The sequence below is a fragment of the Dyella sedimenti genome (genome assembly GCF_022760995.1).
Lineage (GTDB): Bacteria > Pseudomonadota > Gammaproteobacteria > Xanthomonadales > Rhodanobacteraceae > Dyella > Dyella sedimenti.
In genome coordinates, this window is sequence record NZ_JAKWJO010000005.1 from 1 (window position 1) to 57,671 (window position 57,671).

The following is a 57,671-nucleotide window of genomic DNA, read 5'->3' on the forward strand; positions in this document are numbered from 1 at the left end:
GGCTGTCGCTTGCCTGCTCGATCATCTGCTTACGGAATCTTCCGGAGTTTTGTTAGCGGCTCTTATTGCTTGCCAGTCCTAATTGAGGACAGATGCGCCAGTAGCTCAGATCGAAATTGAGAGAGACTCCCTCTGTAGAGCCAGACAATCCCGCATACGCCATAGAGCGCTAACGAGGCTGGGAAGTTAGCAGCGCGCATTTGTTCGAGCGCCATCGGGTTCCTGAAATGCCAGTAGATGGCATAGCAACCATCCACAGTGAACCATGTTGCGAATAAGGCCAAAGGCCAGAGTTTCCATCTACGCTCAAGGAAGACCCGCATGCTCCACGGTGCGGTGAAGTAAGCAAGCAGGGCCATGATGAAGCTGATGGGTATGTCCCAGTCGGGGGCTTGGTAGAAGTAAGAGCCAGCAACGAGCAGGGCTATGCCGATGAGCAGGGTGACGATCTTCCATGGTCGGACATACTCGGTCATAAGAACGCTGATACGTTCCAACATATGGTCCTCCTGTCTCGCTGAATTTCCCCGAGAAAAATTCTAGCCGTAGTTCGCACTAGTAGAGCACCCCCGACACCCCCTCTACCCGGGGTCGACTTTCTGCCACCCCCTGGGCGAATTAGGAGGGGCATGCGTCATTCCCAGCTATGGCGAGAACCGGGCGGTTAGCTCAGCGGTAGATGCAAGCGGGTGCAACGCAGTGAACCCGCCACTACCTTTACTAGGTAGGGCTATCTGTAGAAACGACGGCCACTTAGGTTGGCTTGTGCACACTCAGGACTGTGAATGCCCTGCCCTCGTTCACTTCGTGCACATTGCGTGCTGTGAACAAGGGGCTTATTTTGTGCACGTTCTCTGAGCCAGAAACAAAAAAGGAACCCCGAAGGATTCCTCTTTAGTCCCGCTCGATCAACGGGTTACGAATTGGTGGGCGGTACAAGGATCGAACTTGTGACCCCTACCATGTCAAGGTAGTGCTCTACCGCTGAGCTAACCGCCCGGAGCTCGCTCGGCATGCCGTGCGAGCCGCGCAGTATACGTGCTCCGCGACCCGGCGACAACCGGGCCCGGAGGCCTCAGCGCAGCGCCTTCTCGCGCAACTGGTGGATCTGGTCGCGGATCCTGGCCGCTTCCTCGAATTCCAGGTTCTCGGCGTGCTTGTACATCTGCGCCTCCAGTTTCTTGATCATGGCCGCGGCCTGATCGGCGCTGAGCGAAGCGTAGTCCCCCGCCTTCTCCGCCACGGCAGCCTGCCGCCCCTTGCGGTCGCCGCGACCGCCACGGCCGCGACCAGGCACCTCGCCGCGCGCGCCTTCCATGATGTCGGCGATGCGGCGCACCACGGATTGCGGGGTGATGCCGTTGGCCTCGTTGTAGGCCTGCTGCTTCTCGCGGCGGCGTGCCGTCTCGTCCATCGCCGCCTGCATCGACCGGGTCACCGTATCGGCATAGAGGATGGCCTTGCCGCGCACATTGCGCGCCGCGCGGCCGATGGTCTGGATCAGCGAGCCTGTGGAGCGCAGGAAGCCTTCCTTGTCCGCATCGAGGATGGCCACCAGCGATACCTCCGGCATGTCCAGGCCCTCGCGCAGCAGGTTGATGCCCACCAGCACGTCGAACTCGCCCAGTCGCAGGTCGCGGATGATCTCCACGCGCTCCACCGTCTCGATGTCCGAATGCAGGTAGCGCACCTTGATGCCATGATCGGCCAGGTACTCGGTCAGGTTCTCGGCCATGCGCTTGGTCAGCGTGGTGACCAGCACGCGGTCGCCCATCGCCACGCGCTTGTGCACTTCGCCCAGCAGGTCATCCACCTGGGTGCGCACCGGGCGCACCTCCACTTCCGGATCGACCAGGCCGGTGGGGCGCACGACCAGCTCGACGATGGCGTCGCCAGATTTCTGCAGTTCGTACTCGCGCGGGGTAGCCGATACATAGATCGAGCGCGGCGCGCGCTGCTCCCACTCCTCGAAGCGCAAGGGACGGTTGTCCATCGCCGAGGGCAGGCGGAAACCGAACTCCACCAGCGTTTCCTTGCGCGAGCGGTCGCCCTTGTACATGGCGCCCAGCTGCGGGATGGTCACGTGCGACTCGTCCACCACCAGCAGGGCGTCCGCCGGCAGGTAGTCGAACAGGGTCGGCGGCGGCTCGCCCGGGCCGCGGCGGGTCAGGTGGCGCGAGTAGTTCTCGATGCCCTGGCAGTAACCCACCTCGGCCATCATCTCGATGTCGAAGCGGGTGCGCTGGTCCAGGCGCTGCGCCTCGACCAGCTTGTTGTCCTTGTAGAGCTGCTCCAGCCGCTCCTTCAGCTCGACCTTGATGGTCTCGATCGCGTTGAGCACGCTTTCGCGCGTACTCGCGTAGTGCGTACGCGGATACACCGTGTAGCGCGGCACCTTGCGTATCGTCTCGCCAGTGAGCGGGTCGAACAGCGCCATGGCCTCCACCTCGCCGTCGAACAGTTCGATGCGCAGCGCCTCGGTCTCCGATTCGGCCGGAAAGACGTCGATCACCTCGCCGCGCACGCGATAGGTGCCGCGGCGCAGCTCCATCTCATTGCGGGTGTACTGCAGCTCGGTGAGCTGGCGGATCAGCGCGCGCTGGTCGATGCGCTCGCCCTTGGCCAGGATCAGGCGCAGCGAGAGGTAGTCCTCCGGATCGCCCAGGCCGTAGATGGCCGACACGGTGGCCACGATCAGCGCATCCTTGCGCGACAGCAGTGCCTTGGTCGCCGCCAGGCGCATCTGCTCGATATGGTCGTTGATCGAGGCATCCTTCTCGATATAGGTGTCGGAAGCCGCCACATAGGCTTCCGGCTGGTAGTAGTCGTAGTAGCTGACGAAGTACTCCACCGCGTTGTGCGGGAAGAACTCCTTGAACTCGCCGTACAGCTGCGCCGCCAAGGTCTTGTTCGGCGCCAGCACGATGGTCGGCCGCTGCACCTTCTCGATCACGTTGGCGATGGTGAAGGTCTTGCCCGAGCCGGTCACGCCCAGCAGGGTCTGCGCGGCCAGGCCGGCCTCGAAACCCTCGCTGAGACTCTGGATCGCTGCAGGCTGGTCGCCCGATGGCTTGTAGGGGGAAACGAGTTCGAACCGGTCAGTCATGGCGGACGATATGCGGGCGGATGGCGTCATTTTAAATCGCACTGCTGACACGGCCTGTCAGCAGCTTGTGACAGCCGGCCGGCCTGAATGGCCACTGACGCCAGGCGGCCATCCCGCTAGCCTGCCTGCTTCGCGTGCAGGAAGCACCCATGGAACGAAGGCACGGATGGGCCCGGCCCCGCAGGCCGGGCGGCTTCACCCTCATCGAGCAGATCATCGCCCTGGCTGTCGTGGCGGCGCTGGCCTGCCTGGCCAGCCCCGCCCTTGGGCACCTGGCGGCCCGCACCCAGCTGCAAACGGCCCAGGCGGACCTGCTTGCCGCACTTCAGCAGGCACGCGGCCAGGCCGTTCGCACCGGCCGCCGCACCATGCTTTGCCCCTCGCACGATGGCCGGCGCTGCGCCGACGATGTCCATTGGGAGGATGGCTGGCTGCTCGGGCACTATCGGAGCGACCAGGCCGACCGGCTGGATGGCGCCCCGGGCACCATCGCCGGCGGTTACGACCGCCTCACCATCCTCAGCACCGATGGGCGCCGTCGCATCCACTTCCAGGGGGACGGCAGCGCCGGCGGCAGCAATGCCCGCTTCACGCTGTGCCGGCATGGCCGCGCCGAGAGCGCCTTGACCGTGACCGTGGCCAACTCCGGCCGGATCTACGGCGCCCAGGCCTCCGCGGAGCAGGCGCAACGCTGCGCGCAAGGAGGCTGACGAAGCCCTGGTCGCCGCAACACGCATTCCCTTTGCCGGCCTAGCTGCCCGACGTATCGTCCTGGTCACTCCGTGCCCGGTCGCCTTCGGAAGCGTACTTGCGCTTGAGCCGCTCCAGCTCGTTTTCGGCGGCCTGCTCGATATCGATCACCCGGTTCCGGGCACCCCTGACCGCGCGGAGCAATTCGTCCAGCTTGATCTGCATGGCCAGGGTGTCGCGGTTCTGGCTGTTCTGGATGAGAAAGACCATCAGGAAGGTGATGATGGTGGTGCCCGTGTTGATTACCAGTTGCCATGTGTCGCCGAAGTGGAACACGGGGCCGCTGGCGGCCCAGGCCACGATGAGCAGCATGGCCGCCAGAAAGGCCGCGGGCCGCCCGGCCAGCCTGGCCGCGGCCTGGGCGATCCGGTCGAACGGGCCGCATTCACTGGGATGCTTGTCGCGCATATCGACCCCGATGGGAGGCGCCGACGATGCTGGGGATGGGATGGTGAAGGATTCGCCACGAGGCCACGAAGCTTTCGTGCAGGCCGCAAGCGAGCAATCGCGCCATGCCAAAGGAAAAGGGCCACCTTTGCAGGTAGCCCTTTTTCAGCATTGGCGCCCGAAGTTGGACTCGAACCAACGACCCCCTGATTAACAGTCAAGTGCTCTAACCGGCTGAGCTATTCGGGCGGGGTGAGCTGGATAGTTTGAATACCCGGCCCGGGCCTGTCAAGACACCTTGGGCCCGCCGTCAGGGAGCGGTTTCGCTGGTCAGCACCCGGTAGCAGGGTACATAGGCCGTGCCGCCCGGGAGTTTCATGCGGTCCTGCGCCACGAAGGCCTTCAGCAGCTCGTCCAGCGACTGCATGATGTCGGCATCGCCGTCGATGTCGAATGGCCCTTCCTTCTCGATGGCGCGCATGCCCTCTTCCTTCACGTTGCCGGCCACGATGCCGGAGAACGCGCGACGCAGGTCCGCCGCCAGTTCGTGGCGTGGACGGTCGCGGTGGATGACCAGCCCGCGCATGGCCTGGTGGGTGGGACGGAACGGCAGCTGGAACGCATACGGGATGTTCAGCGCCCAGTTGAAGAAGAAGGCGTCCTTGTTGTCCAGGCGGTAGTTGCGCACCTTGTCGATGCCGCGCACCATCGCGCGCGCCACCGCGATGGGATCGTCCACGATGATCTGGTAGTGCTGCGCCACGCTATCGCCCAAGGTCAGGCGCAGGAAGCGGTCGATCTGCTCGAAGTACGCCGCCGATTGGCGCGGACCGGTGAGAATCAGCGGGAACGGCACGCCAGCGTTGTCCGGATGCAGCAGGATGCCGAGCAGGTAGAGGATTTCCTCCGCCGTGCCCACGCCGCCCGGGAACACGATGATGCCGTGGCCCATGCGCACGAAGGCCTCCAGGCGCTTCTCGATGTCCGGCATGATGACCAGGTGGTTGACGATGGGGTTCGGCGACTCGGCCGCGATGATGCCCGGCTCGGTGATGCCGATATAGCGGTTGTTGCGGCGGCGCTGCTTGGCGTGGGCGATGGTGGCGCCCTTCATCGGCCCCTTCATGGCGCCCGGGCCACAGCCCGTGCAGATGTCCATGCCGCGCAGGCCGAGCTGGTAGCCCACCTGCTTGGTGTACTCGTACTCGTCGCGCGAGATCGAGTGGCCACCCCAGCACACCACCAGGTTCGGATCGATCTGCGGCTTGAGGATGCGCGCGTTGCGCAGGATCTCGAACACCGCATGGGTGAGGCCGACGCTGTCGTCCAGGTCGAAATTGCCCTGCTCCATCTGCGTCGACACGTAGACGATGTCGCGCACCACCGCCACCAGCAGCTCGTTGATGCCGCGGATGATCTGGCCATCCACGAAGGCCTGCGCCGGCGCGTGGGTCAGCTCGATCTTGATGCCGCGATCCTGCTGCAGCACCTGGATGTCGAAATCGGGGAACTGTTCGAGGATCGAGCGCGGATCGTCGCTCATATTGCCCGAGGTGAGCACGGCCAGCGCGCAGCGGCGCAGCAGGGCATGCAGGCCCGACCCGCTGGCGTCGCGCAAGCGCGCCACCTCGTTGCGGGACAGGATATCCAGGCCACCGGCGGGCGAGATGCGCGCGCTGACGGTGGCGGCTCGGCCGGCCTTGCCGGCTTGCGTGTCATTCATTGAAACATTCTCCTAGCCGCGCCCTCGCGGCTCGTACGTCCGGGCAAAACGCGGCGGACCGCGTAGCTTCCCGCGACGGGCATGACAGGGTCAAGCTCCCTTGGACTGCCCGGCCATGGCCATTCCTCGCGCATGCCTCATCGTCATTTCGGCGAACGCCGGAATCCAGCGGCTTTTGACGCACCCACAAAAAAACCGACGCCCTCTCGGGCGCCGGTTTCGATACAGCGACAGCAAGGTCTTGCGTCAGAACGTGTAGCGCAGGGTCAGCATCGCCGACCAGCGCGACACCACGTTGGTCTTGATGTCGCGACCGGCGTCGTACACCACCTTGGTGCCCGGCTGGTAGTTATTGTTCGCATCCAGCGGCAGGCTGTAGATGTACTTGCCCGTGGCCGGATCCACGCCGGCGAAGCTGGCGAGGTTGCGGGTGTACGGGAACGGCACGTACAGCTGCTGCCCCCAGTCCTTGTTGAGCAGGTTCATGAAGTTGTACACATCCAGGCGGATTTCGCCCTTGTTGCCCTTGAAGATGCCGGGCACTTCCTGGCTGAAGCTCATGTCGAGCTGGTTCGTCCAGGCCGCGCGGGTACCGTTGCGGCTGGCGATCTGGCCCTGGTGATCCTTCAGGTAGCTGTCCTGCTTGATGAAGGCATAGAACTGGTCGATCGCCTTCTGCGGCGTACCGTTCTGGAATACCACGTCACCCGGGCGCGGGATATAGGCCAGGTCGCGGCTGTAGCTGTCGCCGTTGGCGTCGTTGGCGAACACCCAGCTGTACGGCTGGCCGCTCTGGCCGTTGTAGAACGCGCTGATGGTGGTGGCGTAATTGCCGAAGAACGCATGCGACCAGCTCAGCGAGGCCGTCACGCGCTGTTTGACCGCATAGTTGGCGGTGCTGGCCACGTTCTCGTTCGGGTTCACCCAGGCGTTGTTGCTGAAGTTGGACGCGGCCTGGCTGGAGGTGCCCGGATTCACTTCCTTGGCGTTGGCGAAGGTGACGCCGATGCCCGCCGCCCACTCGTCGGCGAACGGCTTCTTCAACGACAGCGTGAACGCGTCGGAGTGACCCTTGCCGGTGTTGGCCAGTTCGGTGGTGCTGACCGAGAACTGATTGTTGGCATTGGCGCGGTTGGTGTTGCCCGACGGGCCGCCCAGCGGGTTTTTGTAGTAGGTGAAGCGACCGTCCGGCAGCACGCCGGTCGGCGCGCCGATGTTCAACGCCTGGTACCAGATCGCATCACGCACCTTGATGTGCTCGTATTCGGCCGTCGCGATCAGGCCCATCCACGGCAGTTCGCGGTCGATTGCCAGGCTGGCCTTCCATACGGACGGCAGCTTGAAGTTCGGCGCGATGGTGTCCACCGCCATCTGCGTGCTCGACGGCGGCGGCACGTTCTGATGGAGTGGGTCCGGGCTGAAGCCCGGGTAGGCCGTACCCGGGCCCACCGGCGCGTTGCCGCTGTTGCGGATCGAGTAGGTGGCCACGGTCATACCGTTGTTCTGGTACGGGTTGGTCATCCATACGGTCGGCGGATTCGACTGAAACAGGCCCACGCCGCCGCGCAGCTGCGTCTGCAGCGCGGTGTCGAAGGCATAGTTGAACGAGACGCGCGGCTCGACCATGGTCGAGCCATCGATGGTCTGGTCGTTGCGGAAGCCGAAGGTCTTTTCGAAGGTCGGGTTGTAGACCGGCTTGTCGTTGGTCGAATAGCGGTTCACGCGGAAGCCGTACAGCAGCGACAGGCGATCGGTGACCTGCCAGTTGTCCTGCAGGAAGAAGCTGTAGCGGCGCAACGTCCAGGCGCCGGCCACGTCGTCGAGCGAATAGCCCTGTGCCGGCTGGTACAGGTCGAACTGGTTGTAGATGCCCTTCTCGAAGTTGTCGATGCCCCAGAAGGTGTATGCGCCGAACTGGGTGCGGCCGAACAGGTTGTAGATCTTGTCCTGCTGGAAGTCGATGCCACCCTTCAGCGTGTGATCGCCCAGGTACAGGGTGCCCGCACTGAAGATGCTCCAGGTCTTGGTCTGGATCTGGTTGTAGTCGCTGTACTGGTCCTCGCCCAGGTCGATGTACGGCGAGGCGCCGTTGAGCTTGCCGTTGTTGTCCTTGCCCAGGTTGATGAAGATCTGCGGCTGCTGCCACGGCACCGTGCGCACCTGGCTGAAGTCCTTGTAGCCGATCTTCGTCTCGGTCGAGAACGTGTCGTTCCAGTCGTCGAAGAACTGCAGCGAATAGTTCTTGGTGTCGCTGTTCTTGGTGTACCAGTAGCTGGTCAGGCCGATGGCGTTGTTGCTGTTGCCCTGGATCACCGGCTGCACTTCCTTGGTGCGCTGGAAGGCCAGGCTCGCGCGATGGTTGTCGGTGATGTTCCAGTCCAGCTTGGCCAGCGAGCGCTTGCTGTTCAGGTCGACGCCGCCGCCGCTGAAATCGCCCGGATGCAGGCCCAGCGCGTTCGCCGCATTGATGACGCGCTGCAGGTCGCTCTGGGAAATCTTGTTGCTGGTGGAGGCGCCGGTCAGCGACGGGTCAAGGCCGTTGGCCGAATCGTTGCCCAGGCCAAGGGTCTTCTGCTTCTCGTAGCTGGCGAAGAAGAACAGCTTGTCCTTGATGATCGGGCCGCCCAGGGTCATGCCACCGGTCCAGTCACGGTCATAGCCCTTGTAGCTGCGGTCGCTCTTCAGCCAACCCGCGTCGCCGACCATCTTGCCGGCGTTGCGATAGGCGTAGTACACCGAGCCGTGGAAGTCGTTGGTGCCACTCTTGGTCACCGCGTTGATGTCGGCGCCGACCGTATCGGAGGTCGTGTCGAAGTTGGCGGTCGAGAGGTTGTATTCGGCGATCGTGTCCACCGACACCGGCGAGCCCAGGTAGGGCATGCCGTTGGAATTCAGGCCGAACGGGTCGCCCACGCCCACGCCGTCCACGCTGATCTTGTTGTAGCGGCTGTTCATGCCCATGGCGGACATCGAGCCGTCGCCGCGGTCGGTGATGGCGATGCGGGGATCGAGGCGGGCGATGTCCTGGATCGAGCGGCTCGGCGACGGCGCCATGCGCAGGTCGCGGCCGGAAACGTTGGTGGACAGCCCCTTGTTGTCGCCGTTGAAGGTCTGCGCCGCCACCAGGCCGGTGACGGTCACGGCGCCGAGGTTGGTGGCCGCCTGCGAGCCGCCGATGGTCAGGTTGATCGCGGTGTCCTGGGCCAGCTGCAGGTAGACGTTGTCCTGCTCGGCCTGGGTACCGTCCTTGTTGACCTTCACGTCGAACGGACCACCCACGCGCAGGCCCTGCGCCGCGTAGCGACCGTTGGCATCGGTGGTGGTGACCTTGGTGGTACCCGACGGTTCGTGCACGATCTGCACCGTGGCGCCGGCCACCGGCTGGCCGCTGGCGTCCAGGATGCGGCCGCTGATCGAGGAGGAGGTGTCCTGGGCGAGGACTGGCGAGGCCGCCAGCAGGCCGGCAATGGCCACCGGCAGGAGTTTGGTACGCAAATGGATGTTCATCGAGATTCGACCCCTAAGAGATTCGCAAGAAAGCATGGGACCAGCACAGAGGAGTCCCATGCCCCTCCGCCATCGCCTTAAGTAGCTGATTCCCTGAATATTTTTGACGCGCCCAGGCGCCCGGCGAGCTTGCCAGGCAGGACTCATCACGACGAATGTAGTCGCATTATATTACAAATACGTAACTTTTTGACGTAAACATCACATTCTTGCGTCAGGATACAGACCGAATCGCAGGTAATCGCCGTCGCGGCGCCTGGCCTAGGCCAAAAAAAACCGGCGCCTCGCGGCGCCGGTCGTTGACAGCAACAGCTTGTGGAACCGATCAGAAGAACGAAGCGCCCACCGTCACCATGAAGGTGCGCGGCTGCAACAGCGAGTAGTACGGCGCGGAGGTGTACAGCTTCGTGCCGTCCAGGCCCTTGATCAGGTTGCCCGGGTTCGATGCCAGGTAGGCGCTGGCGTTGTTCGCGTTGGTGAAGGCGCGATGATCCATGATGTTGGCAACGTTCAACTTGATGTACGGCTTGGTCAGCCAGTTGCCCAGGTCGCCGAAATGGTAGCCGGCATTGAAGTTGAACGTGGTGTAGCCGCCCGCACGCTCGGTGTTCATGTAGTCGCCGTAGATCGAGCTGCGGTACTTGGCGCTGACGTTCGCCCAGAACGGGCCATTGTTGTAGCTCAGGCGCAGGTTGGCGAGGTTGCGCGGGGTATTGAACAGCGTCTTGCCCTTGGTCGCGAAGATGCCGTCGTCGCCCGAGTCGAAGTTGCTCTCGACCTTGGCCTGGGTATAGGTGTACGAGCCGTAGACCTTCCACTGCTCGGTGAAGTTGAAGCTGCCTTCGGCGTTGAAGCCCTGCATCTTCACGCGGTCGAGCTGGGTGTAGAACGACTCGCCGGTGTTCTGGTCATAGCCGGACAGCGTCTTGTTGTGGAAGTTGCTGCGGTAGATCGAGGCGCTGGCCGAGGCGCGGTCGCCGTAGTAGCGCCAGCCCAGGTCGTTGTTCCAGGCCGATTCCGCCTTGTTCGGCTCGCGGCCGGTCACGTCGTTGAGGAAGATGGCCGAGTTCGGCGGCGCGCGGTAGCTCTTGCCCACACCGTAGTAGAACTGGTTCTTTTCGTCCGGCGAATACTTCACGCCCAGGCTCGGGGTGACGCTGTGGAAGGTCGCGCTCAGGTTGTCGCTACCGAAGCCCTTCTCGTAGCCGCCGTTGGAATCGGGGTACTCGTAGGCGAAGCCCTTACGCTCGACGTGGAGGTAAGCGGCGCCCACCGACACCAGCCACTGGTCGTTGGGCGTCCAGGTATTGGTGGCGAATACCTTCTGGGTTTCGGTGCGGGTGAATTCGTTGTACGACTTCTGCGGCTGGCCGTCCGGATACAGCACGTAGTTGGAGTCGCCCCACAGGTCGTTCGGCTGGCCCGTCTCGAAGCTGGCCAGGCCGGCGGTCTGCGACTGTTCCTGGCGGGTCTTTTCGTACCACGCGCCGTATTCCAGGCTGTCGTCCGTACCCAGGTCCTGGTTGAACTTGAAGATCACGCCAGGGCGGTAGGTGGTGGTATGGCTGAACATGTACACCAGCGACTTCTTGCCGTTCGGGCCGGTCACGATCGCGCCGTCCTGGTTGAGGTCCTGGTGGGCATACTCGTACTGGTTCTGCGTGCCGTTGGTAGTCTCGGCGAAATAGCTGTTGCCGCTGCCCGAACCGCCATCGCCGTACTGGAAGTACGGCACCACCGACAAGCGCAGGCTGTCGGCCAGCTTGAACTCGCCGTCGAGGCTGACCAGATAGTTGCTGAACGGATTGGTGTGCAGCGCGTAGTAGTTGGTGTCCAGCGAACCCGGCTTGTAGCTGACGTCGTAGTCGTAGTCGTAGTCCTTGTTGGCCTGCGCCTTGGTCGGGCCCAGGTAGGAGTTACGCACTTCGCGGTTGTACTGGAACGAGGCAGTGACCGAGTTGTCGTCGTTGATGGTCCACAGTGACTTGCCTTCCACCTTGGTGACGTTCAGGTCGCCCGCGCCGCGCCACTTGTCGACCGAGTTGTCCGAGTACGACAGCCAGGAGCGCACCGGACCCAGGTCGCCCGTGTTCAGGCGCACGAAGGTGCGGCGGTAGTCGTTCGAGCCCACGCTCTGGGTCACGTCGACGCCCGCGGTATGGGAGGGATCGATGGTCGCCCAGGCGATGTGGCCGCCGGCCGCGCCGGAGTCGGGCATGTCCACGTCTGGAATGCCCTGCAGCACGGTGATATCGCCGTAGTTCTCGGTGTCGCCGTACTCGGTCGCATAGGTCGCGTAGCTGCCCGAGTCATAGATCGGGGCGCCGTTGACGGTCACGCCGATTTCGTTCGAGGAGAAACCGCGGATGGAGTAGTTGCCGTCGGACAGGCCGGTCACATCGTCCGTCGAGGAGTTCACGCCCGGGATGCTTTCGATCATCTGGGTGAAGTTGCTGCCCGGGGCAGCCTGCACGATGGCGTCGCGGGTGATGGTGGAAACCGCCTTGGGCGCCGTCTGCACCGACATCAGGCCGCCGCCGAGCGAAAGGCTCTGAGCTTGCACCGTCACGGTGTTGAGTTCCTGTACGCGCTTGGTGTCGTTGGACGTCGTGGTGTTCGAGGTGCTCGACACACTGTTGCGCTGCGGCGCCGCCTTATTGGCAGCCTGCTGATCGGTTTGTGCCGCCGAGTCTTGGGCGGTGGCCACGCCGGCGGCCATACAAAACACGACAGCGATCGCCATGGAAAGGTGGTTTCGTTTCATCATCGTCGATTCCAGTTACTTAGAAATGGGAAGGCGGGCCCCCCTGCGGGCAACCAGCGCCAATTGGGTCCACTTGTGCAGAGTGCGTCAAAATCTTTCGAAGAAGTCGAAAGAAAACGCGCAACCCTTTGCCGCAAAACGCAATTTCGTGCCACTTAACGCAAAATTAAACGTTTTCTCAGGGCGTAAAAAAGCCCGACCGGCAGAAGATCGGGCGAAATTACGAAATCCATTGAACCCCGTTGGCCGATACCACGTCATGCCCCTCGGGCATCGGTCAACGTGCTAAGGCTCCCATAAGTATTTTACAAGAAATTTACTGTCCAATCACAAGATGGAGGCGGGAAGCCAGGCCGCCTCAAAATCCTGGCGCCGGAGCAGGCTTCCGGCGGCGTCATCGTGCATTCTTGCCGACAGGGCGCCCTGGCCTCGAGCCGCCAGCGCACCCAGCTTCACTTGCCCAGGTAACGGGCGCGCTTGGCTGGCTTGAGGGTGGCCAGGTCGAGCATCACCAGGCCATCGACGCAACCGGAGAAGCCCGGATCCTCGCCGAAGTCGAGGAACTGCACGCCTTCCGGCTCGACCAGGTCCACGTACTGGCGATACAGCACCGGCAGGCTGACGCCCAGCGCATCCAGGTGATGCTTGAGCTTGCCCAGGCCGGCAGCCGGGTCCAGCCCGTTGAGCGCATCGCGGACCAGATCGAGCACAGCCGGCGACACCACGAATGGCTGCCGTGCCGACGCCAGCCCCGGCGCCCCGAAATAATGCTGGTGAGCGGCTGCGATCCATTCGCGCGCCTCGCGCGGCAGGCTGACGGACATGCTGACCGGACCGAACAGGTAGCGCAGTTCGGGGTGCCGCTGCAGGTACAGGCCGATGCCCTGCCACAGTTGGTCCAATGCCCGCGAGCGCCAGTACGCCGGCGCAATGAAGCTGCGGCCCAGTTCCAGGCCTTGCGCCAGGCGCGACTCCAGCGCCGGCGAATAGTTGAACAGGCTGGAGGTATAGAGCCCTGCCATGCCGCGCTCGGCAATCAACCGCCCGCCATGGCCAAAGCGGTAGGAGCCGACGATGCGCAGCGCCTTCGGGTCCCACAGCACCAGGTGCTCGTAATGCGGGTCGTAGGCATCCAGGTCGCGGCGCGCGCCAGTCCCCTCGCCTACCTTGCGGAAGGTCAGCTCGCGCAGGCGGCCGATCTCGCGCAGCACGGCGCTGTCCGAGGCTCCCTGTAGCAGCAGCACCTGCTTGCCGTCATTGAGGTCGGCCAGCTTTTCCGCATGCGCCTGCAATTCGGCGGCGATGCGCTCAGTGGGTTCCGGATGCGCCAGCGGCGCCTGGCCACCGAAGATCAGTCCGCGATGGCGTCCTACCCGGTATACGTGGCGGCGCATCAGCTTGGCCGCGCGCCGGGTCGAGCCGCCGCTGCGCTGTTCCAGTTCCTCGGCGCCGATCAGGGCGCCCACGCTGAAACCGATGCGGCGGCTGACCGGCGAGATCGCCTCGCGCGGCAGCATGGCCGTGCTCAGCGGCTTGGCCAGCATGGAAAGCCCGTAGAAGATGGCCGAGTTGCGCGCCGCCACGTGGATCGGCAGCACTGGCGCCCGGCTGCGCTGGGCCAGTCGGGCGAAGCCGTCGGACCAGCGCCCGTCGCTGACGCCGGCCGGACGTACCCGCGACACTTCGCCGGCGGGGAAAACGATCAGCGCCTCGCCGTTTTCGAGGGCGCGGTAGATGTCGCGCATGCGCGAGGCCGCGCCCTTGCCGAACACGTCGACGGGCAGCAGCAACCTGTGCAATTGCGGGATCGACATCAGCCAGTCATTGGCGAGGATGCGCACGTCGCTGCGCACCGAGCCGACCAGTTGCAGCAAGGTCAGCGCGTCGATCATGCCAAGCGGATGGTTGGCGACGACCAGCAGGCCACCCTCGACCGGGATGTTCTCGCGCTCGCGGGGATTGACGAAGTAGCTGACCCCGAGCAGGTCCAGCGTACGTTCGATGAAATCGAAGCCTTCGGCCTCGCCGACAGTCGTCAGCGTCCGGTTGAAGCCATCCTCGTCGGCCAGCCGGCCCAGCATGCCGGCCACGGGCCGGCGGATCAGGGGATGTTGCGCCAACCATGGCAGACGTTCGGTGAGGGTCTGTTCAACGCTGAGCATGACCGCCTCCTGGGACTAGCCCCAATGCTGGTCGCGGATTATGACAGCAAGGTTATGCGGAAGGGACCAGAAGATCACGTAGGCATCATCTGACCGCGCTTACACGGCCAAATGCAGGTAGGCCGCCACGCCTCCCAGGAACATCTGGACCGACAGGGCGATCAGCAGCATGCCCATCACCCGCTCCAGCGCCGTGAGCACGCTTTCGCCCAGCCAGCGGAACAGATAGGTGGAAAACAGCAGGATCACCGCCGTGGCCAGCCAGGCGCCCAGCAGGGCGATGGCCCAGTCGGCGGTGCGACCGGGCTGGGTATTGGTCAGCAGCAGCAGTGCGGCCATGGCCGAGGGACCGGCCACGCCGGGGATGGCCATCGGCACGATGAACGGCTCGCCCTCGCCCGGCCTGCCGAAGATGCCACCGCCGTCGGCCGGCGGGAACACCATGCGGATGCCGATCAGGAACAGCACGATGCCGCCGGCGATGCTGATCGACTCCTGCCGAAGCTGCAGCAGCTTGAGGATGTGCTGGCCGCCGACCAGGAACACCAGCAGCACGCCCAGAGCGATCAGCAGCTCGCGCACCATCACGCGGCGACGGCGCTTCGGCGCCACGTCCTTGAGCAGGCTCAGGAAAACGGGGATGTTGCCCAGCGGGTCCATGATGAGGAACAGCAGGATCGCTGCCGACAGCGTGGTCATCTGCGTTTCCATGTCAGCCCCGCTCCTGTCGTCCGGTCATGCCGGCGGCCGCAGGTCGAGCGCGGCGCCGCGCGCGGCGGCGGCCTCGGCGCCGAGCAGGTACACCACGGCCTGCGCGGCGCCATCCGGCAGCGGATGGATGGTGGTGTCCTCGCCGAAGTAGGCGGCGCGCCGCAGCATGGTGCGCATCGGCCCCGGCAGCAGGGCGTGGGCGCGCAGCGGCGTCCGCTCGGTCTCCTGGTGCAGGATCTCGACCAGCCGCTCCAGCGCGGCCTTGGAGACACCGTAGCCGCCCCAGTGGGCGCGCTGCACCAGCGCCGGATCGTCCAGCACGAACACCGCGGCGCTGTCGGGCGCCCGGGTCAGCAGCGGCATGCAGGCCTGGGTCAGCGCGAACGGCGCGGAAACGTTCACGTGCAGCGCGCGCAGCCAGTCGTCCGGCTTGTGCACGGCCAGCGGGGTGAGGCTGTTGAAGCTGGCCGCCGCGTGGACGATGCCGTCCAGACGGCCGAAGTCGCGTTCGAGCCCGTCGGCCAGCGCCTCGTAGTCGCCCGGCGTGGCCGCTTCCATGTCCAGCGGATGGATGACCGGCTCCGGCAGCCCCTCGTCCACCATGGCATCGTAGAGCTGCTCCAGTTGGCGCTTGCGGCGTCCGGTAATGACCACGGTGGCGCCGGCGCGCGCGGCGGCACGGGCCGCCGCCGATCCCAACCCGCCGTAGGCGCCGGTTACCAGCACCACGCGGCCGGCCAAGGTGTCCGGTGCGGGCGTCCATGCCTGCGGCAGGCGTGCGAGGGGCAGGGCCATCAGTGCTCCGTCCCCGCCACGTCCGCCGCCATGCGCGCCAGCTCGCCGGAGGCCTTCAGGTCCTCGACGATGTCGCAGCCGCCGATCAGCTCGCCCTGGATGAACAGCTGCGGGAAGGTCGGCCAGTTCGCGTAATGCGGCAGCGCGGCACGCACCTCCGGATCGGCCAGCACATTCACCGCATGGAACTGCGCGCCAGCATCCTTCAACGCCTGCGCGGCGCGGCTGGAGAAGCCGCACATGGGAAACTGCGGCGTGCCTTTCATGAAAAGCACGATGGCGTGCTCGGCCAGCACCGCCTTGATTCGCTCGTTAACGTCCATAAGTCGGGTCGTTCATCAGTAGAATGCATGCAGATCGGTAGTGTATCAGTCGTGCACCGGTAGCCGGCCCACCGGCCTCGCCAGCGCGGCTTTCTTTCCTCAGCCAACGCCCAGGAGCCAACCAACATGGCGATCGAACTCCCTCCCCTGCCCTATGAAAAGAACGCGCTCGAACCGCATATCTCCGCGGAGACGCTGGAGTATCACTATGGCAAGCACCACCAGGCCTACGTGACCAACCTCAACAACCTGATCAAGGGCACCGAGTTCGAGAACGCCGCACTGGAAGACATCATCAAGAAGTCCTCCGGCGGCGTGTTCAACAACGCGGCCCAGGTCTGGAACCACACCTTCTACTGGAATTCGCTGAGCCCCAACGGCGGCAAGGAGCCTTCGGCCAAGCTGGCCGACGCCCTCACCAAGGCCTTCGGCTCGGTGGAGAAGTTCAAGGAAGAATTCACCAAGTCGGCCGTAGGCAACTTCGGCTCGGGCTGGACCTGGCTGGTGCAGCGCCCGGACGGCTCGCTGGGCATCGTCAACACCTCCAACGCCGCCACCCCGATCACTGGCAGCGACAAGCCGCTGTTCACCTGCGACGTGTGGGAGCATGCCTACTACATCGATTACCGCAACGCCCGCCCGAAGTACATCGAGGCGTTCTGGAACCTGGTGAACTGGGACTTCGCGGCCAAGAACCTGGCCTGATTCCGGCGCCAAGCCGTAAAAAAACGGGGCCGCATGGCCCCGTTTTTTTGCCCTTCTCCTGGATTTGTGGGAGCGCACCCTGTGCGCGACACCAGGCACCGCAGTCGCGCACAGAGTGCGCTCCCACATAGGCGGCCTATCGCCTTTCCAGCTCGCCCACGGCCGGGCCGGCCTGCTGGTCGCGCCCCAGCGCATGCGCGATGCCGGCCAGCCGCTCGACCAGCCGGGTGGCATCGGGTGCGCATACCGTGGCATGGCCCACCTTGCGGCCGGGACGCGGCTGCTTGCCGTAGTCGTGCCAGTGCGCATCCACCGCGGCCAGCACCGGCGCCGCGTCGGGCAGCTCGCCGATCCAGTTGAACATGGCTGACAGGCCGCGCGCCGAGGTATCGCCCAGCGGCAGGCCGAGCACCGCGCGCACGTGGTTCTCGAACTGGCTGGCCAACGCGCCCTCGATGGTCCAATGGCCGGAGTTGTGCACGCGCGGGGCCATCTCGTTGCCAAGCAACTGGCCGTCCTTGACGAACAGCTCCAGGGCGAACACGCCGACATAGTCGAGCTTTTCCGCCAGCGTGCGGGCCAGCGCGGTGGCCGGTTCCTGCAGGGTGGCGATGTCCGGTGCCGGCGCCAGGCTGAGCGAGAGCACGCCGTCGGTATGCCAGTTCTGGGTCAGCGGCCAGGTGCGGAACTCGCCGTCGCGGCCCCGCACGGCGATCACCGACAGCTCGCGCTCGAACGGCACGAAAGCCTCCAGGATCAATCCATGGGCCGCCGCCTGCGCGCCCAGCGCGGCCCAGGCCGCGTCGGCGTCGCCCAGCGTACGCAGGCGGAACTGGCCCTTGCCGTCATAGCCCAGGCGGCGGGTCTTGAGGATGGCCGGCGCCCCGATGGCGGCCAGCGCCCGGTCCAGGTCCTCGCGGGTGTCGATGGCCTGGAAGTCCGGCGTGCGCAGGCCGCACTCGCGGAACAGGGTCTTTTCGGCCAGCCGGTCCTGCGCCACCGCCAGCGCCTGTGGGGCCGGGAATACCGCCACGCGCTTGGCCAGCCGGTGCGCGGTATCGGCCGGCACGTTCTCGAAATCGAAAGTGACCACGTCCACCTGGCTCGCGAAGTGGTCCAGCGCCGCGTCGTCGGTCCAGTCGGCCACCACCAGGGGCGCCACCTGGCCGGCGCAGGCATCGGCGACGCTGTCCACCACCAGGCTCTTCACGCCCAGCGGCGCGGCCGCCAGCGCCAGCATGCGGGCGAGCTGGCCGCCGCCGAGGATGCCCAGCACGGGTTGGCGACGGGCGGTCACGCGCGCGGATCCGGATGATCGAGCACGCTTTGCGTCTGGCGGGCGCGATAGGCGTCCAGCGACGTCGCCAGCGACGGATCGTGCAAGGCCAGCACGGCGGCCGCCAGCAGGCCCGCGTTCACCGCACCGGCCCGGCCGATGGCCAGGGTGCCGACCGGGATGCCGGCAGGCATCTGCGCGATCGACAGCAGGGAATCCATGCCGTTGAGCGCCTTGGACTGCACCGGCACGCCGAACACCGGCAGCCGGGTCTTGGCCGCCAGCATGCCCGGCAGGTGCGCCGCGCCGCCGGCACCGGCGATGATGACCTGGATGCCGCGGCCGACCGCCTCCTCCGCGTACTGGAACAGCAGATCGGGGGTGCGGTGCGCCGATACCACCCGCACCTCGTGCGCGATGCCCAGTTCGGCCAGTACGCCGGTCGCATGCTCCATGGTTTCCCAGTCCGAGCGGGAGCCCATCACAACGCCCACGCGCGGCGGGAGGGAAGTCGAGGTCATGACCCAAGCCATCCAAAAGGGTTATTGTACGGACTTTCCGCGTCTCGGCACGATCCCGCCTACCCATGGACAAACGCCTGCTCGACATCCTGTGCTGCCCGGTCAGCAAGGTCCCGGTTCGCCCCCTCGCCCGTCCGGAGCTGGACGCCCTCAACCGCGCCATCGGCGCCGGCGAGGTCCAGACCGTGGCCGGTGCGGCCGTCCGCGATCCGTTGTCGGAAGGCCTGATCACCACCGATCGCAAGGTGATCTACCGGGTCGACGACGGCATCCCGGTCATGCTGCCCGAGGAAGGCATCGGCACCCTGCAGTTGCGGGACTTCCCGGCCACCGCCTGATCCGCCTCCCCCGGCCTGCCGGCCGCGAGATCCTGCGCACCTTGTGAACGCGTCGACATATCGTGACACGGCGCATGACAGCGTGTCCGCCATATCTTATTGTAAGTGTGCGTATTGTCTGAATGGGCTGAACGCACGTCGGCATCACTTCAGGGGTGTGGCGATGAAAGACGCCAGTGAACCTTCCAATATCGTCAGCCTGAGCCAGCGCCTGGACCCCTCCAGTGAGCGCGGAGGCGCCCTCTTGAACAACGTCCGGGATATCGCGGGCCGTCGCCTGCAGGCCTTGGTCAACGGCATGTTCGAGCATGTCGACGACGCCCTGTTCGACCTGGCCGAGAAGGCCGAGAACAATGCCGCCCAGATGCACTACTTCGACGGCATGCGCGAGGTGCGCAAGCGCCGTCCGATGGTCGAGCGGAGTTTCCTGGCCCAGGTATCGCGCGACTTGGGCGACGTCGCCAACCATTATCGCCAGGCCGCTGGCAACGCCAGCGCCCCGTCCCTCCCGGTCGGCTCGGTCGAGCTATCGCTGGTGGCCGACAACGAACTGGAAGAATCGCTGGCCATCACCAGCATGATCGGCAAGAACGAGACGCGCCTCACGCGCGAGCTGTTCGCCGTCAACCAACGCCTGTCCGTCATCTACGGCGGCATCAAGATCGAGGACGGCAGCAACCCGGTCGGCCCGGCCATGCTGTCGCAGGCCTTCCGCCAGGCGATGCGCGAGCTCAATGCCGAGATGCGCGTCAAACTGATCATCTACAAGCTGTTCGATCGCTACGTGCTCGCTTCGCTGGACGAGCTGTACCAGGAAATCAACGCCGAACTGGTGCGGGCCGGCGTACTGCCGCAGCTGCGCCACGAATTGCCCCGCGCGGGCGCCGGCACGTCCCGTCCCGCGGGCATGGCGGCGGCGAGCGCCACCGCCGCCAGCGCCGAGACCGCCGATGCGGGCGCCTTCCTCGCCGACGAGGAAGGCGCCGCCGCTTCCAACGAACTGCTGCAGACCCTGCGCACCCTGTTCAGCGCGCGGCGCGCGGCGCCACAACCGGCCATGCGCGTGCCCACCGGATCGATCCAGCTGCCGAGCGCCAACGAGCTGATCGGCGCGCTCAGCGTGCTGCAGAGCCAAGCCGCCATCAGCCAGGTGGTACCCTCGCACATCAGCAGCGCTGCGGAACTGACCGGCGAGGTGCAGCAGCTCAAGGAGCACCTGCTGGCGCAGATCGGCTCGCTGCGCGGCGAGAAGCCCAGCCAGGTCTCGACCATCGACGAGGACACCATCGACCTCGTCGGCATGCTGTTCGAATTCATCCTCGAGGACCGCAACCTGCCCACCGAGATGCAGGTGCTGCTGGCCCGGCTGCAGATTCCCTACCTCAAGGCCGCCATCCTCGACCGCAAGCTGTTCGCGCATCGCCAGCATCCGGCGCGCCGCCTGCTGGACAATCTCGCCGACGCCGCCAAGGGCTGGTCGGCCGAGTCCGATCGCGACCACCGCCTGCACGACAAGATCAAGTCCATCGTCGACCGCCTGCTGCAGGACTTCGACGACGACCTGAGCATCTTCGAGCGCCTGGGCGCCGAGCTGCAGGAATTCCAGGACATCAGCCGCCGCCGCGCCGAACTGGCCGAGCAGCGCGTGGCCGAGTCCACCCGCGGCCGCGAGAAGCTCGAGCAGGCGCGCCACCGCGCCGCACGCGAGATCCTCAGCCGTATGGAAGGCCATACGCTGCCGCCGCTGATCCACGGCATCCTCTCGCGCGCCTGGGCCAACTACCTGGTGCTGACCATCCTGCGCCAGGGCGAGGACTCGAACGAATTCCGCGACGCCCTGCGCTTCGCCAGCGACTTCATCGACAGCACCAAGCCCGCGCGCACGCTCGACGAGCGCCGCGCGCTGCGCCAGATGCTGCCCGGCATCGAGCGCGCGCTGCGGCGCGGCCTGGCCAACGTGGCCTTCCAGGAAAGCGACATCGAGCGCCTGCTGGGCCAGTTGCACACCTACTACCGCCACCAGCTCGGCGAGGCCGTGCCGGAGGCCGAGGTGCAGGCGGTGGAAGCCTCCACCACCCTGCCCATTCCCGAGAGCATCCAGCCGATCGCCGAATCGGCGGCCGACCTTGCCCGCGACGAGCCCGAGCCGGAGCCGCCCCTCGACACGCCGGAGATGCGCCTGGTGGCCGAACTCAAGCCGGGGACCTGGCTGGAGTTCGTGACCGGCCCGGACACCATCGAGCGCGCCAAGCTGTCGTGGGTCAGCCCGATGAGCGGCCGCTACCTGTTCGTGAACCGGCGCGGCCTGAAGGTGGCCGACTACGCCCCGCACGAACTGGCCGAGGCACTGGCGGCCAATACCGCACGCGTGCTGGAATCCACCGCCCTGTTCGACCGCGCGCTGGATGCCATCGTCGGTCGGCTCAGCCAGCCCGCCCCGGCGACCCACACCGCGACCGAATGACTGCCAGCCAACTCGTTCCGCCCCCGCCCGAACAGATCCAGGCGGATGTCCAACGCGCCTTTGCCGAGGATATCGGCACGGGCGACGCCACCGCCGACCTGCTGCCGCAGGACGCCCAGGCCTCCGCCACGCTCACCTGCCGCGAGGATGCAGTGATCGCCGGCACCGACTGGTTCAACGCCTGCTTCCACCAGTTGGACCCGTCGATCCGGATCGAGTGGTCGGCCAGGGATGGCGAGCGCGTCGCCGCCGGCTCGGTGATCTGCCGGCTGCATGGCCGCGCCCGGCCGATGGTGAGCGCCGAACGGTCCGCGCTGAACTTCCTGCAGCTGCTGTCCGCCACCGCCACCGCCACCGCCACCTGCGTGGCCGCGGTGGCCGGCACCGGCGTGCGGGTGCTCGATACCCGCAAGACCGTGCCCGGCCTGCGCCTGGCGCAAAAATACGCGGTGCGCTGCGGCGGCGGCCACAATCATCGGGTCGGCCTGTACGATGCCATCCTGGTAAAGGAAAACCACATCATCGCGGCCGGTGGCATCCAGGCCGCCGCCGAGGCGGCTCGCCGGCTGCATCCGTCCCTGCTGCTGGAAATCGAGGTGGAAAACCTCGACGAACTGCGGCAGGCCCTTGATGCCGGCGCCGACCGCATCATGCTGGACAACTTCACCCTGCCGCTGATGCGCGAGGCGGTGGCCATCGCCAAGGGGCGCGCCGAACTGGAGATCTCCGGCAACGTGGACCTGAGCACCATCGGCGAATACGCCAGTACCGGGGTGGACTTCATCTCCGTGGGCGCGCTGACCAAGCACGTGCGCGCGGTGGACCTGTCGCTGCGATTGCAACTGGACTGATCCGTCCGGCTGGCTGTTGTATGTGGGAGCGCACCCTGTGCGCGACAAGACTCGCCTCTGCATCATGGGGCTCGTCGCGCACAGGGTGCGCTCCCACAAAGAGCGGATAGACCGCCTTCACCTTGCAAGCCACCCGCGCCGCCTACACTCTCGGCCCATGAGCGAACTTCCCGACCTGATCCTGCTGTTAGCCCTGCTGGCGATCATCGGCGCCTGGCTGAAGCTTACGCGTGGACGCGAGCAGGCCATCCATGAAGCACGCCAGCAATGCCGCCAGCATGGCCTGCAACTGCTCGACGAAAGCGTGGGGCTGCGCAGCCTGCGCCTGCATCGGCAGCGGCGCCAGTGGCTGCTGGAGCGCTGCTACGGCTTCGAGGTCAGCATCGACGGCAACGACCGCGAACCCGGCCGGCTATGGCTGGTCGGCCGCACCCTGACCGGGTTGAGCCTGCCCACCATCCAGAGCCACGTGCCCGGCCTGATGGCGGACCACGCGTCCCCTACGGACGAAAGCAACGTGGTGCCCTTGCGTCCTCGCGTGCCCAGGAACAGCCGGCTTCACTGAGCGACGGCCGGCGCAGGCTACTTCACCACACGCAGGAACGGCGTGCCCCGCCTGGGCTTTTCGCCCGCCTGGTCGCCCTCGACGGGCGGCGGCGTGTCGTCCGGATCGGGCGAGGACGGCGGGGGCTGGTCGCCGCCTTCCTCGGCGGGAAACATCATGCCCTGGCCGTTCTCCTGCGCATAAAGCGCCAGCACCGCCTGCACCGGGATGTGGATATTGTGGCTGACCCCGGAAAAACGGGCCTGGAAGCTGATCCAGTCGTTGCCCAGGTCCAGGTTGGCTACCGCGCGCATGGCCAGGTTCAGCACCACTTGCCCGTTCTTGACCACCTGCGGCGGCACCCGCACGCCCTCCCGCATGGCGTCCACCAGCACATAGGGCGTGAGCTGGTTGTCGGTGATCCAGTCGTAGATCGCCCGCAGCAGATAGGGACGATTCGAAGTCATCGGCGGAAGCTTGTCGTCGGTCATGCAGAAACCTGGTAAGGGCCGGCTCCGCCAGGGGGTGGTCGGGAGCACGGCCGGATGGACGCGGAAAGTGTAATGCCAAGCTGAGGCAATATGACGCAGGATCGCAAGGAAACCCGTACCCGGGCCGGTCGGGCTCCCGCGCCCATCACTTCCCGGCGGCGCCGAGCCGGCACCCGCTACGGCCGCATCGCCTTCTCTTCGGCGGTCATGCTGCGCGCGTAGCCCTGGCTGGCGAACAAGCGCTCGCCGTAGTCCATGATCGGCTTGCCCTCGCGACCCAGGTCCACACCCAGCCAGGGCAGGCGCCAGATCACCGGGGCGACCAAGCAGTCGGTCAGGCTCATCTCGGGGTTGAGGAAAAACCGGGAAGCCCTGAACAGTGGCAGGGAGGCCAGCAGGTGCTCGCGCAACCGCTTGCGTGCGGCATCGGCCGGCCGGCCGCCCGACCGGATGATGTCCACTTCGGGCAGCCAGTCCAGTTCGATCCGCACCGTGGCCAGGCGCAGGCGGGCGCGTGACAGCGGATCGATGGGCATCAACGGCGGGTGGGGATACCGCTCGTCCAAGTATTCGCAGACGACGGCGGTGTTGTAGAGGGTCAGGTCGCGATCGACCAGGGTCGGCGTGCTGCCGTAGGGATTCAGTTCCAGCAGGTCTTCCGGCGGCCTGGCCGGGTCGACGATGACCCGCTCGTAGCTGACGCCCTTGGCCGCCAGGACCAGGCGGGCCCGGTGGCACTGGATACCGTCGGCAGTGGTGTACAGGGTGAGTGCGGTACGCGAACGAGCGCTTTGGACCATGCGCGATCTCCCCATCGACATGACGCGGGTGCGGCGGCGCTGGGCCACCACACCCCGGGATCCGGACGGACGCCCTTAGTGGACGTCCTTCCAGTACTCCTTCTTTAGCAGATATGCCAGGAAAGTGAAGCCCGCGAGGAAGAGCAGGACCCAGATACCGTAGCGCTGGCGCTGCAGTGCGGCAGGCTCGGAGGCATAGGTCAGGAAGTTGGTCAGGTCGCGCGCGGCCTGCTGGTACTGGGCCGGCGTGAGCTTGCCGGGCTGGGACAGTTCCAGCTTCTCGACCTCATCGCCGCCTTCCTTCTTGACCGCGGTCTGCACGCCCTGCAGCTCCCACAGCGGGAACGGCATGGAGGCGTTCGGGAACACGGTGTTGTTCCAGCCGACCGGCCGGGTCGGATCGACATAGAAGGAATTGAGGTAGGCGAAGACCCAATCGGGGCCCTCTTCCTTGGCCCGCACTTCCAGCGAGAGGTCCGGTGGCGCCTTGCCGAAGAACTGCTGCGCCGCATCTTCCGGCATGTGCGAGACCACCGGATCGCCGAACTTGGCGCCGGTGAAGTTGAGGTTCTTCATCACCTCGTCTTCGGTCAGGCCCAAGTCTTCGGCCATGCGCGAATAGCGCACGTATTTCAGCGAGTGGCAACCGACGCAGTAGTTGAAGAACAGCTTGGCGCCACGCTGCAGCGAGGCCTGGTCGCGGATATTGACGCCGGCCGGCGGCAAGCCGCCTTCTTCGGCGGCCACGACCTGCGTGGCGCCGACCAGCAGGCCGGCAGCGAGTGCGAACGAGGAAAGGATTCTCTTCATCGGGAACAGCCGCTTAGTCATGGTCGAACACCACCCGTTCCGGGACCGGCTTGGTCTTTTCCCAACCAAGGCGCGTGTAGAACCACAGGAACACGAAGTACCCGAAGTAGATGAGGGTCATCACGCGGCCGAAGGCGTTTTCCCAGAAGGTCGCATCCGAGGGAACCCACTCGACGAGCTTCTCGCCCACCACGCCCGCGCCCACCAGGGCCAGGCCGATGAAGGATGCCGCGAAGGCCATCAGGGCGATCTTGTAGCCGGTACCGCGGTAGCGGATGGAGCGCACCTTGCCCGCGTCGATCCACGGCAGCAGGAACAGCAGCGCAATGGCGCCGAACATGCCGAGCACGCCCCAGAAGGCCGTACTGAAGAACGACGGGATCATGCGCAGGATCGCGTAGAACGGCGTGAAGTACCACGACGGCTTGATGTGCGACGGCGTCACCAGGTTGTTGGCCGGGAGGAAGTTGTCGTGCTCCAGGAACCAGCCGCCGAAGGTCGGCGCGAAGAAGATGATGAACGCCGCGATGATCAGGAAGAAGCCGACGCCGACCAGGTCCTTCACCGTGTAGTACGGATGGAACGGGATGCCGTCGGCCGGCTTGTCCGCGCCCCAGCGGCTGCCCTTCGGGCCGTGCTTGACGTCCACGCCGTCCGGGTTGTTCGAGCCCACCTCGTGCAGCGCGGCCAGGTGCAGCACCACCAGCAGCAGCAGCACGATCGGCAGCGCGATCACGTGCAGCGCGAAGAAGCGGTTGAGCGTGGCGTCGGCGGGCAGGTAGTCGCCCATGATCCACTCGACCAGGGTGCCGCCGATCACCGGCACGGTGCCGAACAGCGAGATGATCACCTTGGCGCCCCAGAACGACATGTTGCCCCACGGCAGCACGTAGCCCATGAAGGCCTCGGCCATCAGCACCAGGAAGATCAGCATGCCCAGCAGCCACACCAGCTCGCGCGGCTTCTGGTAGGAGCCGTACATCAGGCCGCGGAACATGTGCAGGAACACCACCACGAAGAACAGCGAGGCGCCGGTGGAGTGCATGTAGCGGATCAGCCAGCCCCACTCCACGTCGCGCATGATGTACTCGACCGAGTTGAAGGCTTCCGCCGCACTCGTCTTGTAGTTCATGGTGAGGAAGATGCCGGTGACGATCTGGTTGACCAGCACCAGCAGGGCGAGCGAACCGAAGTAGTACCAGAGGTTGAAGTTCTTCGGCGCGTAGTACTCGGTCATATGCTTGCGGTACATCGGCATCAAGCCGGGTGCCCGCTCGTTGACCCAATCGCCGATACGCGTGAATACGCCTGCCATCAGCTTGCCTCCTTCGGATCCACGCCAATCTGGATATGCGTGTCGTCGACGAAATGGTATGGAGGCACCAGCAGGTTCTTCGGTGCCGGCACGCCGGCGTACACGCGGCCGGCCATGTCGTAGCGCGACTTGTGGCAGGGGCAGTAGAAGCCACCCTGCCAGTTCGGATCGAACGGCTCGGGCTTCATCACTGGCACGAAGTCGGGCACGCAGCCGAGGTGAGTGCACAGACCCACCAGCACCAGCCACTCGGGCTTGATGGAGCGGGTCTCGTTCTGCGCGTACTTGGGCTGCTGCTCGGCGGAGCTGCCGTCGGACTTGGCGTCGACCAGCCGGCTGTCCTGGCTTGGCAGCGCGTCGAGCTGGGCCTTGCTGCGGTTGACCACGAACACCGGAAGGCCACGCCACGGGTAGGTCACCTTCTGGCCCGACTCGATCTTGCTGATGTCGACCGTGACCGGAGCACCTGCGGATTTGGCCCGCGCACTGGGTTCCCACGACTTGATGAAGGGCACGGCTGCCGCGACGACTCCCACACCTCCGACCACGGCCGTGGTCGCTGTGAGGAAACGGCGGCGGCCATGATCGACGACTTCGTTCGCCATCAGGCTCTCCGGTACTTATGCCATTGAGACGCGGAACTTAATAAGTTCCACAGGTGCTTGCCAAGCGCGTCGACACGTACGCCAGTGGAGAACCTCCATGGCGGACCCGAAAAACCCTGGCAACTCCCCCAAACAGCAGGCACGCGTGGCACCGGCACGATGGCTTTGCAGCGAAAGCTGCAAGCTTCGCTTCCCGGGCACCCAACGCACCGGGAAGCTCCCCGGGACGACCCGCTTCGCAAGCGCCAGCAGAAATCTGGCTCCCGCAAAATCGCGTTAGTGTAGCGTCAGGGCATGCCTCGTACAATAAAGGAGACATGCCTGCGACACCCGCGCACACCCTCTCCTAACGCCTTGCCACGAAACGCAATTACGACATGAAACATGCCGCCGGCACGCTTGCCTTCATTGCCCGCTTCGTGGTGCTCGGGCTGGCGGTGGCCTTCGTCATCAGCTTGGCATGGCCGGGAGTAGGCAACCATCTGCGACAACGTTTCGGGCTAACCCAGGCGAATGCGCCGGTACCCGTGGCGCCCTCCCCCGAGCGTACGAGTGGCCCGGTCTCCTATGCCGACGCCGTGGCGCGCGCCGCCCCCTCGGTGGTGAACATCTACGCCAACAAGATGGTCACCGAGCAGGCCGTGCAGATGTATACCGACCCGGTGTTGCAGCGCCTGTTCGGCGGCCGCCCGGCCGGCCCGGCCTACAAGCGGCGCGAGCAAAGCCTCGGCTCGGGCGTGATCGTGAGCAGCCAGGGCTATGTGCTCACCAACAACCACGTGATCGCCAACGCCGACGACATCCAGGTGCTGCTGTACGACGGCCGCGTGGCGAAGGCGACCCTGGTGGGCGCCGACGTCGAGACCGACCTGGCGGTGCTCAAGATCGACGCCGGCAACCTGCCGGTGATCCATATCGCCGACCATCGCCCGGTACGTACCGGCGACGTGGTGCTGGCCATCGGCAATCCGCTGGGTCTCAACCAGACCGTGACCATGGGCATCGTCAGCGCGATCGGCCGCCAGCTGAGCAGCGCCAGCCCCGAGGACTTCATCCAGACCGACGCGGCGATCAACCTGGGCAACTCCGGCGGCGCCCTGGTCAATACCGAGGGCGAACTGGTCGGCATCAATACCTTGCTGATCGGCAAGGCCGCCAACGCCGAGGGCATCAGCTTCGCCATCCCGGTCGGCAGCGCCAAGCGCGTGCTGGACCAGATCATCGACACCGGCCACGTGGTGCGCGGCTGGATGGGCGCGGACTACACCTTCGTGCAGGTCTCGGCCGACAACGGCCTGCCGGCGGCGCCGCGCGGCGCCCAGGTCACCGACATCTACCCCGGCGGGCCGGCGGCGCAGGCCGGCATCCAGCCGCACGACATCCTGCTGCGCATCGGCACGGACGACATCGTCGATCCCGCCGACCTGCGCCGGCACGAGGCCGCGCTCAAGCCCGGCAGCAAGGTGGAGGTCTCGGGCCTGCGCAACGGCACGCCGTTCCATACCGAGGTGATCCTGGCCCAGCGGCCGCCGCTGACGCCCACCGCCTCACTGGATGGCTGAGAGGCCCGCGGCGGCCACCGGCCCGCGGCCGCCCGGCGCGGAACGAAGCGCCTGGCCATAACGACGGCGCAGCGTACCCACGCGTTCGACATAGACCTGTGTTTCGGCATAAGGCGGCACGCCGTTGTAGCGCTGCACCGCCGCCGGCCCGGCGTTGTAGGCCGCCGCCGCCAACCGCTCGTCGCCGTTGAAGGTACGCAGCAGCAGGCCCAGGTAGCGCGCGCCGCCCCGGATGTTCTGGACCGTGTCGAAGGCGTCGCGCACCCCCATGTCCAGCGCCGTGCCCGGCATCAGCTGCATCAGGCCCTGTGCGCCCTTGATCGACAGCGCGCGGGGATTGAACGCGCTTTCGGCATGGATGATGGCCCGCAGCAGGGCCTCGTCCACGCCCGATTCCTGGCTGGCCAGGCGGATCACCTCGCCGTAGTCGCTCAGGTGCAGCGCCACCGAATCCCAATGGATGGTGGAGTGGAGGTTGCAGGCCACGCAGGTGGCGATGTAGCTGAACAGCATGGTCACCGCATGGCCCTGCTGACCGGCCGGCTTGATGTTGGTGTACTCCACGCTGCCGTCCTTGCGGACCACCCGGTAGACCGCCCCGCGCAGGACGCGGTCGCCATCCGGGGACACGTCGGCCACCGGCTGGTCCGGTACCGAGCCGCTGCGCGCCGGACCGGTTTCGCTGTAGCTCCACTGGCCCGCCTTGCGTTCGGACGGGCGAGGAGGCGGTAGAACCTTCGCGTTGGTTTCCACCGAGCCCGCCACCCAGGCCAGCGAGGGCGGCTGCGGGGGGGCGACCGTGTTCGCCGAGGTCTCCACCGTGCCCTTCACGGCGTCCAGCGAAGGCGCGGCCACCGAGGGCGACGGCTTGCGGCGGGCCGGTTCAGGCGTCCCGGCAATCCGGCTGCACCCCTGGTAGCCCGCCGTGCTGCTGCTGAAGACCACCTCCCCCGCACTGCCGGTGCACCGGTAGAGCACACCGGCGGCAGGCGCCGCCAGCGGCAGCCCCAGCAGGAGAGCCCCCAGCACGCCGAGGATCGTCCGCCGGCGCGGGACCGCCGGGCCGCGCCATGCCAGGCACGGTCTCGTCACGGAAGCCCCTCGGGCGATCCCGCCAGGGCGGTACCTTCTGCCCGGTCAAACACCGACATGCATCCCCCTTCGCCATCCCCCCCGCGCTCGTTCGTCCGGCACCGGGTCAGGCCGCAGTTTGCGCCCGCCCGGGGGCGTCGCCAAGCGGCGCGCGGCCGTTTCGTGCGTCAGTACTTATCTTCGGCCGCCACAATCCCCTTCCTGCCATGCAAGTGCTTGATCCGACAAACGAGCCGTGCTGGCGAGCCGGCCCCGGGGCGCGTAAACTGTGCGGTTCGGCGACCACTTCGCCGCTCCCTGGACCACGGTATCCCACGCCCATGACCGGCAAGCTTTTCATCAAGACCCACGGCTGCCAGATGAACGAGTACGACTCGGCCAAGATGGCCGACGTGCTCAAGGCCTCGCACGGCCTGGAGCTGACCCTGGACGAGTCCGAGGCGGACGTCATCCTGGTCAATACCTGCTCGATCCGCGAGAAGGCCCAGGAGAAGGTGTTCAGCCAGCTCGGCCGCTGGCGCGAGCACAAGCAGGGCGGCAAGCCGGTGCTGATCGGCGTGGGCGGCTGCGTGGCCTCGCAGGAGGGCCGGGACATCATCAAGCGCGCGCCGTTCGTGGACCTGGTGTTCGGCCCGCAGACCCTGCACCGCCTGCCCGAGCTGATCGAGGCGCGCCGCGCCACCGGCAAGCCGCAGGTGGACATCAGCTTCCCGGAGATCGAGAAGTTCGACCGCCTGCCCGAACCGCGCGCCGAGGGCCCCACCGCCTTCGTGTCGATCATGGAGGGCTGCTCCAAGTACTGCTCCTACTGCGTGGTGCCCTACACCCGCGGCGAGGAGATCAGCCGCCCGTTCGACGACGTGCTGGTCGAGGTGGCCCGACTGGCCGCCCAGGGCGTGCGCGAGGTGAACCTGCTGGGCCAGAACGTCAACGCCTATCGCGGCCCCACGCACGACGGCGGCATCGCCGACCTGGCGGTGCTGATCCATGCCATCGCGCAGATCGAGGGCATTGGCCGCATCCGCTTCACCACCTCGCATCCGCTGGAGTTCTCCGACTCGCTGATCGAGGCCTACGCCAACGTGCCGCAACTGGCCAACTACCTGCATCTGCCGGTGCAGGCCGGTTCGGACCGCATCCTCGCCGCGATGAAGCGCGGCTACACCACGCTGGAGTTCAAGCAGAAGATCCGCAAGCTGCGCGCGGTGCGGCCGGACATCTGCATCTCCTCGGACTTCATCGTGGGCTTTCCCGGCGAGACCGAGGAGGATTTCGAGAAGACCCTGAAGCTGATCGACGACGTCGGCTTCGACCAGAGCTTCTCCTTCATCTTCTCCGCGCGCCCCGGCACGCCGGCCGCCAACCTGGCCGACGACACATCCCAGGAAGCCAAGCACGCCCGGCTGGCGCGGCTGCAGGCCCGGCTCAACGAGAACGCGCGCCGGATCAACGAGGCCATGGTCGGCACCGTGCAGCGCGTGCTGGTGGAAAAGCCCAGCAAGAAGAACCCCAACGAGTTCACCGGCCGCACCGAGAACATGCGCTACGTGAACTTCCCCGGGCACGCGCGCATGGTCGGCCAGTTCATCGATGTGGCGATCACCGAGGCGATGGCCAACTCGCTGCGCGGGCGCGTGCACATGGCTGATGATGTCGCCGCCTGACCTCTTTGTACTCCCTCCTCTGCCCGCAGGGGAGGGTTGGGGAGGGGTGAAGCCTTTCAGCAAATCCACACCCCCTCCCAGCCTCCCCTTGCCAGCAGGGGGAGGAGCTCCTTCCACTATCGAGACCCCATGACCAACGGCCTCAACCAACGCGACTTCGCCCTCGAGCCGGAAGACAACGCGCGGCTCTCCAACCTGTGCGGTCCGTTCGACGAACACCTCCGCCAGGTGGAACTGCGCCTGGGCGTGGAAATCAACCACCGCGGCAACCTGTTCCAGGCGATCGGCGAGGAAGGCGCGGCGCGCGCGGCGGAAAAGGTGCTGCGCGCGCTGTACAACACCACCACGCACGAGGCGCTCAACGGCGCCAGGATCAACCTGCACCTGGCCGAGTCCGGCATCGACGCGATCGTCAACGAGGCGGCCGAGGGCGCGCAGGAAGTCGCCATCAAGGTCAAGCGTGGCGTCATCAAGGGCCGCGGCCCCAACCAGGCGCGCTACCTGCACGCCATCACCACGCACGACATCAGCTTCGGCGTGGGTCCGGCCGGCACCGGCAAGACCTACCTCGCCGTAGCCAGCGCGGTGGAAGCGCTGGAAGCCAACCGCGTGCAGCGCCTGCTGCTGGTGCGTCCCGCGGTGGAGGCCGGCGAGAAGCTGGGCTTCCTGCCCGGCGACCTGACCCAGAAGGTGGACCCCTATCTGCGCCCGCTGTACGACGCGCTGTACGAGATGCTCGGCTTCGAGAAGGTGGCCAAGCTGATCGAGCGCAACGTGATCGAGATCGCGCCGCTGGCCTACATGCGCGGCCGCACGCTCAACGATTCCTACGTGATCCTCGACGAGGCGCAGAACACCACCGTCGAGCAGATGAAGATGTTCCTCACCCGCATCGGCTTCGGCTCGGTGGCGGTGATCACCGGCGACGTCAGCCAGATCGACCTGCCGCGCAACGTGCGCTCGGGCCTGCGCCATGCCGTCGAGGTGCTGCGCGGCGTGGATGGGATCAGCTTCACCTTCTTCACCTCGCGCGACGTCGTGCGCCATCCGCTGGTGGCGAAGATCGTGCGCGCGTACGAGGCCTTCGAGCAGGCTTCCGAGGAATCGCCCCGGTGAGCACGCCCCTCGGGCTTTCGGTCGTCTATGGCGTACCGCGCAAGGGCGTGCCGGCGGCGGCGAGCTTCCGCGCCTGGGTCGAGGCCGCCCTGCGTGGCGCCGGGCGCCGCAAGGCCACCGAACTCGCCATCCGCCTCGTCGATGCGAAGGAAGGCCGCATCTTGAATCGCGAATACCGCGGCAAGGACTACGCTACCAACGTACTCTCCTTCCCCGCCGAACTGCCGCCCGGCGTCAAGCTGCCGCTGATCGGCGATCTCGCCATCTGCGCGCCGGTGGTGGCGCGCGAAGCCGCCGAGCAAGGCAAGGCGCCCCGCGATCATTGGGCCCATCTCACCGTGCATGGCGTATTGCACCTGCTGGGGTACGACCATGTCGACGATGCAGAAGCCGAGGCCATGGAAGCGCTGGAAACACGCATCCTCGCCGGTCTCGGCATCGCCGATCCCTACGCCATGGCGGAACACGGAAACTAGCCGCACGCCCGGCGTTTCCCCGGCGCGCGCAGGCAGAGCGCACGCATCATCGCAGGAACCGCCGGCAAGCCATTGATCGCCGTCCCTCGCGATCTCACCGCGTGCTGCAATGCGTCAGCATGACGTCAGTCGCTTGTATCGCAACGGTCAGGCACGTTCATTTTTTGAACTGATATCTAACCGATCCTAAGCATTTCCAGGGATAAAGACAGGCGAGGTTCATTGCCGCCGCACTATTCCTTGGCCGTCCGGCCACTGTCGCATCGCATCACGCAGGAACGTCTTCCCCGACATCTCGGCACGTAAGCCACCACCCGCCGGACTCCAAGCCAACGGCCGCCATCTCCCTCGAGATGGGCTTACTCCCGCCCCGCTTCGGCGCAAGGGCGCAGGTGTCTGCATGGCATCGACTGACAGAGGCACGTGATTTGAAGACCGACCTGCTTCCCACCGACCGCCTGCCGCATACCGCCGCACCGCCCGGCAAGCTCGCCCCCGCCCGCCCATCCCCGCTCGCCATCGTGCCGCGCCTGGCCGGGTACGGCGTCATGGCCTTCATTGCCTGGCTGCTGCTGTCCACCCTGCTCGAACCCTGGCTTTCCACCAAGGCCACGCGCGCGGTGCTCAATGCGCCGGCGATCCTGATCACCACGCCGATCAGCGGGACCGTCAGCGAGCTGCATGCGCAGAGTGGCCAGCCGCTCGAACCGGGCCAGGCCATCGCGGTGGTGAAGAACAGCACGGTCGCCCGCGACGCGCTGACCACGCTGCTCACCCAGCGGCTGGAACTGCAGGGACGGCTCGATGACCTCAACCATCGACTCCAGGCGGACCAACGCATGCTCGAATACGCCAATGGCCAATACCAGCAGTACCAGAGCGCCAACGTCGCGCAGCTGGAGAACGCCTACGCCTCCCTGCAGGCCCAACAGAGCGCGGCCTCGGCGAAGGTGGAGGAACTGGACAACAAGTACTGGCGCGCCATGGCCCTGCAGCGCGATGGCGCGGTCAGCGCGGCCACCGTGTCCGCCGCGCAGGCCCAGGCCGACGCGGCCCGCAGCGAGGCCGACGCGCTGGACAAGAACGCCCAGGGCGCCGGCGCCAGCCTGGCCGCCGCCAGGCGCGGCGTCTACGTCGCGGCGGGACAGAGCAGCAACGACCAGTTGACGCAACTCGCCCAGCGCCGGGCCGACCTGCAAAGCAACATCACCAACGAGCAGGCCCAGATCGATGCGCTGGACAACCAGATGGGCAACCTCAATGCATTGATCGCGCATGAGCAGGATCGCGTGCAGGCGCTTTCCGACTATGTCGTCAAGGCCTATGGCCGCGGCACCACCCAGGAAGTCGTCGCCCCGGTCGGCACCCAGGTCAGCGCAGGCGCGACGCTAGTGCGCGCCACGGATTGCGGCAAGACCGGCATCGTGGCCGTCTTTCCGGCGCGGATGGCTGGGCGGCTGAACATCGGCACCCGGCTGCTGGTGAAGATCGACCCGGCGGGGCGGACCCACCATGCGCATATCACGCAGCTGCTTCCCACCGCGAACGAGGCGCTGCAGAACGGCTACAGTGCTCCCTTCCCCTATGCCGAGGATGGCTCGGTCTATGCCATGGCCCAGTGGGACGACCAGGACGCGGCCAATGCCGGCATGCCGCCCTGCACCCCAGGCCGCAGCGTGACGACCAGCCTGCGCTGAGGGGCCGAACATGGAGACGGACATGTCCTTTCGATGGCGCCACCTCGCCTGCCTGGGATTGATGCTGTCGATGACGTTGCCCCGCGCGGCGTTTCCGGCCGATGCGGCCCGGCAGCAATTGGCCGACAGCAGCTGCGCGGCCTTGCGTTCGGCGGCGATGGCCATGCCCGGCGATGGCCCGATGCTGCTGCCGAGCTATCCCGACCTGCAGCCCGGTTCGGTGCGTGCGCTGGAGAACGTGGCGTTCGTCTACGACAACGCGCTGGCCGGAATCGCGCTGGTCGCCTGCGGCGAGACCGCGCAGGCGCGACGCATCGCCGATGCGCTGCTGCTGGCGGCCGCGCACGATCCCAGCTTCAAGGACGGACGCTTGCGCAACGCCTATCGCGGCGGCGGCGCCAACGGCGGCAAGGTCGAGCTGCCCGGCTACTGGGAAAGCCAGGGCAATTATTGGAGCCAGGATCCCTATCAGGTAGGCACCGCCACCGGCAATGTCGCCTGGGCCGCGCTGCTGTGGCTCACCGTCTACGAGGGCAGCCACGACCGGCGCTACCTGGATGCCGCCGTCGCGCAATTGCACTGGATCCAGCAGCACGCCGCAGGCAGCTCGCCCGCCGCCTACGAAGGTGGCCTGTTCGGCTACGACAACGCCCAGCGCGCGCAGCACTGGAAAGCCACCGAGCACAACGTGGACGTCTATGCGGCCGCCACATGGGCCGGCCGCGAGGCCGGCGATGCCGGGCTCACGCAACAGGCGCAGGTGGCGGGCGACTTCGTCAAGGCGATGTGGGACAGCGCCGGGCACCGCTTCCTGGTCGGCACGCTGGACGACGGCAAGACAATCTCGCGCGACAAGTCGGGACTGGATGCACAGGTCTGGCCGCTGCTGGCATTCGTCCCGCACCCGGCCGAATGGAGCCAGGTATGGACGTGGGTCGACACCCAGCATCGCAGCGGCGACGGCTATGGCTATCGCCGCCAACCCGACGGCATCTGGACCGAGGGCAGCGCGCAGGTCGCCACCGCCCTGCAGGCCGAAGGCAAGCCGGTGCCCGACACGCTATGGCGCCTGCTGGCCGGCCAGCGCGGCCCCGGCGGCATGCTCTACGCCACGCCGCAGCCTCGCATCACCACGGATTTCGCGATCGGCCCCACGTCCACCTACGCCGACTTCTACTACTACCATCAGCCCCACCTGGGCGCGACCGCCTGGGCTGCGCTCGCCGCCAAGGGGTGGAACCCGTTCACCGGCCATGCCATCGTCCATGCGGAGAACGCGCCATGAGTGTTCCCATCGACCCGTTGGCGATGCTCGAGGTCATCGGCCTCACCTTGCTGTTCAGCGTGGCGATGGCGCGCTTCGCCAGTCCCCACCGCCCGCTCGACCGCCTCGTGTTCGGCGTGTTCTCCGGCGCCTTGCTGCTGCGCTATGCGCTCTGGCGCACGGGAGAGACGCTGCCCGATCCCGACCATGGCCTCGCCAGCGTGTGGGCCTATGCGTTCTATGCGTTCGAGATGGTCTCGATCATCTACACGCTGGCGGCGATCGCGGTGATGGTGCGCCGACGCGACAGCCGTCCCCAGGCCGATGCCGGCGAGGCGCGACTGCGCGCGGCGGGCGCGCGCGTACCGGCGGTGGACGTATTCATCGCTACCTACAACGAAGACTGGCAGATCCTGGAAAAGACCATCGTCGCGGCCAAGGCGATCGACTACCCGCACGTGAACGTGTGGGTGCTGGACGACACGCGACGTGACTGGCTGCGCGACCGCTGCGCCGCGCTGGACGTGCATTACGCCCGGCGCCCCGACAACACCCACGCCAAGGCCGGCAACCTCAATAACGGGCTGAAGCTCTCCGCCCACTGCACCAATGCGCCCTACATCCTGGTGCTGGATGCGGACTTCGCGCCGCAGAAGAACATCCTCTACCGCGTGCTCGGCCTGTTCGCCGAGCCCAAGGTCGCGCTGGTGCAGACGCCGCAGTTTTACTACAACGCCGATCCGATCCAGCACAACCTGGGCGCCACGGACAGCTGGGTGGACGAGCAGCGCGTGTTCTTCGACGTGTTCCAGCCCTCGCGCGACGCGTGGGATTCGGCGTTCTGCGTCGGCACCTCGTTCGTGGTGTCGCGCCGGGCGATCACCGAGGCCGGCGGCTTTCCCACCGACAGCGTGTGCGAGGACATCCACACCACCTACCTGCTGCGCAAGAGCGGCCATATCACGCGCTGGCTCAACGAGCGCCTGTCCGTGGGCCTTTCCGCCGAGGGCCTGGTCGAATACATCAACCAGCGCGGCCGCTGGTGCCTGGGCACCATGCAGGTGGCGATGCTCAAGGACGGCCCGCTGCGCGGCCCGGGCTACACCCTCATCGACCGCCTGCACTACGTGCACGGCATGCTGCACTGGTTCGGCAAGCCGTTCCTGCTGATGATGCTGGTAGCGCCGGTGTTGTACTGGTACTTCGGCATCGCCGCGTTCTACACCACGCCGGAAGCCTTCCTGTTCTATGGACTTCCCGCGCTGGTCGGCTTCTGGTTCTACGGGCCGTGGATCACCGAGCGCAAGACGCTGCCGGTCTTTACCGAGGTGACCCAGCTGGTGGCGGCCTATGCCGTGACCATGACCATCGTCTCCGCCTGCTTCCGTCCGTTCGGACGTCCATTCAAGGTGACCGCCAAAGGGCTGGACCGCAGCAAGGTGGTGGTGCATTGGAAGCTTGCCGGCTTCTTCATCGCCTTGATGCTGTGCCTGCAGGCCGGCGCGGTGAATACGGTGATGAATGCCGACATGAACGGCGACACCGTGTTCAACCTGGGCTGGACACTGATCGCCCTGGTACTGGACCTGGCCGCCATCATGGCCTGCGTGGACTTGCCACGCCCCAGGCGCGAGGAACGCTTTCCCTTCCAGCACGCGGCGCGTTGGCGCGCGGGCACCCATGAGGAAACCAGCGAGTTCATCGATATCTCGTTGGACGGCGCCGCCCTGCGGCGCGGTCCGCTGATGCCCGCGCCCGGCGAGCGACTGCGCGTGCTGGTGCCCGAGGTGGGCTGGGTACCCGCCCGCGTGGCCCGGCACAGCAAGCGCCGCCTGTGCGTGCGCTTCGAGACCGACGAGACCCTGCGCCACCGCCTGATCGCCCTGATCTTCAGCCAGGCGCCGCACAACATCGCCGTCAAGGCCCGCCCGCTACGCGCCTTCCTCCAGTTAGTACGCCTGGCCGGCCTGTCCCATCCGCCGCGTTGATCCGGAGACACGCCATGAAGCCATGGATCCTGCCCGCCTCCCTTGCCGGCTGCCTGCTGGCCGGCTGCACGATGGAACCCGCCTACCAGCGCCCGGCCATGCCCGTGCCCAACGACTACCCCTCGCACGGCGCGGCCACCGAAACCGCCGCCCAGGCGCCGGCCCCGGATTGGCATGCCTTCTTCAAGGACCCGGCGCTGCAGCGCCTGATCGACATCGCCCTGGAAAACAACCGCGACCTGCGCATGGCCGCGGCCAACATGGCCGAGGCACGCGCCAGCTATGGCGTGGCGCGCGCCAGCCTGTTCCCGCCCATCGACCTGCAGGGCTACGCTGGCCGGCAGCGCCTGCCGGGCATGACCCAGCAGCCTGCCAATGGCCTGCTCGGCCCGATCCAGAACCCCCGCGACAACGCCACGACCTTCAACACCTACCAGGTGCAGGCTGGCATGACCAACTACGAGCTGGATTTCTTCGGCCGCCAGCGCGCCACCGCGCACGAGTCGGGCAAGCTGGCCGAGGCCAGCGCCGCCGACTACCAGGCGGCGCGCATCGCGCTGATCGGCGAAGTCGCCAACGCCTACCTCACCCTCAATGCCGATCGCGCCTTGCTGCAACTCGCCCAGCAGACGCTGGATGCCCAGCAACAGCACGCCAACGTGATGCAGAAGGCCTATCGCGACGGCGGCGTATCCGAGTTCGACATGCGCCGTTCGCAGACCCAGGTGAACACCGCCCAGGTGGACGTGGAGGACATGCGCACGCGCATCGCCAAGGACATCAATGGCCTCGCCGTACTGATCGGGCAACCGCTGCCGCCCAGCTACGCCATGCCCAGCCTGTGGCAGGCGCCGCTGCTCACCGACGTGCCGGCCGGCTTGCCTTCCTCGCTGCTGGACCGTCGTCCGGACATCCTCGCCGCCGAGGACCGGCTGCGCGCGGCCAATGCGGACATCGGCCGCGCCCGCGCCGCGTTCTTCCCCAATATCGCGCTCACCGCCGCGCTGGGCGTGCTGAGCAGCGGCCTGTCCAACCTGTTCAGCGCCGGCTCCGCGGCCTGGAACGCCGGCGCCTCGGCGACGATGCCGCTGCTGGACTGGGGGCGGAACAAGAACGAGCTGTCCGCCAGCAAGGCCCGCTACAGCGGCGCCACCGCCGCCTACGAGGGCACGGTGCAGCAGGCCTTCCGCGAGGTGGCCGACGCGTTGGCCGTGCGCGACCACATCGTACCGGAGCTGAAGGCGCAGCAGGCACTGGTGGACCAGTCCCAGCACGTCTATGCGATCTCGCAGGTACGTTTCCAGGAAGGCCTGGACGACTACATCGCCACCCAGGACGCGCAGCGCTCGCTCTACGCCGCCCAGCAGAAGCTGGTCAGCCTGCAGCTCGACCAGGCCGTGAACCAGGTCAATCTCTACAAGGCCCTGGGTGGCGGCTGGGACCCGGCGCAGGCCACCACGGCCAGCCTCGGCAGGGCAGCGGCGCCATCGGCCACGGCCCCTGCCACCCGCTAGCCCGACGCACCAGGCGCCTTGTTCCTGAATCGTCACGATTTTTCCGCTAGACTCTTGATTCCGCCCGGTTCCGGGCAGAACCTACAAGAGTAATGAACGAGGACCCTGGCAGTACCAGCGGCCCGGCCCACCGCAGCTGGTGGGATCGACTGGGCCACCTGTTTTCCGGCGAGCCGCGCAACCGGAAGGAGCTCATCGAAGAGCTGCGCGCCGCCCAGGTCAATGGCCTGATGTCCATCGACACCCTCACCATGGTGGAGGGTGCGATCAAGGTCACCGAACTGAGCGTGGACGACGTGATGGTGCCGCGCGCCCAGATCGTGATGCTCTCCGCCGAGGCTCCGTTGCGCGAGATCCTCGACACGGTGGTCGAATCCGGCCATTCGCGCTTCCCCGTGCACGGCGAGGACAAGGACGAGATCCTAGGCATCCTGCTGGCCAAGGACCTGCTGAAGTTCGTCGGCGACGGCGACCACTTCGACATCGGCACCGTGCTGCGTCCCGCCGTGCTGATTCCCGAATCCATGCGCCTGAACGTGCTGCTGGCGGAATTCCGCCACACGCGCAACCACATGGCGCTGGTGGTGGACGAATACGGCGGCGTCGCCGGCCTGATCACCATCGAGGACGTGCTCGAACAGATCGTCGGCGAAATCGACGACGAGCACGACGACGAGGAAGAACCTTCGCTGATGCACGAGCAATCCGGCGGCGGCTGGATCGTCAGCGCGCTCACCCCGATCGCCGACTTCAACGAGCAGACCGGCGCGAACTTCTCCGACGAGGAATTCGACACCGTCGGCGGCATGTGCACCTCCGAGTTCGGCCATCTGCCGGAAGTCGGCGAGGAGATCGCCATCGGCGGCTACCTGTTCCACGTCACCGAGGCGGACGAGCGGCGCGTGCAGGCCTTCCGCGTCTCCCGCCAGCAGGAAGGCTGAGCGTGCGCCATCCCGGCAGGAAGCCAGCGTTCGCATCGGCCTGGCAGCGTTTTTTCATCGTTTTCGCGCTGCTTTTGCTGGGCTGGCCCCTGTATGCGCAGGCGGGCGTGGCCAACGCGCCCGGCGCGAGCCTGGAAGTTTCGCTGATCACCTACGGTCCGGGCGACACCTACTGGGAGCGCTTCGGCCATGACGCCATCGAGCTGCGCGACAGCGCGAGCGGCGAATCGGTCACGTTCAACTACGGCGTGTTCGACTTCGACGAAAAGGGCTTCCTGCTGCATTTCGCCGCCGGCCGCATGCACTACCTGATGGATGCCGCGCCCACCGAGGTGGACCAGCAGTACTACGTGCAGGTCGGCCGCTCGGTCACGCGCCAACCGCTCGCCTTCACGCCAGCTCAGGCCGCCGACCTGCGCGACTTCCTGCTGTGGAACCTGCGTCCGGAAAACGTCCGCTACGACTACGACTACTACGCCGACAACTGCGCCACGCGCGTGCGCGACGCTTTGGACAAGGCCCTGGGCGGCCTGCTCAAGCAACAGCTGGAAGCACGCCCTGGCGGTATGACCTACCGCCAGCAGACCGCACGCCTGATGAGCCAGCAGGCGTGGCTGATGCTGATCCTCGATCTTGGCCTGGGCCCCTATGCGGACCAGCCGCTCACCGCCTGGCAGGAAAGCTTCCTGCCGATGGTGCTGCAGTCCGAGATGCGCCACGTCACCGTGAAGGACGCCAGCGGCGCCACGCACCCACTGGTGCAGGACGAAAAGGTACTGTCACCCAACCACCTCGTCCCGCCCCCGGAAACCGCGCCGGACCTGCGCCTGCCGCTGGGCATCGCAGGCCTGGCCTTCGCCGCCCTGCTGGCGGCGGCACGCCGCTTCCTTCCCACCATCTACGCCCTGCTCGGCTCGCTCTACCTCGTGCTGGCGGGCCTGGTGGGCATTGCCCTGCTGGTGTTGTGGACGCTCACCACGCACCACTCCGCCTGGGCCAACGCCAACCTGCTGTTGTTCAACCCGCTGGCCTTCGCCCTGCTGCCGGCCCTGTGGCGCTCACGACGCGGCACCGCCCCCAGCCGGCGAATCGACGTCCTCGTCATCCTGCAACTGCTGGCCACCCTCGCCGCCATCCTGCTGCACCTGCTACCCGGCGTCGTACAGCAGAACCAGCCCTGGCTGCTGTTCGCGCTGCCGTGCTGGCTGGCGCTGGCATGGGGCCTGCGTCACCGCCAGCCTAGCTAATTGCCACGGAGTGTTGTCTCGTTGCTTGCTGGCAAGTCAGTTAGATCGGGCACATTCATCCGTTTCATCAATTCTGGCGCCAGCGATTGGGCAAAGCTGGCCGTCAGGTGCTGCGAGTCTCTAAAGATAATGTGGCCATGCAGCTCAGCATTACACAACCCATCTGGGCAAATTGCATCATTCATATCAATCATTTGAACATTGACGAAACGAGCGGCTGTCTCACTCAACCAATCAAAGACATGTTGCGCGTGTTCTTCACGAGATGACATGGCACACGCTTGCGGCGTTCGCAGCCAGATCGGACGGGATTCGTTGGCTGCCAAACAACTAGGGCCATCAAAGGAAAGATGCGGCGTACCGCGCAACATGTAGATACGCCCTACTGCGGGGCTAAGTCTTGTCAAAACTTTCGCCGTTCCGTCAATCCATTGGTCTCGCGTAAATCCACTTGTCGCCACCGACCCAAGAACGACAATATCAGGCTTAAGCGAAGCGATCTGCTCTATCGCATTCGTCCGCCAACTCGTACATTCAGTGAAGTTGCGTCCTAGACGACTATCAAAAAATTCCACATCCACCATCGGGCAAGATGACTTGGTGAGCACAATCAAGCGCCAGTCAGGACGCATAAAAATCTCCGCAAGAGTCGGAGACCATTGCCCCGCAGTACTGTCGCCCATCAACACCGCTGTATGCTTGGCATTCTTTTGACCAAACATGCACATTGCAACCCGGTCACTACGATACCAATCATCGCAACCCATGCTGTAAATGACCGGCGCATCTGTACGTGCCTTCACATAGCGCTGCAACTGCGGCGATTGCGCCTCCACCAAGGCCCTCGTATACCAGTGCATCATCAGCATGCTGACCACGAACATGGCAGCTACACCTCCTGCCAGCGCGGCGCGACCATGTTTAAGCCAATAACCCTGGTGCCGAATAGGCGATTCGACGAATCGATATGACAAAACGGCAAGTCCCAGGGAGGCAAGCACAGCGGAAGCACGTATCCATGGACCATGGGAGCCGGTGGTGGCATAAGCCAGCAGAAGCGCTGGCCAATGCCACAGGTACCAGGAATAGGACACCTTGCCGATGGCCTGCAGTGGCCTGGATGACAAAAGGCTGGCAACTCCTGCCGGCTGGCCACCGAAGCCCGCCCAAACCATGGCTGCCGTCCCTAAGGTAGGCAGGAGGGCACGCCATCCCGGGTAGGACATCGAAGTATTGAAGGTGATCCCGGCACCGAGAATGGCAGCCAGTCCCAGCCAACCGGACCAAACACGAATAGTGCTGTTAACTGGCAAGATTTGGTCATTCAGCGATTGTGCTTTGCTCTCACCGTAGAGCCAGATCAAGCCACCCGCCGCAAATTGCCAGGCGCGCATAGGCATCATGTAGAAAGCGAACTGGGGAAGCGAAGGCGTAAGCCAAAGGCAACCGAACAGGCTCAGGATGGCCACTATGAGCAATGCCATCTTCAAACGGCCAGCGCTTGACGTGCTTTCCTGTCGCCCGGCCGCCCAAAACAGCAGGGCCGGCCATACTAGATAGAACTGCTCTTCGACCCCTAGCGACCAAGTATGCAAGAAAAGGTTGCTGTCAGCACCGGCGGCAAAGTAATCAAGATGAGCCAGTGAAAAATGGATGTTGCTCAACCATAGGGCCGCCATGGTTGCCGTACGCGCTTGCTCCATCTGCTCGCCGGGCGCCAGCACCATGGCTCCCGCCCATGAGACGACCGCGAGCATGCATACCAGTGCGGGTAACAGCCGCCGTAAGCGCCGCAAGTAGAAAGCACCGAATGCCAACCGCCCCGTCGAGGCAATTTCGCGTACTAGCAACCCAGTAATCAGGAACCCTGAAAGGACAAAAAATATGTCCACACCCACGAAGCCACCGGCAAGCCAGGGCACTCCCGCATGAGCCGCGATCACCAGCAATATCGCCAATGCACGCAGTCCTTCGATATCGCCCCGATACCCCAAACGGTAATCGACTGTCTTCATGAATCCCTGGTCCCCGCTCCTGAATAGGCCGATGATAACGGCCACCTTTGCTCCGCGCCGCTACAGCTGACACAAATACGCCATTGCCTTCGCCAACCATGGATAGGCATCATGACTCCCATGCCCTCCCCGTCCCTTAGCATGCCACCCAACCAGACTGCTGGCGGATCCATGGTGATCAACTGCGTGGCCTACCGTTTCGACGGCCAGCGCATCGGCGACATTCACCTGGACGATATCAGCGAGGTGCTGAAAGAGCCGGACACCTTCGTCTGGGTGGGGCTGCATGAGCCTGACGAAAGCCTGCTGGCCAAGATCCAGGAAGAGTTCGACCTGCACGACCTGGCCATCGAGGACGCACAACACGCCCACCAGCGCACCAAGATCGAGACCTACGGGGATTCGCTGTTCATCGTGGTGCAGACCGCTCAATTGGTAAGCGGCAATATCGCCTTCGGCGAGACACATGTCTTCCTGGGTGCACGCTACCTGGTCACCGTGCGCCACGGCGCATCGCTATCCTATGCGCCGGCACGACGCAACTGCGAACACACGCCGGAACTGCTTGCGCTGGGACCGAGCTATGGCCTCTACGGCGTGCTCGACTTCATCGTGGACAACCTGCTGCCCATCGTGCGCGACTTCCGCGAAGAGTTGCAGGAGCTGGAGAAGGACATCTTCTCCGACACGTTCAAGCGCAGCACCGTCCGCCGCCTGTACGACATGCAGCGCGACCTAATGACGCTGCGGCTGGCCGTGGCGCCGCTGCAGGACATCATCAGCCAGCTGGTACGCCTGCATCCACAGCTGATCCCCGATGAAATACGCGCCTACTTCCGCGACGTCTACGACCACGTATTCCGTGTGAACGAGTCGATCAGCGCGATGCGCGAGATGCTGGCCGCCGCCATCAACGTCAACTTGTCGCTGGTGACGTTCGGGCAGAACGAAGTGATGAAGCGGCTGGCCGGCTATGCGGCGATGCTGGCGGCGCCCACGCTGATCACCAGCTGGTACGGCATGAACTTCACGCATATGCCCGAGCTCAGCAAGCCTTGGGCTTATCCCCTGATCATCGGCGTGGTGGCCGCCTTGGTGAGCAGCATCTATTTCTTCCTCAAGCGGGCGAAGTGGCTTTAAAAGCATAACCCCACCCCAACCCTCCCCTGCGACCGTAGGGAGTCCCTTTTCGGGACACGCAGGGGAGGGAGTCAGGATCTAAGCTCGGTCAATGCGACGCCGGCGCCACATCCGTCCACTGCTTCAACCACGCATTCACCGTCTCGTGCCACTGCACGCTGTTCTGCGGCTTGAGCACCCAATGGTTCTCGTCCGGGAAATGCAGCAGCTTGCTGGGGATGCCGCGGCGCTGCAGCGCGGTGAACGCGCCCAGGCCCTGCGTATCGGGAATGCGGAAGTCCTGCGCCGAATGGACCACCAGCATCGGCACGCGCCAGTCCTTCACGTGATCGATGGGATTGAAGCGCTCGTAGTTTTCCGGGTGCTCGTACTGCGTGCCGCCGTTCTCGCGCTCCTCGAACCACAGTTCCTCGGTGTCGTAGTACATGGCACGGGCATCGAACACGCCATCATGATCGACCAGGCACTTCCACGGCTCGTTCCACACGCCGGCGATCCAGTAGATCATGTAGCCGCCGTAGCTTGCACCCAGCGCACAGGCGCGGTCGCCGTCCAGGAAACTGTACTTGGAAAGGGCTGCCTTCCAGCCTGCCTTGAGGTCTTCCAACGGCTTGCCGCCCCAGTCGCCCGAGATGGAGTCGGTGAACGCCTGGCCATAGCCGGTGGAGCCGTGGAAGTTGATGGTGACCACGGCGAAGCCCTGGCCCGCATAGGTCTGCGGATTCCAGCGATAGCTCCAGCTATCGTTCATCGCGCCCTGCGGGCCACCATGGATGATGAAGGCCACGGGGTATTTCTTGCCCGACTTGTAGTTGGCCGGCTTGACTACGTAGCCCTGCACCGTCTCGTCGTTCCAACCCTTGAAGGTGAAGAACTCGGGCTCGCCCATCTGCACGTTCTTCAGGCGCTTGGCGTTGTAGTGCGTCACCTGCTTGAGGCCCTTGCCCTGCAGATCCGCCAGGTAGAGATCCGCCGGGCGCTTGAGGTCGTCGCGCTGTACCAGCAGCCTGTTCTTGCCTACCGCATAAGCCCCCACCTCACCATGGGAAACCAGCGTGGCGACCTTGCCGGTGGCGGCATCGATGGCGAACAGGGGATGTTGGCCGTTGTCGTCCGCCGTGGCGTAGAGCGTCTTGCCGTCCGTGGAAATCTGCAGCCCACCGGCGGAGCGGTCCCAGCCCGGCGCCACTTCGCGCCGCTGCCCACTGGCCAGATCCAGCGCCATGATGCCGAAACGGTCGGCCTCGGATACCGGCGTCTTCATCGCCAGGTAGTACAGCGTCTTGCCATCCGGCGACGGCACCGGATCGGCGTCCCAGGCGGGGTTGTCCGCCGTGAGATTGCGCGGCGCAGCCGAACCATCGACCGGTACACTGTAGATATCGAAGTTGGTCGACCACGGCTCGGACTTGCCGGCAATGCGCACGTCGAAATAGACCGTCTTGCCATCGGGCGAGAAGCTGTATTCGCCCTCGTCGCCAAACGGCTTGCTGGGCACGTCGCCATCGATGCCGCGGGTCAGCAACTGCGGCTGTTCCGACGGGTTATCCAGGTCGGCGATGAACAGCTGCGCGCGGCGACCGTCCGCCCAGGTATCCCAATGGCGCACGAACAGCTTGTCGTAGACGGTGCCCGAAGCCTTGTCCGCGGCACGGCCATCCAGCCGCTCCTTGGTGCAGGCCAGGTCGGCGCAATCTGTGAATACACCAAAATCGAGCAGCACCTTCTTGCCATCCGGGGAGAGCTTGTAGCCATCCACGTCGATGGGCGCATGCGTCACCTGGACAGCCGGCAAGGAAGCATCCAGCGAGTGATGCCATAGCTGTGTGACGCCGTCCTTTGCCGCGAGATAGTAGAAGGCCGTGCCATCTACCGCCCAACGCGGGGACGACGCCTTGTCCACCACCTTGACCGGCTCGCCGCCCTTGCTGAGATCGAGCAGGTAGATCGAGGTCACGCCCTTGTTGGCCACGTAATCGGTGGCGCGCACGGTATAGAGGGCATACCTGCCGTCCGGGGAAAGCTGCGGATCGCCGACGCGGTCCATCATCACCAGGTCGCGGATATTGAAGGGGTGGGGACCATGGTTCTCGACATCGGCGGCCACGGCGGACGTACCGGCCAGCGCAAGCGCCAGCGCGACAAACAAGGGTTTCATCGAAGGGTTCCCTGAGTATTGCGAAAGCACTGACGGTAAGAGGCGGCGGCACGCAGCGCAAGCCGCGGCGCGACACCGCAGGTTCCTGCTCCCACACGGCCCCAGGCCAAGGCGGAAGGCGCCGGTATACTCCTGCTTTTGACGCCCGGCCTGCCGCATGACCGACGCCATCGCCCCAACCCTGTCCGGCACGACGGCCATCCGGGTCGACGCCGACGAACTGTTCGGCCATCCCAAGGGGCTGTATGTCTGCTTCTTCACCGAAATGTGGGAGCGCTTCTCCTTCTACGGCATGAAGGCGCTGCTGGCGCTTTACCTGATCAAGCACCACGGCTTCTCGGACGCCGAGAGCCTGTCCGTGCTGGGCGCCTATGGCGGCCTGGTCTATGCCACGCCCTTGCTCGGCGGCTTGCTGGCCGACCGCTACCTGGGCATGCGCAAGGCGGTGGCGCTCGGCGGCATCCTGCTGTGCCTGGGCCACCTGGGCATGGCAGTGGAAGGCCATGCGGCCACGGTCGGGCCGGATGGCGTGGTGCATCGCGACGCGTTTGCGCTGAGCGTGTTCTACCTGTCGTTGGCGCTGATCATCAGCGGCGCGGGCTTCCTCAAGCCGAATATCTCCACCGTGGTGGGCAAGCTCTATCCCGAGAACGATCCCCGCCTGGACGCCGGCTTCACCCTATTCTATGCCGGCATCAATGTCGGCGCCCTATTCTCCGCGCTGATCTGCGGCTATCTGGGCGACACCTATGGCTGGGGCTACGGCTTCGGCGCGGCCGGCATCGGCATGCTGGCGGGGCTGGCCGTCTTCCTTACCGGGCAGAAATACCTGCAAGGACATGCAGAGCCGCCGAATCCCCAGGCGCTGCGTCGCCGCGTGTTCGGCCCGATCACGGTGGAGTGGGCCATCTACCTCGGTGCTGCCCTGACCTTGCCGGTGCTGTGGGCGCTGATGCAACTAGGCGATGCCGTGCTGTGGCTGCAGGTGCTGGCCATGTTGTCGTGGCTGGGCTGGCTGGGCTGGTATGTCACCGCGCGCTGCACGCCGGTGCAGCGCCGCCAGATGCTGGCCTGCGTGTTCTTCACCGCCATCTGCCTGTTGTTCTTCTCGCTGTACGAGCAGACCTATGGCTCATGGGTACTGTTCAACGACCGCATGCTGACCAAGGACCTGTTCCCCTCGCTGGTGATCCGCGAGGGCCACCCGGTGCCCTGGTCCACCCTGCCCTTGCTGCTGTGCCCCTTCGTGATCGCCCTTGCCCTGCGCCTGCGCGGCCAGCGCCTGCCGGCTATCCTGCTTGGCGGCCTGACCGTGATGGGGCTCGCGTTGATCGTGCGCGATTGCATCGTGCTGCCACAGACCGCCAGTTCACTGACCTACCTGGGCGCCCTGTTCATCGTGCTGCTTTCCCCGCTGATGGCCTGGCTATGGCCCTTCCTCGACCGGCACGGCCTCAACCCATCCACCCCGGCCAAGAGCGCCATCGGCCTGGCCTTTGCCGGCCTGTCGTTCCTGCCGCTGCTGCTGGGCAACGACACCGTCACGCCCGATGCGCTGGGCAGCGTCTGGTGGATCGTGCTGGCCTACCTGCTGATCGAGATCGGCGAAGTCGCCCTGGCCCCCATCGGCCTGTCCGCCGTCACCCAGCTCTCGGTACCCCAGGTAGCCGGCCTGATGATGGGCGCCTGGTGGCTGGGCACCTCGTTCTCCGAGCAGCTAGCTTCCATCTTCGGCAAGTTCGCCGCCCTGGACCTTCCCGCCGACGGCAAGATCGACCTGGCCGTGGCGACGGCCAAGTATGGGGAGTTGTTCCAGCACATGATCTGGCTGGGATTGGCTGCCGCGGTAGGGGCGCTGGCGTTGACGCCGGTGATGAGGCGGTGGATGAAGAATGCTGGCTGAGGCCTTCTTGCCGCCAAAAAAGAGCGGCATGGTTCACGATTCCCGCAGCTTCTCGTACGAAAACGCTTACTCATTACGTAGGCGACCGGTGCTGGTATAAAACGTGCCTTGGCATCCTCGAGACAACCAGGGGATTCCCACATGCACCGCCAGCGCCCTTCCGCCGGCTTCACCTTGATCGAACTGATGATCGTCGTGGCGATCATCGCCATCCTTGCCGCCATTGCCATTCCGGCGTATCAGGACTACACGATACGAGCCCAGGTGAGCGAGGGCATGAGCTTGGCCACTGGAGCCAAAGCCGCTATATGGGACTTTGTATCTAACACCGGACGATTTCCCACAGAAAATCAGTCTGCGGGCCTTGCAGCCCCTGCCTCAATCTCAGGCAGCTACGTTTCCGGCGTGAATATTGTCGAGGGCCAAATACAGGTTTCCTTCAACAGCCTCAAAGCTAACGCCGCCATTAAAACGCAAACACTGATTCTTTCACCGGTAACCAACGTCGGCAGCATCACATGGGTATGCACAGGTAGCACACTCTCAGCCAAGTATCTGCCCTCGACCTGTAGACAGTAGCTAGCACTCAGGTGTGCTAGCCTAACATCCTTGCCAGTCCCACTGGCGAAAAGTGACGCTTCGCGTCACTTTTCGCCCTAAACTGAATAGCAGTATGGTGCCATACACATCACGTTTCGTGCCTCAAACCCAGTCCTGTCTTGTACGCTTGTGACCATTCGTGATGGTGTGCACAATCCCCTTTCCCGTTGATATGCGGGAATATAAAAGCGGCAGCCATGGCATATAAGCTGCTTGACATGCCGCGAGCTTCCTGGTCGTTCCGACCGCAAGTATTGGGACCAATCCCGCCTAGGGGGATTCGGGACTGGGGCTCAGGGGGCAATAACTACGGTTAGCTAACCAAGACAGAGGAACCATCATGAAGAACGTGCAAAAGGGCTTCACGCTGATCGAGTTGATGATCGTCGTGGCGATCATCGCGATTCTGGCTGCCATCGCCATCCCGGCTTATCAGGACTACACCATCCGCTCACAAGTTTCTGAAGGACTCTCGTTGGCCGATGGTGCGAAGACCGCCTTAGCCGAGTATTACTCGAACAAGGGGCAGTTTCCGACCTCGAATGGTTCAGCTGGCCTTGCAGCAGCAGCGAGCATCAATGGCAATTATGTTTCGCAGGTCGATGGCGGCACCACGCAGGGTCAGATCCAAGTGAGCTATGGTGGCCCAAAAGCCAACGCCAAGCTGTCGGCCGGTCCCGCAGTGCTCATCCTGTCGGCGATTACCAACGCGGGCAGCGTGCAGTGGACTTGCAAGGCAGGGGCCAACTTGTCGACCAAGTATCTGCCGTCTTCGTGCCGTTAATTTGGCAATTTTGGCTGGGCATTTAAAACCAGCTTCAAGAAAAAGAAGGGCCGCCACAGGCGGCCCTTCTTTTTTCGACATAGCAGAAGCAATGCGAGCCCTTCCCCAAATCATAGCGCTTTATCTCATATTGATTATAGCCTGGGTCGCTTATCAGCCCGGGCTTAAAGGCGATTTTCTCTTTGATGACTTTGGTAATTTGCCTGCCTTAGGGGCCACCGGACCAATAGATAACATCAACGCTTTCGCACGATACATTACTTCAGGCAATGCTGATGTTACCGGCAGGCCTGTAGCTCTGGCCACATTTTTACTCGATGCGCAAGACTGGCCGGCCTCTCCTGCTTCATTTAAGCACACCAACGTCCTAATTCATTTGCTCAATGGAACCTTGCTCGTCTGGGCACTATTGCTACTTGGCAGGGTATTGCAGCTACCTGAGAAGATTAGCCAAAATGCCGCTATCACTGGCGCCGGTATCTGGCTACTACATCCCTTCTTTGTATCTACGACGCTGTATATCGTACAGCGAGAGGCTATGCTGCCAGCAACCTTCACGCTACTTGCGTTGGTTGCCTGGGTTAAAGGCTATAACAGACTACTATCCAACTCGAGGCGAAGCGGCCTAGCCATGATGGGAATAGCAATCATGGCTTGCACACCACTAGCAGTATTGAGCAAGGCCAACGGGGCATTACTTCCACTACTCTTATTGGTAGTCAACTCAACCATATTGGCACCAAACGCATCCGCATCAAGCAATACAATTCGGGTCTATCGCTATGCATCTTACCTTCTTCTAGTTATACCAAGCCTGCTTCTTATTATTTGGCTGGTCGCCAAAATCCCCTCGTCGATGGAGAGCGCGGCTGAAACAAGGTCTTGGACCGTCTATCAACGGCTATTAAGCGAACCAAGAGTCATAACTGAATATCTGGTTCGACTCGCCATACCGCGATCTTCTTCACGAGGATTATTCAATGATGCCATCCAGGCTTCAACTGGATTGATGCATCCATGGACTACACTACCCTGCATGCTGCTCATTGCAGGCCTTATCATTCTCGGATTGAGGTTACACCGAACTCATCCAACGTGGGCACTCACAATACTCTTTTACTTTGCAGGTCATATTATTGAAAGCACCTGGATTCCTTTGGAGCTGTACTATGAACACCGCAATTATCTACCTGCAACCCTGCTCTTCTGGCCAGTCAGCATTGCAATCTTTACAAATCTATATCCAACAAAGATCCAATCTCTACTTGCAGCAATAGTACTAGGCCTCTTGGCGATCTTGACTCGCTTGCACGCCACGCAATGGGGTGACGGCTATTTATTGGCTAATGTTTGGGCATCTATAAATTCAACATCCACGAGAGCCCAAGCCAATGCGGCCTCATATGAAATAGCTCATGGAAGATCAGGTCTTGCAGCTCGGCGTCTTCAAGCGGCCTTAGCCATCAATCCACTCGACATCCAAGTTCCAGTTAATCTCATTGGAGCCGAGTGCAAACTAGGAAGCGTAAGACCCGAGACCATACACGCGCTGTCCTATGCATTAAGCCATGCAAAATCGGGCTCTGAACTAACTTACCACTGGTTTAACGACCTGATATCTCTTGCACGCAGCTACTCATGTGTAGGCCTCGATCTCGATACCGCCGCCATGCTTCTCCGGTCAGCCCAGGACAACTCCTATTGGCAAGCACTCCCCGGGAAAAGACAAGACCTAGACCATCTTGAGGGTTTGCTTGAACTTGCCGAAGGAGCCCCACAGGCGGCACTGAACTCGTTCAATCGGGCCTTGGCTCAGCAGCCGAGGCCTGACGCGGCTTTGGAGCAGGCTGCTCTCTTGGGCTCAGCAGGGCAACCCGAGCTTGGGCTAGCCCACCTGTCATATTTCGATACCCTACCTCCACCGGCCCAGCCACCAGTTGGCATGCCGATGCTTCACGCATGGATACTTCGGGAGCAACACTATTGGCCCCATGAATTAGCTCACTTAAAAGAAACGCTCACGGCAGACACAAAAGAGAAGCATGAAAAATAAATACCCAATGAAAGTATTTAAGTCATCAGCTGGGCTTTCTGTCTGCGCACTCATGCTTGCGCTCTTTCTCGCCGCCATTGTGTATTGGCCCGGTCTGTCCGGTTCATTCATATTTGATGATTACCCAAATATCGTTGACAACCAAGCCGTTCAGCCCGTGAACGCGAGCCTGCCAAACCTAATCCGGGCAGCCCTTTCTTCGCCATCAAGCGACCTGAAACGCCCCCTGTCTTCTCTAAGTTTTGCTGCAAACTACTTGGCATCGGGCCTCAATCCTTATTGGATGAAGATCACCAACCTGGCCATTCACTTCGGTAATGGCATCTTGTTCTTCTTCTTGACTCGAGCACTATTAAGTGCAGTGACCGCCCCTGCAGCAGGGCAAGGACAGATATCCGAACGTCGCCAAATCACCACCGCAGCCCTCGTCGCCGGCTGCTGGATGATCCTTCCCATTAATCTCACAGGCGTTCTTTATATCGTGCAACGGATGGAGGCCTTGGCAAATCTTTTCATTGTTGCGGGCCTTATCGTGTACTTGAAAGGACGGCAGTTGATGTTGTCCGAGCCTTCAGCGAAGCCAAAACATTTTTTGACTTCGCCAGGCTTTTTACTTTGCGCTGCAAGTTTGATTGGCTTTACGGCCGTCGGAGTGCTTGCTAAAGAGACGGCAGTAATGTTGCCTCTTTATGCCGCCCTGACAGAGTGGCTTCTCATCACAAAACCGCGTCGAAGCAATAAGCAACAGAGTGTGCCAAGAAAATCTGACTGGCGAATTATCGGACTCTTTATCTGTGTCCTTTACATACCGTTAGCAGTGGGTTTGGCCTGGACACTGCCTCAAGTGTTAGACCCTATGCACTGGGCAACGAGAAGCTTCTCACTGAAGACCCGCCTTCTTAGCGAAACACGTATCGTGGTCGACTATTTGGCCTGGACCATATTGCCCACGTTCAAAACACTCTCCTTTTATCACGATGACTTCCAGGCCTCACAAAGCCTGATAGCACCCTGGACGACCATTGCCAGCCTCGCAATACTTATTGGACTTGCTTCTTCCGTACTAGGCATCAGGCGCTACCTTCCACTTGTCGCGATAGGCATCGCCTTCTTCCTAGGCTGCCAGTTACCGACAGCAACGATAATTCCTCTTGAACTTGTATTCGAACATCGAAACTACTTCGCAAGCTATGGCGTAATGCTGGCCATCGTTCCCTATATGCTCGGCATTCCTCCAGGAAGGCTTGTCAAATTTCACGCATCATCCGATACGGATCAGAATGAGAAAGAAGCGCCTCAATATGTGGAATCACTCCCGCTTGCTCGACGTTCAATCCTTATTTGCCTAATACTATTTTGGGCAGCTAATACTTGGATGACTTCGCAAGCATGGGGTGACCCTCTCCGATTGGCGCGGGAATTGGCAATGCGTGCTCCAAATTCCCCAAGAGCCCAATATGAGCTTGGCCGCACCTACATCATCTATTCACACTATGATCCCACCTCGCCATTCACACAATACGCATATGAGGCACTGGAAAAGGCCGCCACTCTACCTAATTCATCGATCTTGCCGGAGCAGGCGCTAATCTTCATGAATTCGCGCATGGGACTAGCTCAAAAGGACGCTTGGTGGGATAGCCTCATTAACAAACTCAGCAAACACAAGCCAACGGTACAAGACGAAAGCTCCTTGGGTGCGCTTACCCAGTGTGCCCGCGAAGGTCATTGCGAACTACCTAACCGACGAATGACCGCTGCTTACTTAGCCGCGCTCTCGCATCCAAATCCCAGCGCCCGCCTACTCGCAATGTATGGCGAGTACGCCTGGAACATCTTGAATGATCGACCTCTTGGCTTGAGCCTCTTGCAAGAGGCCACGCACGCAGCGCCTCAAGAGCCAGCTTACTGGATAACACTCATCAGAATGCTAGTCAGCCAAGGCCAGAAACAGGAAGCAATGCAGGCCATGCAAAAGCTGTCATCCTTGAACATTGGAGGACGCCTGAGTGGAACCATCGACGAACTTTCTGCGCTCATGGAGTCCCACTAGCGACCTGCCACGCCATCACACTAACGACCTACGGAAACATGGAACGTGACAAAGACGCTATACCTCATTTCCTTTTATTTCGCCCCTCTGGGGAGAGCAGATGGCGTCAATCGCTCATATCTTTCGCGCTATCTTGGGGATGAAGGTTGGAATGTAAGAGTCATTTGCGCAGACCGCCCAAGGGGGCTGCTACGCAACTATCAAACGGATCCATCGCTTCTCGATGTCTTGGGTCCAAATGTCAGACGATACGGCGTGCCCTATACCGGGGGCATCGCTACCGAGCTTGCGTATCTCGCTGGGTTGCAAAGAGATCCATTCAGCCAATGGATACCACCCGCCTTGGAGGAAACCCGCCGGGTCATTGACGTGCCAGGCATCGTTTACGCCGTAGTCCCTCCGGTAAGCAATGCCCTCATTGCCTGCCAGATAGCCAAGGAGCGCGGATTACCTCTTGTCCTAGACTTCAGGGACAACGAGTTTGGATTACCAAAGGATTGCGTGCATCAATCCGCGCTCATTGCTACGTCGACCTCAAGATCCCTGCAAGATATGCAGAAGCACTATGACCTAGATCCAGCAAGTCGAAAAGATCTGATCTATTACAATGGATACCCCGATATCACCCAACAAAAGACCACAGCCACCGCAACCAGTGTCACTCGATTGATTTATGCGGGCTTATTGAATTGGGAGCAAGATCCAGCGCTCGTAGCGCGTGCGGCACATCGGTTAGCGAAACGAGAGCCAGAGCTCAGAGGCAAGTTGCAAATCGATTACTATGGACCAAGCAACTATTACACAAGCCTCACAAAACACGCATTGACTAACGAAGTTGCCGCATTCAAGGGCTATATCTCGTTTGCTCAAGTCCAGCGCGAGCTACAGAAATCGTCCATGGGAATAAGTACGCTCGTCGCCTCTTCGAAATCCTACTGCATCCCATCGAAAGTATTCCAATATCTCGCAGCGGACTTGCCGATTTTTGCTATCACTCCGCCTGGCGCACTGTCAGACCTAATTGCAGAAACTGGCGTCGGAGTTTGCGCATCACCCACCGACCACGACAGTGTGATCAAATCGCTGGAAATGATATTAAGGGAACCGGGGCAGATCGATCGTCTTAGAAGCAATGTAATAAAGCAACGTAATAAATTTTCACTGCGGGGACAAGTCGCCACCTTATCCTCGGCCTTGAGTGAGCTACTGTAAATGCTTCAACGAACCATCAGCAGAATTGACCTCTGGCGTTACCGAAAGGTAGCGCAATTTTGCTTTGGCAGCGTCCTAGATATGGGATGTGGCCAACAAGGCCTAAGAAATGCATTATCACCTAGCATCAATTATGTAGGGTGTGACATAGATGGCGGCATGGTTCGTGGCTCAGCCATAAGCTTGCCCTTCTTAGATCGGACTTTCGATATCGTGGTGCTCTGCGAAATTCTCGAGCACCTCGATGCGCCAGGGCAAGCCATCCGAGAAGCGGCGCGTGTAGCCAAGAATCGAATCATTATTTCGGTTCCAAATGATTATTCCCTTGTTCGTCTTGCCAGACTCGCACTCGGTCGTGACGTGGAAATTGACGACGAACACATCGTGAGCTACAACGCGTTCAACTTGAGATCCATGTTGGCCAGAAGCAACTTTGTAACTCAAAAAGAGTTTTCATTCCCGCTCCGCCTTCAGCTGCTTCCCGAGATTCCAATCCAATCTCGTTTTGGATATTGGCAATTTTCTATAGCAGACAGAAGAAACTGAATCCAACGGCATGAAACGAGACAAACGCCATTGGGCAATTACAGCTGTATTGATTGCCGGATTTTTTTTTGTTCTACAACGCCTCTTTGCAACAGGAGGCCAATTGTCTTGGCATACCCTCGAGTGGACGCCCCTGCTCATGGCGCTGCTTTTCGCAATCGCACAAGAACTTACAAATCCCTGGATCGCCAAATTCTCGCTTCGTGCCGTTGGACGAGACGAAAGCTACTTGCGATTATTGGCGATTGTTACGACAAGTGCCACTTCGAATGCGATGATTCCCTTACCTGCAGGCATTCCCTTGCGCATATGGCTGCAACAGCATTGGCTCAGTGTTCCATATGCCACTTCAGTATCAGCCGCCTTAATCGAGTCAATCGTGAGCTACGGCATACTCGCAGTTACTGCTATTACATCGCTGCTTTTATGGGCACCTGATATCTTTGAAGCCACACGAAGCCAAGCCCCATGGCCTCTAATAGCGGCGGTTGCGGTGACGATCATTGTAGTGGCAGCGTTGGGAGCGCGCACTCTAAAACATCGTGGCTCCATCTTGATTAAAGAGCTAGCCCGCTCCAGCAGACCCTCCTTAAAGTGGGCTGGGCTAGTGGCATTAATTGCTGCGCTTGGCATCCTGCTTGCCTATTGGCGCCTGCAGTGCATTGGCAATGCATTGCCTACTTCCCACATAGACTGGGGACTGGCCTTCGTCGGCCTAGTCGTTTCACGGCTGGCAGGAGTCGTATCGATGATTCCTATGGGATTGGGAGCACGCGACTTAAGCCTTGGATATTTTCTAGTCCTAGCTGGCGTACACCCCGAAATTGCCGCCACATGGGCTACCCTGGACAGGATCGCCATGACTGTTCCTTATGTCGCATGCGGCTTGGCCAGCCTGCCCATTGTTCATCGTCTAAGGAAAAGTCATCAGAATCGCCCCCCCCACTTCGACTAAGAGCTAGCCTATAAAAGCAGTAGCAGCTGACTCCTTAACTCCTAGCATCCATCTATGGAGCGCTAAAGCAGAATAGCCAGATTCAAATTGGTCACGCCTAGAAACCCAAGCCAGCAAAGCTTCTACTTTTTGTTTGCTTGATGCAGCCACTCCAGGCATAAGCAATGCCATAGAAAGAAACGGGTTCCCTCCTGTACTCACTATCCGAAACCCTGCGCGTTGACACGCGGATATGTATTCAGCGAGCCTGAAACCAATTCCACCCGTGGGAGATTCAGATTTTCTCCTCCGAACAAAGGATATGACTTGCTGCATCTCCTTCCCAGGATCCAGGGCTAAAAGGACGCCACCTGGCTTCATAACTAAGTGAATACCCTTTAAGGCTTCAAAGACCTGATGCTGGCCGTACATCAAGCATGTAATAGCTAACACTCCATCGAAGCTGGCCTCAGCAAACGGTAACGAAAACATACTGCCCTGCACGCAAGGAGTGACATCCCTATAGAGCCTGCAGTAGCTCAATGCCAGATCTTGCCCCACCAGCTCGATATCAGGCCGCTCCCGAGAAACCAACGATCCCAACCTTCCATAGCCTCCACCCAGATCAAGCAGCCGGCCACCACTAGGTATCCTTGGCAAAAGGATCTGCTTCACAATCCACCAATGCCAATTATGAATTGCCTTATTTGCTTTGATCGAGAGATTCCGGAACAAGACGCCAGCTAGATCGTATTGATTAGCTT

General features: G+C 63.4%; 46 protein-coding genes and 2 tRNA genes (1 of these 48 running past the window's edge). 25 read left to right on the forward strand and 23 right to left on the reverse strand.

The annotated features are described in order from the left end of the window. Positions 1-62 precede the first annotated feature (62 nt). From MJ605_RS11760 to uvrB, 3 genes are all read right to left on the reverse strand, one after another. Complete coding sequence (locus tag MJ605_RS11760; RefSeq protein WP_243041718.1) at positions 63-500, reverse strand: hypothetical protein; 438 nt, start codon at positions 498-500, stop codon at positions 63-65. A gap of 424 nt (positions 501-924) precedes the next feature. After that, positions 925-999 (reverse strand) — tRNA-Val (locus tag MJ605_RS11765). Between the two features lie 76 nt (positions 1,000-1,075). Then, positions 1,076-3,106 (reverse strand): excinuclease ABC subunit UvrB, encoded by a 2,031-nt coding sequence (uvrB, locus tag MJ605_RS11770; protein ID WP_243041719.1) that lies wholly within the window; start codon positions 3,104-3,106, stop codon positions 1,076-1,078. 149 nt (positions 3,107-3,255) lie between these two features. Here uvrB and MJ605_RS11775 point away from each other — a divergent pair, with 149 nt between their 5' ends. Then, entirely contained in the window at positions 3,256-3,816 is a 561-nt protein-coding gene (locus MJ605_RS11775; protein WP_243041720.1) for a GspH/FimT family pseudopilin, read from the forward strand. A 40-nt stretch (positions 3,817-3,856) separates the two neighbouring features. Here the strand turns inward: MJ605_RS11775 and MJ605_RS11780 are convergent, their stop codons facing one another. The 9 genes from MJ605_RS11780 to grxD form a co-directional block, all read right to left on the reverse strand. After that, positions 3,857-4,264 (reverse strand): low affinity iron permease family protein, encoded by a 408-nt coding sequence (locus tag MJ605_RS11780; RefSeq protein WP_243041721.1) that lies wholly within the window; start codon positions 4,262-4,264, stop codon positions 3,857-3,859. Positions 4,265-4,415: 151 nt separating this feature from the next. After that, positions 4,416-4,492 (reverse strand) — tRNA-Asn (locus MJ605_RS11785). Between the two features lie 61 nt (positions 4,493-4,553). Continuing rightward, a complete protein-coding gene (ppnN, locus tag MJ605_RS11790) occupies positions 4,554-5,966 on the reverse strand; it encodes a nucleotide 5'-monophosphate nucleosidase PpnN (protein ID WP_243041722.1) in 1,413 nt (470 codons plus the stop codon). A gap of 246 nt (positions 5,967-6,212) precedes the next feature. Then, a complete protein-coding gene (locus MJ605_RS11795) occupies positions 6,213-9,473 on the reverse strand; it encodes a TonB-dependent receptor (RefSeq protein WP_243041723.1) in 3,261 nt (1,086 codons plus the stop codon). A 325-nt stretch (positions 9,474-9,798) separates the two neighbouring features. Beyond that, positions 9,799-12,216, reverse strand: coding sequence for a TonB-dependent receptor (locus MJ605_RS11800; RefSeq protein WP_243041724.1), 2,418 nt, complete (start codon positions 12,214-12,216; stop codon positions 9,799-9,801). A gap of 473 nt (positions 12,217-12,689) precedes the next feature. Beyond that, complete coding sequence (gene olsF, locus MJ605_RS11805) at positions 12,690-14,399, reverse strand: bifunctional ornithine lipid synthase OlsF (protein WP_243041725.1); 1,710 nt, start codon at positions 14,397-14,399, stop codon at positions 12,690-12,692. Positions 14,400-14,498: 99 nt separating this feature from the next. After that, the gene (locus MJ605_RS11810) at positions 14,499-15,098 is read right to left on the reverse strand and encodes a YhgN family NAAT transporter (RefSeq protein WP_243041974.1); all 600 of its coding nucleotides are present in this window, start codon (positions 15,096-15,098) and stop codon (positions 14,499-14,501) included. A gap of 36 nt (positions 15,099-15,134) precedes the next feature. Then, positions 15,135-15,905, reverse strand: a complete 771-nt coding sequence (locus tag MJ605_RS11815; protein WP_243041726.1) for an SDR family NAD(P)-dependent oxidoreductase — start codon at positions 15,903-15,905, stop codon at positions 15,135-15,137. Next, entirely contained in the window at positions 15,905-16,228 is a 324-nt protein-coding gene (grxD, locus tag MJ605_RS11820) for a Grx4 family monothiol glutaredoxin (RefSeq protein ID WP_243041727.1), read from the reverse strand. Before grxD ends, MJ605_RS11815 begins: the two co-directional genes overlap by 1 nt. A gap of 126 nt (positions 16,229-16,354) precedes the next feature. Here grxD and sodB point away from each other — a divergent pair, with 126 nt between their 5' ends. After that, entirely contained in the window at positions 16,355-16,933 is a 579-nt protein-coding gene (gene sodB / locus MJ605_RS11825) for a superoxide dismutase [Fe] (protein ID WP_243041728.1), read from the forward strand. Positions 16,934-17,069: 136 nt separating this feature from the next. Here sodB and MJ605_RS11830 read toward each other — a convergent pair whose 3' ends face one another. Next, positions 17,070-18,230, reverse strand: coding sequence for a 5-(carboxyamino)imidazole ribonucleotide synthase (locus tag MJ605_RS11830; protein WP_243041729.1), 1,161 nt, complete (start codon positions 18,228-18,230; stop codon positions 17,070-17,072). Then, positions 18,227-18,730, reverse strand: coding sequence for a 5-(carboxyamino)imidazole ribonucleotide mutase (gene purE, locus MJ605_RS11835; RefSeq protein ID WP_243041730.1), 504 nt, complete (start codon positions 18,728-18,730; stop codon positions 18,227-18,229). Before purE ends, MJ605_RS11830 begins: the two co-directional genes overlap by 4 nt. A 65-nt stretch (positions 18,731-18,795) precedes the next feature. Between purE and MJ605_RS11840 the strand changes: the two genes are divergently transcribed. The 4 genes from MJ605_RS11840 (at position 18,796) to MJ605_RS11855 (ending at position 22,948) form a co-directional block, all read left to right on the forward strand. After that, entirely contained in the window at positions 18,796-19,068 is a 273-nt protein-coding gene (locus MJ605_RS11840) for a Trm112 family protein (RefSeq protein ID WP_243041731.1), read from the forward strand. A gap of 163 nt (positions 19,069-19,231) precedes the next feature. After that, positions 19,232-21,532, forward strand: coding sequence for a DUF1631 domain-containing protein (locus MJ605_RS11845; protein WP_243041732.1), 2,301 nt, complete (start codon positions 19,232-19,234; stop codon positions 21,530-21,532). Next, positions 21,529-22,383 (forward strand): carboxylating nicotinate-nucleotide diphosphorylase, encoded by an 855-nt coding sequence (nadC, locus tag MJ605_RS11850; protein WP_243041733.1) that lies wholly within the window; start codon positions 21,529-21,531, stop codon positions 22,381-22,383. The genes MJ605_RS11845 and nadC overlap by 4 nt, the downstream gene beginning before the upstream one ends. Before the next feature lie 157 nt (positions 22,384-22,540). Beyond that, positions 22,541-22,948: a DUF3301 domain-containing protein gene (locus MJ605_RS11855; RefSeq protein WP_243041734.1), complete on the forward strand. Its 408-nt coding sequence runs from the start codon at positions 22,541-22,543 to the stop codon at positions 22,946-22,948. A 17-nt stretch (positions 22,949-22,965) separates the two neighbouring features. Here MJ605_RS11855 and MJ605_RS11860 read toward each other — a convergent pair whose 3' ends face one another. From MJ605_RS11860 to petA, 5 genes are all read right to left on the reverse strand, one after another. Continuing rightward, the gene (locus tag MJ605_RS11860; protein ID WP_243041735.1) at positions 22,966-23,418 is read right to left on the reverse strand and encodes a ClpXP protease specificity-enhancing factor; all 453 of its coding nucleotides are present in this window, start codon (positions 23,416-23,418) and stop codon (positions 22,966-22,968) included. Between the two features lie 176 nt (positions 23,419-23,594). Beyond that, the gene (locus tag MJ605_RS11865) at positions 23,595-24,218 is read right to left on the reverse strand and encodes a glutathione S-transferase N-terminal domain-containing protein (protein WP_243041736.1); all 624 of its coding nucleotides are present in this window, start codon (positions 24,216-24,218) and stop codon (positions 23,595-23,597) included. Positions 24,219-24,293: 75 nt separating this feature from the next. Continuing rightward, entirely contained in the window at positions 24,294-25,049 is a 756-nt protein-coding gene (locus MJ605_RS11870; RefSeq protein WP_425601007.1) for a cytochrome c1, read from the reverse strand. Next, entirely contained in the window at positions 25,042-26,343 is a 1,302-nt protein-coding gene (locus tag MJ605_RS11875; protein ID WP_243041737.1) for a cytochrome b, read from the reverse strand. The genes MJ605_RS11870 and MJ605_RS11875 overlap by 8 nt, the downstream gene beginning before the upstream one ends. Then, a complete protein-coding gene (petA, locus tag MJ605_RS11880) occupies positions 26,343-26,948 on the reverse strand; it encodes a ubiquinol-cytochrome c reductase iron-sulfur subunit (protein ID WP_243041738.1) in 606 nt (201 codons plus the stop codon). Before petA ends, MJ605_RS11875 begins: the two co-directional genes overlap by 1 nt. A gap of 377 nt (positions 26,949-27,325) precedes the next feature. Between petA and MJ605_RS11885 the strand changes: the two genes are divergently transcribed. Continuing rightward, positions 27,326-28,510: a S1C family serine protease gene (locus tag MJ605_RS11885; protein ID WP_243041739.1), complete on the forward strand. Its 1,185-nt coding sequence runs from the start codon at positions 27,326-27,328 to the stop codon at positions 28,508-28,510. Here MJ605_RS11885 and MJ605_RS11890 read toward each other — a convergent pair. Then, positions 28,496-29,539 carry a lytic transglycosylase domain-containing protein gene (locus MJ605_RS11890; RefSeq protein WP_345779534.1) on the reverse strand — a complete coding sequence of 348 codons (1,044 nt, stop codon included), beginning with the start codon at positions 29,537-29,539 and terminating at the stop codon, positions 28,496-28,498. The genes MJ605_RS11885 and MJ605_RS11890 overlap by 15 nt on opposite strands. 383 nt (positions 29,540-29,922) lie before the next feature. Between MJ605_RS11890 and miaB the strand changes: the two genes are divergently transcribed. From miaB to MJ605_RS11935, 9 genes are all read left to right on the forward strand, one after another. Next, positions 29,923-31,266, forward strand: a complete 1,344-nt coding sequence (gene miaB, locus MJ605_RS11895; protein ID WP_243041740.1) for a tRNA (N6-isopentenyl adenosine(37)-C2)-methylthiotransferase MiaB — start codon at positions 29,923-29,925, stop codon at positions 31,264-31,266. 129 nt (positions 31,267-31,395) lie between these two features. Next, positions 31,396-32,382, forward strand: a complete 987-nt coding sequence (locus MJ605_RS11900; RefSeq protein WP_243041741.1) for a PhoH family protein — start codon at positions 31,396-31,398, stop codon at positions 32,380-32,382. Next, positions 32,379-32,858, forward strand: a complete 480-nt coding sequence (ybeY, locus tag MJ605_RS11905) for an rRNA maturation RNase YbeY (protein ID WP_243041742.1) — start codon at positions 32,379-32,381, stop codon at positions 32,856-32,858. Before MJ605_RS11900 ends, ybeY begins: the two co-directional genes overlap by 4 nt. Before the next feature lie 428 nt (positions 32,859-33,286). Continuing rightward, positions 33,287-34,555, forward strand: a complete 1,269-nt coding sequence (locus MJ605_RS11910; protein WP_243041743.1) for an HlyD family secretion protein — start codon at positions 33,287-33,289, stop codon at positions 34,553-34,555. Between the two features lie 22 nt (positions 34,556-34,577). Further along, a complete protein-coding gene (locus MJ605_RS11915) occupies positions 34,578-35,840 on the forward strand; it encodes a hypothetical protein (protein WP_243041744.1) in 1,263 nt (420 codons plus the stop codon). Then, positions 35,837-37,807 carry a glycosyltransferase family 2 protein gene (locus MJ605_RS11920; RefSeq protein ID WP_243041745.1) on the forward strand — a complete coding sequence of 657 codons (1,971 nt, stop codon included), beginning with the start codon at positions 35,837-35,839 and terminating at the stop codon, positions 37,805-37,807. The genes MJ605_RS11915 and MJ605_RS11920 overlap by 4 nt, the downstream gene beginning before the upstream one ends. 14 nt (positions 37,808-37,821) lie before the next feature. After that, positions 37,822-39,321: an efflux transporter outer membrane subunit gene (locus MJ605_RS11925; RefSeq protein ID WP_243041746.1), complete on the forward strand. Its 1,500-nt coding sequence runs from the start codon at positions 37,822-37,824 to the stop codon at positions 39,319-39,321. Between the two features lie 92 nt (positions 39,322-39,413). Continuing rightward, positions 39,414-40,262 (forward strand): CorC family transporter, encoded by an 849-nt coding sequence (locus MJ605_RS11930; protein WP_243041747.1) that lies wholly within the window; start codon positions 39,414-39,416, stop codon positions 40,260-40,262. Positions 40,263-40,336: 74 nt separating this feature from the next. Then, the gene (locus tag MJ605_RS11935; RefSeq protein ID WP_243041748.1) at positions 40,337-41,509 is read left to right on the forward strand and encodes a lipoprotein N-acyltransferase Lnb domain-containing protein; all 1,173 of its coding nucleotides are present in this window, start codon (positions 40,337-40,339) and stop codon (positions 41,507-41,509) included. On the opposite strand, the gene MJ605_RS11940 is transcribed toward MJ605_RS11935, so the two are convergent. Beyond that, complete coding sequence (locus tag MJ605_RS11940) at positions 41,506-43,524, reverse strand: acyltransferase family protein (protein WP_243041749.1); 2,019 nt, start codon at positions 43,522-43,524, stop codon at positions 41,506-41,508. The genes MJ605_RS11935 and MJ605_RS11940 overlap by 4 nt on opposite strands. Before the next feature lie 111 nt (positions 43,525-43,635). Between MJ605_RS11940 and corA the strand changes: the two genes are divergently transcribed. After that, positions 43,636-44,664 (forward strand): magnesium/cobalt transporter CorA, encoded by a 1,029-nt coding sequence (gene corA / locus MJ605_RS11945; RefSeq protein WP_243041750.1) that lies wholly within the window; start codon positions 43,636-43,638, stop codon positions 44,662-44,664. 88 nt (positions 44,665-44,752) lie between these two features. Here the strand turns inward: corA and MJ605_RS11950 are convergent, their stop codons facing one another. Next, positions 44,753-46,822 carry a S9 family peptidase gene (locus tag MJ605_RS11950; protein WP_243041751.1) on the reverse strand — a complete coding sequence of 690 codons (2,070 nt, stop codon included), beginning with the start codon at positions 46,820-46,822 and terminating at the stop codon, positions 44,753-44,755. Between the two features lie 157 nt (positions 46,823-46,979). Between MJ605_RS11950 and MJ605_RS11955 the strand changes: the two genes are divergently transcribed. The 8 genes from MJ605_RS11955 (at position 46,980) to MJ605_RS11990 (ending at position 56,928) form a co-directional block, all read left to right on the forward strand. Then, positions 46,980-48,725 carry a peptide MFS transporter gene (locus tag MJ605_RS11955; RefSeq protein ID WP_243041752.1) on the forward strand — a complete coding sequence of 582 codons (1,746 nt, stop codon included), beginning with the start codon at positions 46,980-46,982 and terminating at the stop codon, positions 48,723-48,725. Between the two features lie 141 nt (positions 48,726-48,866). After that, positions 48,867-49,304, forward strand: coding sequence for a pilin (locus MJ605_RS11960; protein WP_243041753.1), 438 nt, complete (start codon positions 48,867-48,869; stop codon positions 49,302-49,304). Positions 49,305-49,665: 361 nt separating this feature from the next. Further along, the gene (locus MJ605_RS11965) at positions 49,666-50,109 is read left to right on the forward strand and encodes a pilin (protein ID WP_243041754.1); all 444 of its coding nucleotides are present in this window, start codon (positions 49,666-49,668) and stop codon (positions 50,107-50,109) included. Between the two features lie 91 nt (positions 50,110-50,200). Continuing rightward, positions 50,201-52,162: a tetratricopeptide repeat protein gene (locus MJ605_RS11970; RefSeq protein WP_243041755.1), complete on the forward strand. Its 1,962-nt coding sequence runs from the start codon at positions 50,201-50,203 to the stop codon at positions 52,160-52,162. Further along, positions 52,152-54,215, forward strand: coding sequence for a hypothetical protein (locus tag MJ605_RS11975; protein ID WP_243041756.1), 2,064 nt, complete (start codon positions 52,152-52,154; stop codon positions 54,213-54,215). Before MJ605_RS11970 ends, MJ605_RS11975 begins: the two co-directional genes overlap by 11 nt. Before the next feature lie 45 nt (positions 54,216-54,260). Beyond that, a complete protein-coding gene (locus MJ605_RS11980) occupies positions 54,261-55,427 on the forward strand; it encodes a glycosyltransferase family protein (RefSeq protein WP_243041757.1) in 1,167 nt (388 codons plus the stop codon). Continuing rightward, a complete protein-coding gene (locus tag MJ605_RS11985) occupies positions 55,428-55,973 on the forward strand; it encodes a class I SAM-dependent methyltransferase (RefSeq protein WP_243041758.1) in 546 nt (181 codons plus the stop codon). A 10-nt stretch (positions 55,974-55,983) separates the two neighbouring features. Then, a complete protein-coding gene (locus MJ605_RS11990) occupies positions 55,984-56,928 on the forward strand; it encodes a lysylphosphatidylglycerol synthase transmembrane domain-containing protein (RefSeq protein WP_243041759.1) in 945 nt (314 codons plus the stop codon). 3 nt (positions 56,929-56,931) lie between these two features. Here MJ605_RS11990 and MJ605_RS11995 read toward each other — a convergent pair whose 3' ends face one another. Further along, a protein-coding gene (locus MJ605_RS11995; protein ID WP_243041760.1) for a methyltransferase domain-containing protein crosses the window boundary here: on the reverse strand, positions 56,932-57,671 show its 3' portion. 37 nt of this gene lie beyond the right edge of the window; only the last 740 of its 777 coding nucleotides appear in the window; its start codon lies beyond the right edge, outside the window; the stop codon is at positions 56,932-56,934.

Bases quoted from the DNA above. Each gene is read 5' to 3' on its own strand.
- corA (WP_243041750.1), top strand. From the start codon at position 43,636: ATGACTCCCATGCCCTCCCCGTCCCTTAGCATGCCACCCAACCAGACT.
- olsF (WP_243041725.1), bottom strand. From the start codon at position 14,399: ATGCTCAGCGTTGAACAGACCCTCACCGAACGTCTGCCATGGTTGGCG.
- MJ605_RS11940 (WP_243041749.1), bottom strand. From the start codon at position 43,524: ATGAAGACAGTCGATTACCGTTTGGGGTATCGGGGCGATATCGAAGGA.
- miaB (WP_243041740.1), top strand. From the start codon at position 29,923: ATGACCGGCAAGCTTTTCATCAAGACCCACGGCTGCCAGATGAACGAG.
- MJ605_RS11885 (WP_243041739.1), top strand. From the start codon at position 27,326: ATGAAACATGCCGCCGGCACGCTTGCCTTCATTGCCCGCTTCGTGGTG.
- ppnN (WP_243041722.1), bottom strand. From the start codon at position 5,966: ATGAATGACACGCAAGCCGGCAAGGCCGGCCGAGCCGCCACCGTCAGC.
- MJ605_RS11990 (WP_243041759.1), top strand. From the start codon at position 55,984: ATGAAACGAGACAAACGCCATTGGGCAATTACAGCTGTATTGATTGCC.
- MJ605_RS11780 (WP_243041721.1), bottom strand. From the start codon at position 4,264: ATGCGCGACAAGCATCCCAGTGAATGCGGCCCGTTCGACCGGATCGCC.
- sodB (WP_243041728.1), top strand. From the start codon at position 16,355: ATGGCGATCGAACTCCCTCCCCTGCCCTATGAAAAGAACGCGCTCGAA.
- MJ605_RS11860 (WP_243041735.1), bottom strand. From the start codon at position 23,418: ATGACCGACGACAAGCTTCCGCCGATGACTTCGAATCGTCCCTATCTG.
- MJ605_RS11960 (WP_243041753.1), top strand. From the start codon at position 48,867: ATGCACCGCCAGCGCCCTTCCGCCGGCTTCACCTTGATCGAACTGATG.
- MJ605_RS11775 (WP_243041720.1), top strand. From the start codon at position 3,256: ATGGAACGAAGGCACGGATGGGCCCGGCCCCGCAGGCCGGGCGGCTTC.
- uvrB (WP_243041719.1), bottom strand. From the start codon at position 3,106: ATGACTGACCGGTTCGAACTCGTTTCCCCCTACAAGCCATCGGGCGAC.
- MJ605_RS11950 (WP_243041751.1), bottom strand. From the start codon at position 46,822: ATGAAACCCTTGTTTGTCGCGCTGGCGCTTGCGCTGGCCGGTACGTCC.
- MJ605_RS11915 (WP_243041744.1), top strand. From the start codon at position 34,578: ATGTCCTTTCGATGGCGCCACCTCGCCTGCCTGGGATTGATGCTGTCG.
- MJ605_RS11800 (WP_243041724.1), bottom strand. From the start codon at position 12,216: ATGGCGATCGCTGTCGTGTTTTGTATGGCCGCCGGCGTGGCCACCGCC.
- MJ605_RS11855 (WP_243041734.1), top strand. From the start codon at position 22,541: ATGAGCGAACTTCCCGACCTGATCCTGCTGTTAGCCCTGCTGGCGATC.
- MJ605_RS11925 (WP_243041746.1), top strand. From the start codon at position 37,822: ATGAAGCCATGGATCCTGCCCGCCTCCCTTGCCGGCTGCCTGCTGGCC.
- MJ605_RS11930 (WP_243041747.1), top strand. From the start codon at position 39,414: ATGAACGAGGACCCTGGCAGTACCAGCGGCCCGGCCCACCGCAGCTGG.
- MJ605_RS11900 (WP_243041741.1), top strand. From the start codon at position 31,396: ATGACCAACGGCCTCAACCAACGCGACTTCGCCCTCGAGCCGGAAGAC.
- purE (WP_243041730.1), bottom strand. From the start codon at position 18,730: ATGACCTCGACTTCCCTCCCGCCGCGCGTGGGCGTTGTGATGGGCTCC.
- MJ605_RS11840 (WP_243041731.1), top strand. From the start codon at position 18,796: ATGGACAAACGCCTGCTCGACATCCTGTGCTGCCCGGTCAGCAAGGTC.
- MJ605_RS11795 (WP_243041723.1), bottom strand. From the start codon at position 9,473: ATGAACATCCATTTGCGTACCAAACTCCTGCCGGTGGCCATTGCCGGC.
- MJ605_RS11870 (WP_425601007.1), bottom strand. From the start codon at position 25,049: ATGACTAAGCGGCTGTTCCCGATGAAGAGAATCCTTTCCTCGTTCGCA.
- MJ605_RS11865 (WP_243041736.1), bottom strand. From the start codon at position 24,218: ATGGTCCAAAGCGCTCGTTCGCGTACCGCACTCACCCTGTACACCACT.
- MJ605_RS11875 (WP_243041737.1), bottom strand. From the start codon at position 26,343: ATGGCAGGCGTATTCACGCGTATCGGCGATTGGGTCAACGAGCGGGCA.
- MJ605_RS11810 (WP_243041974.1), bottom strand. From the start codon at position 15,098: ATGACCACGCTGTCGGCAGCGATCCTGCTGTTCCTCATCATGGACCCG.
- MJ605_RS11965 (WP_243041754.1), top strand. From the start codon at position 49,666: ATGAAGAACGTGCAAAAGGGCTTCACGCTGATCGAGTTGATGATCGTC.
- MJ605_RS11815 (WP_243041726.1), bottom strand. From the start codon at position 15,905: ATGGCCCTGCCCCTCGCACGCCTGCCGCAGGCATGGACGCCCGCACCG.
- MJ605_RS11970 (WP_243041755.1), top strand. From the start codon at position 50,201: ATGCGAGCCCTTCCCCAAATCATAGCGCTTTATCTCATATTGATTATA.
- grxD (WP_243041727.1), bottom strand. From the start codon at position 16,228: ATGGACGTTAACGAGCGAATCAAGGCGGTGCTGGCCGAGCACGCCATC.
- MJ605_RS11985 (WP_243041758.1), top strand. From the start codon at position 55,428: ATGCTTCAACGAACCATCAGCAGAATTGACCTCTGGCGTTACCGAAAG.
- MJ605_RS11975 (WP_243041756.1), top strand. From the start codon at position 52,152: ATGAAAAATAAATACCCAATGAAAGTATTTAAGTCATCAGCTGGGCTT.
- MJ605_RS11845 (WP_243041732.1), top strand. From the start codon at position 19,232: ATGAAAGACGCCAGTGAACCTTCCAATATCGTCAGCCTGAGCCAGCGC.
- MJ605_RS11920 (WP_243041745.1), top strand. From the start codon at position 35,837: ATGAGTGTTCCCATCGACCCGTTGGCGATGCTCGAGGTCATCGGCCTC.
- nadC (WP_243041733.1), top strand. From the start codon at position 21,529: ATGACTGCCAGCCAACTCGTTCCGCCCCCGCCCGAACAGATCCAGGCG.
- MJ605_RS11955 (WP_243041752.1), top strand. From the start codon at position 46,980: ATGACCGACGCCATCGCCCCAACCCTGTCCGGCACGACGGCCATCCGG.
- MJ605_RS11760 (WP_243041718.1), bottom strand. From the start codon at position 500: ATGTTGGAACGTATCAGCGTTCTTATGACCGAGTATGTCCGACCATGG.
- petA (WP_243041738.1), bottom strand. From the start codon at position 26,948: ATGGCGAACGAAGTCGTCGATCATGGCCGCCGCCGTTTCCTCACAGCG.